The organism is Streptomyces thermoalcalitolerans (assembly GCF_039525155.1).
Lineage (GTDB): Bacteria > Actinomycetota > Actinomycetes > Streptomycetales > Streptomycetaceae > Streptomyces > Streptomyces thermovulgaris.
The window spans coordinates 57002-114672 of record NZ_BAAAHG010000008.1; the positions used below are offsets into that span (position 1 = coordinate 57002).

Consider the following 57671-nt stretch of genomic DNA (forward strand, 5'->3'; position numbering starts at 1 on the left):
GCTCATCGCCCGTGAGTTCGGACAGGTCTTCCACACCGAGGACGTCGGCGAGCTTCAGCAGCATCGGCAGGCGCGGCATTTGGAAGCGCCCGTTCTCAAGTGCCTTGACCCATTCGGCGGATCTGCCGACCTGCCCGCCAAGAACCGGGCGCGTGAGCCCGGCGCGTTCACGGGCCCGCTTGACGCGCTGCCCGAACGTCGGGGGGATCGGGTCATCAGTGTGTACGGGCATAACGGCTCCGTTCTGGACTCGACACTCAGAACGGTACCCGGGTCAAGCCAGGGAACTCTCGCAACAGCCCTCGCCCCACCGGCGGGGCTGTTGCCATACACGCACGACAAGGCCCCCGCTGCTCGCAAGACGGCAGGGGCAGCGGCACCACTTCCCCCTGGGAGAAAGAAGACATGGGCCGGCCACCGCCCCAGGAAGTGCCGGACCCTCGAGGAGGGCACCGGCGAGGCGGTGGAGCGATCGCAATGCACCAATGCCCGAAGGCGCGAGCCTTCAGCCGTCGACAATGCCGACAAGCTCGGTGAGGCTGCTGATCCGCCAGTCCGCTGCCGTCACGACATCAGGAGCGTCCGCCCACAGGTGTCCCCAAGGACCACGGCGGATATGCGCCGCACGCAGCCCCGCCGCCTTCGCCGGGAACACGTCGTTGGCCGGGTGGTCGCCGACATACAGGGTCGCGCTCGGGACCGCCTGCGCCACCTCCCTCACCCGATGGAAGAACTCCGGCTGCGGCTTCGCAACGCCCCACTCCCCCGAGGTGACAACGAGATCCGCCGGGAGGTTCAGGGCACGCAGCAGCTCCCCGGCACGACGGGTCTGATTCCCCGCGATGATCACGCGTATGCCCTGCCTGCGCAGCGCAGTGAGGGCCGGACGGACGTCGTCGTACAGGTCGCTCTCGTCCAGGTCCTCCCCACGGCCGGCGGCTTCGCGAGCGTGGTACTCGGCAGCGAGGTCGATGCCCGGTCGCACCAGACGCAGGGCTTCGGCATTGTCCTGCCCCCGGGCGACGACGGCCCCCACGAGCGCGGACAGGGTGTGTCGGGGGATGTCCAGCCAGTCGGCCCAGGACGCCCAGTACCGGTCGTCCCGAGTGATCGTCTCGCCGACATCGAACACGATGGTCTCAATCACGCCTGGGAGCCTAGGAGCCGCAGCGCTGCCACCGGGTGCGTCCGGCCCTGGCCGCAGCAGAACGCCGCCGGGCGGAGGCGAGCCCCTGCCACTCGAACCCGGTCCGCCTGCGTCCGTACACAGCTCAGTCGGCCGTACCGGTACACCGGTCGGCCGGAATGCCTGAAGGCACGTCACAGCGCGCGCACAATGATCCGCGACCTTCTGTCGAGCTGAGGGAGAACCGTGACCACGATCGCCGTGACAGGGCACATGGACCTGACCGAAGACAGCGTGCCATTGGTCCGCGACGCCCTGCGGGAAAAGCTCAAGCCTTACGCCGCAGAAGGAAATCTGGTCGGTGTCTCCTGCATCGCCGAAGGATCCGACTCCTTGTTCGCCGATGTCGTGCTGGAACTCGGTGGTCGACTGGTCGCGGTGATCCCTTCGAAGAACTACCGGCAAGCCAAGGTGAAGCCGGAGCACACCGAGACGTTCGACCGACTGGTCAAGGCCGCTGACGAAGTTGTGGTGCTGAAGCACGAGACCGCGAATCGATCGGCGTACGAGGACGCCAACAACACACTTCTCCAGCGTGCCGAACGCCTTGTCGCCGTATGGAACGGCGAGCCGCCGTCCGGCAAGGGTGGCGGCACCGCCGATACCGTCCTTGCCGCACGCAAGACCGGTATGCCGGTCGACGTGGTGTGGCCCGAGGGAGCAGCACGCCGAAGCTGAGCCGCACGCAGGAAAGACGGGGCGGTTTCCGAGAATCCGCCTACCAGACAAGCGTGTGACGCAATTTTCACTGTTTGTGAAACCTGCGTCAGGACAGGCCGATCCACGCGGCGAAACCCGTCAAGGATTCCTTGCTGTACCGCTCCTTGTGGATCAGCGTCTGTACGGTTTCCCGCACTTGAGGGTGGTTCCGGGTCTGCTCGGGTGCCACCCGGCGAGCAGCTTGGAGCGCTGCCAGCGCCTTGTCCCGGTTGCCGTAGTCCAGCCAGCCTCTGGCCAGGTCCATGTACCAGCGGCCGGCCCGTACCGGGGCCACGTTCGCAGGCAGCCGCGTGTGTTCCGCGCAGCGGACGACTTCCGGCCCGTCGTACGTCTCCACGGCGACACCGAGGCGGTGCATGGCCACGTTGGTCGGCCCGAATTCCAGGCCGTAATGGTTGGCGTCCTTGCCCAGCAGCCGAGCGGCGTCGGCAGCGGCGTCCAGGTGCGCGCGGGCGGTCGGCTTGTTCCCGGCACGTGCGGCGAACATCGCGGACCGCAGATGCACAGCACCGTGCACACTCAGCGTCGGCGCGTCCATGCGGGTGATGTCCTCGCCCACGTCGTGGCGGACCCGGTCCAGCAGCCGCACACCCCGGTTGTAGGCGGCGGCTTTCAGGAACAGGGTGGAACGCTGCCACTGGGTACGGGCGACGCGCAGCGGATCACCGGATTCACGTGCCGCCCACTGCACCCGGTCCATCGCCTGCGACCGCAAGTCGAACAGCCCCACCGCGTAGGCGATCGCCGTGACCCCGGTGTACGCCTCCGACAGCAGGCCGAACAGCCGTTCCCGCTCGAGGCCGTCGGCGGCGTGGCAGGCCGTCGACAACTCATCCAGCAGCGGCGGCAGCATGAGCCCCAGCTTGGCGTACTTGGCTTTCCGGCCCAGAGCGGACGCTCGCGCAACGTCGGCTGCCAGGTCGTCGTACGACCGCACCGGTAAATCCTCGTCCGGCAGGTCCCATGACAGCATCGCCGCCTGAATGTCCGGGATGGTCCCGTACACCCGGCCCCGCTGCGGGCCCTCGTACGGCTGCCCGGTCAGCTGCTCCAGCCGCACATGCAGTGCGCGAGCAGCACCGGCGGTGAGCGACGGCGTGGCCGGCTTGTGACCTCGTTCGACCTGGGCGATGAGGCTCTTGGAGCAGGGGATGCGCTGAGCGAGCTGAAGCTGTGTCAGGCCGCGCGCCTTGCGCACCTCGGCAATACGCCGCCCGATCCGCTCTCCTGCTGTGTCGCCTGTGTACGGCATGACGGAATCCCCCGAGTCTCGGAACCTCGAAGGTACCCCCGGCTCGGTCTGGAGCGCAGCGTTCGGCCCCTCATCTCCCACGATCGGGCGTCGCCGTCCGCAGTGCAGGACACAGTCGGGCATACGGCGGTGGAGCAACCACAACGCGCCACGACGCCGGAAAGCACAAGCCTTTGGGACACCGGAGCGGCCCTACCCTCTCAACGGCTCTTAACCACCATGGCCGGGTGCCCCTCCTTTCACCTCAAACTCCCCCTCAAGTGAAGGTGGTTACGTGTGATCGGATGGAACGCATGGCGACGACTTCCGGTGTGCTCTACCTGTTCGGCTCCGCTGCACCACCCGTCTTCGACGTGGCATCGGTCATTCGGGATGCGCAGGCCCGCGGCTTCGACGTGTGCCTCGGGCTCACCCCTACGGCCGCCCGCTGGCTCGCCCCGCAGATCACCGAGCTGGAACAGCTGACCGGGCATCCCGTGCGCAGCGAGTACAAGATGCCGGGCGAGCCGGACGTGTGGCCGAAGGCGGACGTCATCGCTGTCGCGCCGGCCACCTTCAACACGGTCAACGCATGGGCGCTCGGCATCACCCGGGACTTCGTGGTCGGTGTCGTCGCCGAGGGCATCGGCAAGAACATTCCCATGGTGACGATGCCGTGCGTCAACGCCGCATACGTCCAGCACCGCCAGTTCGAGCGCAGCATTGCCGAGCTGCGCGACATGGGCGTACGAGTCCTGTACGGGGAGGACGGCTTCGTCCCGAACCAGCCGGGCCAAGGAAAGCCGAAGGAGTACCCCTGGCATCTGCTCCTTGACGCAGCACAGGACGCCGCTGGGCGGACGTGAGCCCCTGCTGCCCGAAGGCGGCAGGGGTGGGCCACCGCCCTCCCCAGGTGTGACTCCCGCAAGGTGTCCGTGGTGGGCGAGGATCGAGGCCCGGCTCCAGTGCGGCGAAGACGGGCGTCAGCCCGTACCGCACCCGTGCCCTCAGCCTCGCGCCACCCGTAGCTCCGCGCCCTCCCCCGTCACCGCGAGGGCTCCGTCGCGGTCCGTGCGCAGCACCACCGCGCCCTGGGCGCGGAGGGCGGCGACGGTGGTGGGGGACGGATGCCCGTAGGGGTTGTCCGCGCCGCAGGAGATCAGCGCCACGCGCGGGGCCGCCAGCCGTAACAGCTCCGGGCTCTGGTACGCCGAGCCGTGGTGGGCGACTTTCAGCACGTCCACGTCCGCCAGTCGCATGCCCGCCGGGGAGTGCAGCAGCCGCTGCTGGGCCGGGGGTTCGAGGTCGCCGAGGAGCAGCATCCGCAGTCCGCCGGAGCGGACGAGCAGGGTCACGCTGGCGTCGTTGGGGCCTTCCGGGTCCGGTGCCGGAGGCGGTGGCGGCCACAGCACCTGCCAGGTCAGCCCACCGATGCCGCGTTCCTCCCCGGCGACGGCACGGGTGAGCGGAATGCCGTGGTCGGCCGCCTCCCTCCGGACGAACTCGGCCTGCTGCGCCGGTTCCTCGTACCCGGTCGTCGCGATCGCGCCCACCGCGCGTCCCCGCAGGACACCGCGCAGGCCGGCCACGTGGTCGGCGTGGAAGTGGGTCAGCACGACCAGCGGGACTCTGGTGACGCCGAGCAGGCGCAGACAGCGGTCCACCAGCGTCGCGTCGGGCCCGGCGTCCACGACCACACCGGCGTCCCGGCCCGCCGCGAGCACCGTCGCATCGCCCTGCCCCACGTCGCACATCGCGAACCGCCAGCCCGGCGGCGGCCAGCCGGTGATCACCCGGGTCAGCGGCGGCGGCTGCACGATCACCAGCAGCAGGAGGACCCCGCAGACCGCGCAGAGCCAGGGGCGTTTGAGCAGCCACCGGCCCGCCAGCAAGGCCGCCACCGTGACCAGGCCCAGCAGCAGTGCCCCGGTCCAGCTGCCCGGCCAGTCCACTCCCCCGCCGGGCTGGGCCGCCCCCGTCCGGGCCACCTTGGCGAGCCATCCGGTCGGCCAGCTCGCGCACCAGGCGAGCGCCTTCGCCACCGGCATGGCGACCGGTGCCGTCGCCAGTGCCATGAAGCCCAGCACCGTCGCGGGTGCGATCGCGGCCTCCGCGAGGAGGTTGCACGGCACCGCGACCAGACTCACCCGGGCCGACGGCACGGCCACGACCGGCGCGCACAGCGCCTGCGCGGCGGCCGCCGCGGCCAGCGCCTCGGCCAGGCGGGCGGGCACCCGGCGCCGTCGCAGCGCCGCGCTCCAGCGGGGCGCGAGCGTGAGCAGGGCGCCGGTGGCCAGCACCGACAGCAGGAAGCCGTAGCTGCGGGACAGCCATGGGTCGTACAGCACCAGCAGCAGCACGGCGGTCGCCAGGGCGGGCAGCAGCGATCTGCGGCGTCCGGTCGCGAGGGCGAGCAGCGCCACGGACCCGCAGGCCGCGGCCCGCAGCACGCTCGGGTCGGGCCGGCACAGGACGACGAATCCCAGGGTGAGCACCGCGCCGGTCAGCGCGGTGCCGCGCAGCGTGAGGCCGAGCCGTGGTGCGAGGCCCCCGCGCTCGGCGTACTGGGCCAGGCCGGGCGGCCCGACGAGCAGGGCGAGAAGGATCGTGAGATTGCTCCCGGAGACGGCCAGGGTGTGGGCGAGGTCCGTCGCCTTGAACGCCTCGTCCAGCTCGGGAGTGATCCGTGAGGTGTCCCCGACGACCAGGCCCGGCAGCAGCGCCCGCGCGTCCGCCGGCAGGCCGTCGGTGGCCTCTCTCAGTCCCGCCCGCAGCCGTCCGGCCAGCCGCTGCGGGCCGGACGGCTGCGCCACCACCTCGGGGGGCGCACGGTCCCGGATCCGCAGCACCGCCGCGATCCGGTCGCCGCCTGTCAGCGGGGGCGTCAGCCGCGCGGTCACCCTCAGCCGCGTGGACGGCAGCAGGCCGAGCCAGGGCGAGTGCCGCGTCGGGTCGGCCGACGCACGTCGCTCTCCTCCCGAGGTGCTCTCGGCAGGGCCCGGCTGCTGCGTGCCGGTGTTGACGAGGAGCAGTACCGGAGCCCGGGTCGTCACGGCCGCTGTCCCTCCCCCTGCCCGCTCGACGCGTCGCACCTCGGCGTCGATCAGGACGGAAGGGGGCGGCATGCGGCCGCCGTGGACCCGGGGGCGGGCGGGACGGGGGTCGGACGTCAGCTCCACCTCGGCGGTCACTGTGGCGTACTGCCGTGCCAGGGCGGGCACCGGGCCGCGCCGTACGTCCGCGCCGTGCAGCCCGGCGACGAGGGCGGCAGCGGCGGAGGCGAGCAGTACGGCGGCGACAGAGGCACGTGCCCAGGGCCCTCCGACAGGAGCCCGGATCCCTCCGGCAGGAGGGGCGGGTGTCCGTCCGTGCCCTCGGCGCCGGCGGCCGAGGAGGAGGACGGCGGCTGCGGCGAGGCAGACGATCGCGAAGCCGGTCACCCAGCCCGTGGGGGCGTCCAGGGCGAGTGCGGCCGTCGCCCAGGCCGCAAGCGCGGGCGGGACGAGCCGGAGGTCCGCCGGTCCCTCCTGCCGGGGGTGGGAGGCTCCGAGCCGCTTGCCGGAGGCGGCGTGCACCGCCGGGCGAGCGGGGTGCTCGAGAGCCGCGGGCCCTCGCGGGTCGCCGGAACTCCGGTTCACGGGCCGACCAGGTTGCGCAGGTCGGCGAAGCGGCGCTCGCCGATGCCGTTGACCTCACGCAGCTGGTCCACCGAACGGAAGCCGCCGTGCCGTGTGCGGTAGTCGATGATGCGGCGGGCCAGCACGGGGCCGACGCCGGGAAGCGTCTGCAACTGGTCCACGGTGGCGGTGTTGAGGGAGACCGGGGCCGTGGGAGCGCCCGCCGTACCGGTGGTGCCCGTGTCCGGCGGGGCCGGTCCCGCCGCCGGGGCCGGGGCGCCGACGACGATCTGTTCGCCGTCCACGAGAAAGCGGGCCTGGTTGAGGCCGTCGAGGCTGGTGCCGGGACGCACCCCGCCGGCCGCCCGCAGCGCGTCGGCGACCCGCGATCCGGCCGGCAGGCGGTGGATTCCGGGGCGCCGGACCTTGCCGCTGACGTCCACCACGATCTCCGCACCGGCCGGGGCAGGGGCACCCGGTGCAGTGAACGGTGCCGCTGCGGCAGCGCCCTTTGCCTCCGTTCCCTCTGCTCCCCCTGCTCCCTCCGTCTGTCCCTGACGGGGGGCCACGGCCCGCACCAGCTCGGGCGCTTGGACGGTCTGGGTGCGGCCGGTCCAGAAGTGCTGCGCGGCGAGCACCGCGGCAAGGGCGAGCAGCACCGTGAGGGCCACCACGTTCCTGCGCTCCAGCCCGCACCGCGTCTGCAGCCACAGCGGCATCCGCTCCCGCACCGCCTCCGCGACCCGTCGCCGCCAGTGCGGCACGGCCACGGGACGGCCCGCACCGGCCCCGGCGGCCGGTTCCGGCTCCGTGCCGGCCGGTCCAGCCGGTTCCGTCGTCACCGTGTCAACCGCCGTGCCCCGGCTCGAAAGGCGGTGTCCGACGGCCCCGGACCCGGTGGTGGTGCCGGTCCAGTGGGGTCCGTTCGGCGGTGCGTGGGGCTCGGCCGCCGGGTGGCCGGTCCGGTCCGGTTCCACGTCCGCGTCCGGGGCGGCCCAGGACGGTTTGGGGCGGCCGGGCCGGAGCGGCGGCGTCTGGTGGGGGCCGTTGGCCGGCAGCTTGGCGGTTTCCGGGGGCCCGGTCCCCGGTTCCTCCGTCCGGACGGCGTGTTCGGCGAGGAGGGACCGTGCGCGTCGGCGCAGTTCCTCGGCCGAGGCCCGGCGGGCCGGCCGACGGCGGTGACGGGCCCGGCCGTCCGAGGCCGGAGCGCGGCCCGGGCCGCTGGTCGCCGCGGAGATGTGTGAGCGTGATCGCAGTGCCATGCGAGGAGCATCGGGCACTCCGGCACCCTCGCGATGATCTTGCTTGATTCCCGGGGATTACCCGCTGGTTGTGGACAACTCCGTCACTCGGACGGCCGATTCGTCCGCCGCCCGGACGGCCGGCCCGCGCCGTCCGCGGACGACCGGTCCGCGCCGTCTCGGCTACCGGAGCGAGACCACGACTCCCAGCAACCCCGGCCCGGTGTGCGCGCCGATCACCGCGCCGACCTCGCTGACGTGCAGGTCGGCCAGGTTGGGCAGCCGGGTGCGCAGCCGGTCCGCGAGGGCCGACGCCCGGTCGGGGGCGGCGAGGTGGTGGACGGCGATGTCCACGTCGGCGCCGCCCGCGCGCTCGGCCACGATCTCCTCCAGCCGGGCGATCGCCCTCGAGGCGGTGCGGACCTTCTCCAGCGGTTCGATGCGGCCGTCCTGCAGCTGCAGCAGCGGTTTCACCGCGAGCGCGGAACCGAACAGCGCCTGCGCGGCACCGATACGGCCGCCACGGCGCAGATAGTCGAGCGTGTCGACGTAGAAGAACGCGGAGGTGCCCGCCGCACGCTTCTCCGCGGCCGCGACCGCCTCGTCCAGCGTGCCGCCGGCCTCGGCGGCCTCGGCCGCGGCCAGGGCGCAGAAGCCGAGCGCCATCGCGATCATCCTGGTGTCCACCACCTGCACCGGCACCGGTGCCTCGCGTGCGGCGAGCACCGCGGCGTCGTAGGTGCCGGAGAGCTCCGCGGACAGGTGCAGGGAGACGATGCCGCTCGCGCCGGACTCCGCGACCCTGCGGTAGGTCGCGGCGAACAGCTCGGGGCTGGGGCGCGAGGTGGTGACGGGGCGCCGCTTCTGCAGCGCCTGGGCGAGGGAACGCGTCGAGATCTCGGTGCCCTCTTCGAGCGCCTGGTCGCCGAGAACCACGGTCAGCGGGACCGCTGTGATGCCGTGGCGCTCCATCGTCCGTGGCGGCAGATAGGCCGTTGAATCGGTGACGATCGCGACATGGCGGGACATGAGCTGGAGGTTACCTGTCGTGGCGCCCCGAGGGCAGCCCGGCTCCGTCCTCAGCGGGTCTCAGCAGGTCCCGGAGAGGTCCCGGCGGGTCATGTACGGCCGTCCGGCGGATCGTGTGCGGCCGGCCGGGCATGTGCTCACGTCGTGCTCTCGGGGCGGGCCTTCTTCTGCCAGGGGTAGGTGGGGCGAGGTCCCGGCGGGGTGATGGCGGGGCGGGTCGTCTCCTGCCCGGAGGTCTGCCGCGGCTCCTCGGCCCAGGTCTGCGGGGCCGCTTCGGCGGCCGGGGGCTCGGGCCAGGACCCGGACGCGGTCTGCTGCGGCTCGTCCCTGGTCCAGTGGCGCAGCGCACCGGCCTCCAGATCGATCTGGGCCCTCAGTGCCTCCAGCTCGTCGTCGGCGAAGCGGTGGGCGCGGTCGCGGGCGGCCCAGCGCAGGGAGTCGGCCGACTCCGTGATGCGCCGGACGCGCTCGCGCAGGGCGGGGAGCCGTTCGGCGAGCCTCGCGCGGTCCGGCTCGCCCTCCAGGCGCCTGAGCTCGTCGTCCAGCTCGTGCCCGAGCGCGCTGAGGCGCTCGAACAGGGCGAGGGACTCCTTGAGGGAGGAGTCCTCGCGCACGCCCGCGTGCAGGGCGTCCTGCGTGGCGCGCATCGAGGTGCGCAGGCCGAGCCGGAGCTGGGCCAGTTCGCCCGCCGGTCCGGGCTGGGCGAAGGACTTGGCCCTCAGGGTGTGGTCCTCGACCGCGCGGCGGGCCTGGGTGAGGGTGCGGTCCACACCGCGCTTGGCGGCGCCGACCACCTTCACCGTGGCGTAGACGCCGAGTGCCAGGAAGAGCACGAAGAGCAGGGCGAAGACGGTGACGACGACTTCCACGGCTCTCCTCCTCCGGCTGCGGCGGCACGGGTCGTACGGCCTGCTTGCACCGCCTCTCCACGGTAAACGCTACGGGCAGGTCCCGGGTTCCGGACGAACCCCGAACCTGCCCGTAAGGGACCACCCCGAGATGCTCATTCCCGGGGGCTCACGCGATTACGCCGGCACGATGTTGACCAGCTTCGGTGCCCGGACGATCACCTTGCGGACGTCCGCGCCGCCGAGCGCCTCGACGACCTTCCCGTCGGCCAGCGCGATCTTCTCCAGCTCCTCCTCCGTGATGGACGGGGAGACCTCCAGGCGTGCCTTGACCTTGCCCTTGACCTGGACGACGCAGGTCACGGTCTCGTCCACGACGTACGCCGGGTCGGCGACGGGGAAGTCCTGGTGGACGACGGAGTCGGTGTGGCCCAGCCGGTGCCACAGCTCCTCGGCGATGTGCGGGGCCAGCGGCGCGATCATCAGCACCAGCGGCTCGGCGACGGAGCGCGGCACCGGGCCGCCCGCCTTGGTCAGGTGGTTGTTCAGCTCGGTGATCTTGGCGATGGCGGTGTTGAAGCGCAGGCCCTCCAGGTCCTGGCGCACGCCGTCGATCGCCTTGTGCAGGGCGCGCAGCGTCGCCTCGTCGGGTTCGGTGTCGACGACGGTGACCTCGCCGGTGGTCTCGTCGACGATGTTGCGCCACAGCCGCTGCAGCAGCCGGAACTGGCCCACCACCGCGCGCGTGTCCCACGGCCGGGAGACGTCCAGCGGTCCCATGGCCATCTCGTACAGGCGCAGCGTGTCGGCCCCGTACTCGGCGCAGATCTCGTCCGGGGTGACGGCGTTCTTCAGGGACTTGCCCATCTTGCCCAGCGCCCGGGAGACCTTCTCGCCCTGGTAGTAGTAGGCGCCGTCGCGCTCCTCCACCTCGGCGGCCGGCACCGCGATGCCGCGGCTGTCCCGGTAGACGTAGGCCTGGATCATGCCCTGGTTGAACAGCTTGTGGAACGGCTCCGCGGAGGAGATGTGTCCCAGGTCGTACAGGACCTTGGACCAGAAGCGCGCGTACAGCAGGTGCAGCACGGCGTGCTCGGCGCCGCCGACGTACAGGTCGACGCCGCCGTGCGGCATGCCCTCGCGCGGCCCCATCCAGTAGCGCTCGATCTCCGGGTCGACCAGCCGCTCGCTGTTGTGCGGGTCCAGGTAGCGCAGCTCGTACCAGCAGGAGCCGGCCCAGTTGGGCATGGTGTTGGTCTCGCGGCGGTACTTCTTCGGCCCGTCGCCCAGGTCCAGGGTGACGTTGACCCAGTCCTCGTTGCGCGACAGCGGGGTCTCGGGCTGGGTGTCGGCGTCGTCGGGGTCGAAGGTGCGCGGCGAGTAGTCCTCGACCTCGGGCAGCTCCAGCGGCAGCATCGACTCGGGCAGCGCGTGGGCGACGCCGTCCTCGTCGTAGACGATCGGGAAGGGCTCGCCCCAGTAGCGCTGGCGGCTGAACAGCCAGTCGCGCAGGCGGTAGTTGACGGTGCCTTCGCCGATGCCCTTGCGCTCCAGCCACTCGGTGATGCGCGCCTTGGCCTCGGTGACGCTCAGTCCGTCCAGCGTCACGTCGTCGCCGGCGGAGTTGATGACCTTCGCGTCGTACGAGACGAAGGCGTCGTCCCAGGTGGACGGGTCCGTGCCCCGGCCGTCGTTCGGCTCCACGACGCAGCGCATCGGCAGCTCGAAGGCGCGGGCGAAGGAGAAGTCGCGGGAGTCGTGCGCCGGAACGGCCATGATCGCGCCGGTGCCGTACCCCATCAGGACGTAGTCGGCGATGAAGACCGGGATCCGCTCGCCGTTGACCGGGTTGGTCGCGAACGCGCCGGTGAAGACACCGGTCTTGTCCTTGGCCTCGGCCTGGCGCTCGACGTCGGACTTGGCGGCGGCCTGCGCGCGGTAGGCGGCGACGGCCTCGGCGGGGGTGGCATGGCCGCCGGTCCATGCCTCGCGCGTGCCCTCGGGCCAGGCGGCCGGGGTGAACTTCTCCACCAGCGGGTGCTCGGGCGCCAGCACCATGTAGGTGGCGCCGAACAGGGTGTCCGGGCGGGTGGTGAAGACCGTGATGTGCTCGCCGTCGATCGGGAAGTCGACGCGGGAGCCCTCGGAGCGGCCGATCCAGTTGCGCTGCTGCAGCTTGATGGCCTCGGGCCAGTCCAGCTCCTCCAGGTCCTCCAGCAGCCGGTCGGCGTAGGCGGTGATGCGCATGTTCCACTGGCGCAGCTTGGCCTTGAAGACCGGGAAGTTGCCGCGCTCGGAGCGGCCCTCGGCGGTGACCTCCTCATTGGCCAGCACGGTGCCCAGGCCGGGACACCAGTTGACGGGCGCGTCGGAGGCGTAGGCCAGGCGGAACTGGTCCAGGACCTCGGCGCGCTCGACGTTGCTCAGCTCGTGCCACGCGCGCGTGTGCCCCGGCACGGCCCGCTCGCCGGACTCGAACTGGGCGATCAGCTGGGAGATCGGGCGGGCCTTCCTCGCCTCCTCGTCGTACCAGGAGTTGAAGATCTGCAGGAAGATCCACTGGGTCCACTTGTAGTAGTCCGGGTCGATCGTGGCGAACGACCGGCGCCTGTCGTGGCCCAGGCCCAGCCGGCGCAGCTGGGCCTTCATGTTCTCGATGTTGGCCTCGGTGGACACCCGCGGGTGCGTGCCGGTCTGCACGGCGTACTGCTCGGCGGGCAGGCCGAAGGCGTCGAAGCCCAGGGTGTGCAGGACGTTGTGGCCGGTCATCCGCTGGAACCGGGCGTAGACGTCGGTGGCGATGTAGCCCAGGGGGTGGCCGACGTGCAGTCCCGCACCGGAGGGGTACGGGAACATGTCCATGATGAACTTCTTGGGCCTGGCGACCATCTCGGGGTCCCCGGCCAGGTCACCCTTGGGGTTCGGCGCGGCGTAGGTGCCCTCGGCATCCCAGAAGTCCTGCCAGCGTGCCTCGATCTCGGCCGCCAGGGCGGCCGTGTAGCGGTGCGGTGCTACCGCCTGGGAGGGGGCAGCGGGGTTCGTCTCGCTCATGATCCTCAAAGCTCCATCGATCGTCTCTGCCCGCGGCTGCGACTTTCGGAAATGAAAAATCCCCTCGCACAGGAGGGGACGCCGCGCCGATGCCGACCACCGGTCGATCCGGCGGCCGAGACTGATCAGCGCGGCTCGCCAAGCAGAAGGCATACGGCACGCATGGGGTCAGGGTACCGCAGCCGTCGAGCCCCGTGCGACGAGCGTCCACGGAGCGGAAGCGGCGCGCCGGCCGGTCCGCGGGGCGGCGGGAGTCCGCTTGTGCGGGTTCCGAAAAGTTGGACGAGGTTCAAGGATTACCCGGCGCAACGGAACCTATCGGGACAAGCCGATCCCCAGGAGACCCCTTGATAACAAGGCAATAACCTGATTGGCGTACTGCTCGGTTTGGGAGCCGCTTAGAGTTCGTTCTCGGGACCGCTTTCCCGAACCGCTCGGAGTCGCCCCCATGAACCCTCGTTCTCACAGTAGTTCGCCGCCCGGAGCCGGCCTGTCGGCTGCTGCTGCCCTGCCGTCCGTACCCCCCTTCGCGCTGACGGGAGGCATGCCGTGACGACTACTGCGAACGGCAGCACGCTGGGCAACACGATCCTGGACTTCCTCAACTTCGGTGCCGGCGTCCTGTCCCTCGTCAACCTCTCCTGCTCGGTGATCTGGGGTCTGATCGCCCAGGACCGGATCCTGCTCAACATCCGCCAGCGGATCGCCGCGCAGGCCGTTCACCGGGTGACCGCGGTCGCCTCCATCGTGTTCCTCCTGGTGCACATCGTGACGAAGCTGGTGACGGAACACACCACCTGGATCGCCGCGGTGATCCCCTTCGGGCTCCTCCTCACGGACGACGATCTCATCGGCAGGGGCTTCCTGATCGGCCTCGGCAACACGGCCGGCCTGCTCATGCTCTTCGTCGGCGCCACCGGTGTGCTGCGCAACCGCTTCGCGACCCCGGCCCTGGTGGCGGCACGGTGGCGGTCGATGCACATGCTGGCCTACCCGGCCTGGTGCGCGGCGCTGATCCACGGCCTGTACGCGGGCCGTGCGGCCAAGCCGATCTTCATGATCCTCTACGGTCTGTCCGTGCTGGGCGTCCTGGCGGTCCTGATCGTGCGCGCGTCGCCCATGTCGTTCAAGCGCAAGCTCGCCGAGCGGCTGATGTCGTACCTGGACACCGGGGAACGGCCCGAGCTGGACGCCCTGGAGGCAAGCCGCGCCAGGGTGGCGGAGTCCGCGCTGCCGGGCTACGAGAAGCCCTCGCGTGCCGGCACGAGGGGCTCCTCCTCGTCGCTGTACGGCGCCTCCGCGTCCGCCGCGACCACTGCATCCTCGGGGTCCCCGGGGTCCTCCGGCTTCGCGGCGGCCTACCGGACCGCCCCCGAGCAGCCCACCGAGGCGATGCCGCGTGCGGACGGCGCCGGCGGCGCGGCGGGCGGCTGGCCGATCCCCTCCCCGCCGCCCGTGGGCGAGGCGCCCCCGTCGGCCTACGACCCCCTGAACGACACGGGATACAACATCCCGACCTACAACAGTCCGGGCACGACCACGTACAGCGGGCGTGATGTACGCGACACCGGTGAGACGAACACGCCCTACGGCACGTACAACCCGAGTGATACGTACAACAGCGGTCCCACCCCACAAACACCCCCCGGCGCGTCCCAGAACGCGCCGGGTTCGGGCGAACCTTGGAACATGCCTTCCGGAGGCTATAGGTGAACGAGGCCCTGCCCGACGTCCCCGAAGTCCGCGTGGTCGGTCTTCCCCAGCTCACGTCGGGCTTCGACCTTGTCGAGCGGCTCGATCTGTCCATGCACCTGAAGGTGCACGGGCCGCTCGAACCGATGAGCGGCGAGCAGCTCGCACAGCTCGCCGAGGCCATCAAACTGAAGGGCCGCGGCGGCGCGGGCTTCCCCTTCCACAAGAAGCTGCGCTCGGTCGCCAAGGCGGCGATCCAGCGTGGCGTACGGCCGGTCGTCGTCGTCAACGGCAGTGAGGACGAGCCGGCCTGCCGGAAGGACACGGTTCTGATCAACCGTGCTCCGCACCTCATCCTGGACGGCGCCCTGCTGTGCGCGGAGGCCCTCGGCGCCCGCATGCTCGTGGTGGGTGTCACCAGGGAGTCCACCCAGCGCTCGATGGAGGCCGCGCTCGCCGAGCGCGGCCTGAGCAACAGCCGCAGGTCGGCCCTGCGGGCGAGCGTGCAGCGCAACCCGGTGCGCATGGTCACGGGCGCGGCGGCCTCGCTGATCCGTTCCATCAACGGCGGCCCGGCGATCCCTCCGGGCCGCAAGACCAGTGCCTCGCAAAGCGGTGTGGACGGCGCGCCCACGCTGCTGTCCAACGCCGAGACCTTCGCCCAGCTGGCGATCGGCGCCCGCCTGGGCCCGGAGCGCTACGGCAACACCGGCCTGTACGACGAGCCGGGCACCGTCATGCTGACGGTCTCCGGCGCCGTCGCGCGCCCCATGGTGATCGAGGTCCCCACGGGCGTGCCCCTGCGCTACGTCCTTCAGCTCGCCGGCGCGCCGCCGGTGCCGCAGGGCGTGCTGACCGGCGGCTACCACGGCAAGTGGATCGACGCGGCGACCGTGAACGAGGCGATCATCTCGCGCAACTCGCTGGACGCGGTGGGCGGTTCGCTCGGCGCCGGGGCGATCCTGCCGATCAGCCAGGAGACCTGCCCGCTCGGTGAGGCGTTGCAGGTGGCCAAGTGGCTGGCGGAGGAGAGCGCGGGCCAGTGCGGCCCCTGCTACCTCGGCCTGCCGGCCGCCGCGCGCGGGATGGAGGACATCCTCAACGGCGGCGGGCCGGCCGCCCTGGAGGCCCTCAAGCAGGTCGCCAAGAACGTCAAGCGGCGCGGTGCGTGCTCGCACCCGGACGGCTCGGCGATGTTCCTGGAGTCGACCATCAAGGCGTTCACGGACGACCTGGCCGCCCATGTCCTCGGCAACGGCTGCGGACGGCCCGTGGAGGGCGTTCTGCCGCTCTTCGAGGGGGGCAGGGCCCCCACGGGCATCCCGGGAGGCGGCGAGCCCGAGGAGACCGGCGCCAGCCGTCAGAAGATCTTCGTCGACTGGACGCTGTGCCGGGGCCACGGCCTGTGCGCGGACATCCTTCCCGAGGTCTTCGAACTGGGCCCCGACGGATTCCCGACCGTCGCCCAGGCGCCGGTGCCGCGCTACGCGGAGGCCAAGGCCATGCGTGCCGTCCGCCGGTGCCCGGCACTGGCCCTGCGCATCGAGGAGGACACCCGCTCGCAGGCCCCGTCCCGCAGCCGCAACCTGCCGGTCCTCTCCCAGGGCCGCGGCCGGCGCGCTCTGGGCCGCTGAGCACGCACGAAGGCGGGCCACCCTCTTCTCGGGGGGGGGTGGCCCGCCTTCGTGTTCCGGGGGTGGCCCGCCTTCGTGCGTCGTCGCTCCGGACACCGCCGTGTGCGCGGCCGGGCGGAGGCCGGACGCACAGGGGCCGGACCTGCCCTGTGCCGGACATACGCCGAGGGCGAGTCATCCGTGCCGATGACTCGCCCTCACGTCCTGTGGAGCTAAGGAGAATTGAACTCCTGACCTCCTGCATGCCATGCAGGCGCTCTACCAACTGAGCTATAGCCCCTTGTGGTGTTCCGCCCGGTCTCCCCGGCGGCGCCCCCAACATTACACGGTCCAGGGGGTGGAACACCAAATCGGTTTCCGCTTTCGCCGGAACGGGCCGGCAGGACCGGGCGGAGCGGGCGGCGCCGGACCGCCGCGTCAGGCCGCCGCGTCAGGCCGCCATGTCAGGCCGCCACGAAGGAGTAGAACCGCTTGAGCGTGCAGAGCTCGTCCAGGAGCCGACCGTAGATCGGCTCGCCCTCCAGCTCGCGATAGACCTCGATCGGGTCGCCTTTTATGATCAGCGCCCGCGCGCACTCCTCGCACCAGTACTGGTAGTCGGGGTTGATCGGTTCCATGTCGCGGACGATCGGGGTGCCGCTGCCGCACCAGTCGCACTTTCTCCTGTGTGCTCCCATGGGTCAGCTCCAGCTGTGGCCGCAGGTCGTGCACACGTACGGGGTCTCGCCGTTGCCACCGAGGGCTCGGGCCGCGCGGAGGGAACTGCGGGAAGGGCACACGAGTCGGGTGGTCGTGTCGTGTATCAACGCCACACCGAGGAGGTGACCGACCTCCCCGATGATGCTCGCTGGCATCCCTGCTCCTCCCGTCGGGTCACGCCCCCTTCCGGCCGTTTGATTCTGCCACGGCGGGGCCAGTACGGTCAGCGACGCTTCGGTACCAGTCCGGCCACGACACACCTGCCGTGACCGCCCCGGCCGGCGCGTGCGCGCCCTCCGAAAGCGCCTTCACAGAGGTATACGCCTCTGGGCTCCAAGTGACTCAAGCCGATTCAGGAACAGCGCGCCGGACACCCCGGCGCCGGCCGGCCGAACGGACTGGACCGTTACCGCTCGCCACCGCTCGCCACCGCTCGCCGTCGGACCGTCGCCGTTCGCCGTGGGACCGGAACTGTCGTCGCGCACCGTCGAAGGCGGTGGTGCCGTTCCCGGCGCCCGGCCGGGGCGCGCCCGTGGTGCCGGGACGCCGTCCGCCGGTGGTGCCGGGTCGGTCCGCCCCGCAACGTGCCACGCGGGGGCAGCCCCGCACAGGGACGCAAGCGTGGCACAAGCAGGGCACAAGCGGGGCACAAGAAAATCCCGTCCCAGAGGGACGGGATTCCCGACAGCCGGTTCTCGGCGACCCGGCCTGTGCCGACCGGTTCCTGAAGCTGTGGAGCTAAGGAGAATTGAACTCCTGACCTCCTGCATGCCATGCAGGCGCTCTACCAACTGAGCTATAGCCCCTTGCTCCATGCGGCGAAGCCGCATGGCTCCTGTTCCTCCCCGCTCGGCGGGGCGAACAAGAAGAACTGTAGCCTGCGACCTGCCGGAAAGTGAAATCCGGGTCGCGTGCGGCGGGAGTGGCTCCAGTCGTCGGCCCCGGTCGTCGGCCTCAGTCGTCGTCGCCGAGGACGGGCTCGGGCAGCGTGCCGGCGTTGTGCTCCAGCAGCCGCCAGCCCCGGGCGCCCTCACCGAGGACGGACCAGCAGCAGTTGGACAGGCCGCCCAGGCTCTCCCAGTGACGGGGCTCCAGCCCGAGCAGACGCCCGATGGTGGTGCGGATGGTGCCGCCGTGGCTGACCACCACGAGCGTGCCGTTCTCGGGCAGCTTCTCCACATGCCGCAGCACCACGGGAGCGGCACGGTCGGCGACCTCGGTCTCCAGTTCGCCGCCGCCGCGGCGCACCGGCTCGCCGCGCTTCCACGCGGCGTACTCCTCGCCGTACCGGGCGATGATCTCCTCGTGCGTCAGGCCCTGCCAGACGCCCGCGTAGGTCTCGCGCAGGCCCTCGTCCTGGGTGACCTCCAGGCCGGTGAGCGCGGCCAGTTCGGCGGCCGTGCGCGTGGCGCGCTTCAGATCGGAGGAGATGATCGCGTCGGGGCCGAGGGAGGCCAGCAGCCGGGCGGCACGGCGGGCCTGGGCGATGCCGGTCTCGGTCAGTTCGACGTCCGTGCTGCCCTGGAAACGGCGCTCCATGTTCCAGGAGGTCTGGCCGTGCCGCCACAGAATGATGCGGCGGCCCCGCTCCGGCGTTCCGCCGGTTCTCCCAGCGGTACCGCTCATCGGTGGTCGCCCTCCAGCTCCGCCGCCTCCTCCGCGGCCCGCTGCCTGGCGTACTCCTCGGCCCTGCCCCGGGTGGCCTTGGCGTCGGGGGGCAGCTCGATCTCGGGGCAGTCCTTCCACAGCCTCTCCAGGGCGTAGAAGACGCGCTCCTCGTTGTGCTGGACGTGGACGACGATGTCGACGTAGTCGAGCAGGACCCAGCGGGCCTCCCGGTCGCCCTCGCGGCGCACCGGCTTGGCGCCGCGCTCCTTCAGCAGCCGCTCCTCGATCTCGTCGACGATCGACTTGACCTGGCGGTCGTTGGGCGCGGACGCCAGCAGAAAGGCGTCCGTGATCGACAGTACGTCGCTGACGTCGTAGGCGATGATGTCGTGCGCGAGCTTGTCGGCCGCTGCCTGAGCGGCGGTGGTGATGAGTTCGAGAGAGTGGTCGGTTGCGGTCACTACAGGACTTTCCGTCGGCGGTCACTTGACATCAAGGGTCTCACGGACCGCCGACGGCGCCCCACGGGATTACCGCGTGCGGAGAGGCCTCACTGGCCCGAGGAGGGCTTGTAGTCCTGGCCGAGGACGACCGAGACACGGGCGCCGGAGGGCACCGTGCCCTTCGTCACCGCGGTGGCGGGCAGCCCCAGGGTCTTGGCGACCTCGGTGGCGTTCTCCTTGTCGGACGCGTCGGAGTACACGACCGTGGACGTCGCCCGGACGGCGGAGGTGGTACCGCCCTCCAGGAAGGTGAAGCCGCCGTTGAGGAGGGCGACGCGGGCCTTCTCGGTGTTGTCCTTGGTGCCGGAGGCGTTCTGCACGGAGACCCGGACGGCCGCGGACTGGTCGGGGCTCTTCGCGGTGCCGCCCAGGATGTTCTTGACCATCTCGGCGCTGGTCCGCGCGCTCAGCGTGCCGTCGGCCTGCACCGGCAGCAGCTCCGTCCTGTAGTCGCCGCCCTTGGCGAGCTCGGCGAGCCTGGCGAGGAAGGTGCCGAGGTCCTTGTCGGTGAGCGAGGGGTCGAGGATCTGCTGCAGCGTCTGCACCGTCGTGGTCGCGCTCGAGGCGTCGGAGGACATCTTGCGCAGCACGCTCTGCATCACCTGCCCGAACCGCTTCAGCTGGGCGTCCTCCGCCTCCCCGGGGGCCCGGTAGGTGGCGTAGGCGACGGCCGTCTTCCCGCTGAGGGTCTGGTTCTCGCCCTTGCGGACCAGGGGTGCGGTGCCCTTCTTCTTGGCGTCCGGGTCGGGTACGTCGGTGTCGGTGTCGACCTCGATGTTGCCGACCAGGTCGACGAGGTTCTGCAGGTAGGGGGTGTCCAGGCGCCAGGTGCCCTGGATGTTGGTGCCGAGGACCGTGTCGAGCTGTTCGCGGGTGCCCGAGGAGCCGTCGTCCTGGACCGACTTGGCGAGGGTCGTGGGGCTGCCGTCGTCGGCCGTCAGGGCGAGGGAGTTGGGCAGCAGCACGGTGGCGCCCTGCTTGGCGGTGGCGTTATCGACGAGCAGCGCCGTGGAGGTGCCGCCCTTGTCGGTGTTGTGCAGATGGACGACGATCACATCGCGTTTCTGGGCGCCCGCGGCGGTCGCGGTGCCGGTCCTGCCGTCGGACGACGACAGGCCGGGCAGCTTGCCCGCGTACCAGAGGTAGCCGACGCCGCCCATCGCGACCAGCGCCAGGACGACCGTCAGGGCGATGAGGCGGTTGCGGGCACGCCGGCGGGCCTCCTCGCGGCGCTCGGTGCGGTTCTCGGTGAACTTCAGCCAGTCGATGACGTCCTCGGAGCTGTCCGTCGGCTCCTCGACGAAGGCGAACTGCTTGGTGCGGTACTCCGACTCGCCCGTGGTGCCCCGGCCGGATTCCTTCTGCGCCGCCCCGTCGGGTTCCTGCTCCGCCCGGTCGGCGTCCGCGGGGCCGGTCTGCTGCGGGATGCGGGCGGCCTGTCCGGCGGCCTGGGGCCGGGGCCCGCCGGCCGCGGTCCGGCCGTAGGGGTCGTAAGGGGCCTGGGGGGTCTGGGGGGCCTGGGGGGCCTGGGTGTCGTACGACCCGTACGCCCCGGGCGTCCCCTGCGTCCCGTACGGGTCGTACGGGTCGTAGGCAGAGGGGCCGGGGGCCTGCTGCCCCGTGGGGTGACCGCCGTCGTAGCCGGAGCCGTACGGGGAGGAACCCAGGTGCTGCTGGTCGCCCGTCGCGTACGGGTCGTAGCCGTAGCCGTAGCCCTGCTGCCCGTACGTGTCGTAGGTCTGCTGCGAAGCCTGTGGTGCCGAAACCTGCCGGTAGACAGGCCGGCCGTACTCGTCGTAGCCGACGAGCTCGTAACCGTCGCCCCCGTACCCAGCGTCGTATCGATCGTTCACCGGTGCCCCTCTCGGCTCACTCGCCGCGGTACAGCTCGCGTTTGTCGATGTAGCGCACCACTCCGTCCGGCACCAGGTACCAGACCGGTTCGCCCTTGGCGACCCTCGCCCGGCAGTCCGTGGAGGAGATGGCGAGGGCGGGGACCTCGACGAGCGAGACGCCGCCCTTGGGAAGGCCGGGGTCGGTCAGGTGGTGGCCGGGACGGGTGACGCCGATGAAGTGCGCGAGGGAGAACAGCTCCTCGGAGTCCCGCCAGGTGAGGATCTGGGCGAGCGCGTCGGCGCCGGTGATGAAGAACAGGTCCGTGTCGGGGTTGAGAGCGCGCAGGTCACGCAGGGTGTCCACGGTGTAGGTGGGGCCGCCGCGGTCGATGTCGATACGGCTCACGGAGAACTGCGGGTTCTCGGCGGTCGCGATGACCGTCATCAGATAGCGGTCCTCGGCCGGGGAGACATGGCGGTGGCTCTTCTGCCAGGGCTGGCCGGTGGGGACGAACACCACCTCGTCCAGGTGGAACCGCGCGGCGACCTCACTGGCCGCCACAAGGTGTCCGTGGTGGATCGGGTCAAACGTTCCGCCCATGACTCCCAGGCGGCGCCTGCGCGGCTTCGCGGGGCCGCCGGACCCGCATACGGGGTGCTTCGCCGTGTCACTCGCCGGACCGGTGGGCATGTCCTGCTCTCCCATGCGGCAGACCCTACCGGCCCGGCCCGAGGACCTCTCCGGGCAGATCCCGGGGACAGGACGGACCGGGGCTCAGCGGTCCCGGTTGAAACGCGTGGTGATCCACAGCAGAAGCAGCAGGATGATCAGCGCGCTGCCGCCGACGACAAGGGGGTCGAGGCCCTCATGGGTGCTGCCCCCGCCCTCGGCAAGGTCGACCAACGGGGCAGCGGCACTGTAGAAGCTCATCTTCGGCAGAACCTATCCGGGTGTGGGCTGGCAAGGGTGCCTGCCCATCGTAAGCGGCTGCCTTCACAGCACTCACTCCGGCTCCGCTCTTACCAGCCTTACCAGCCTTACCGGTCCTACCAGCCCTGCCGGCACGGCCAGTCCCATGAGCACGGCCGCTCCGCTCCTTGCGGCACGGTCTGGCCGACACGGTCCTGCCGACGCGGCCGTCCTCCGGGAACCTTTCCGTGCGCTCCGTCGTCGTTCCGCTCGCAGCCCCGTGCGAGCCACGAGGAGGGAACCGCTCGGTCGGGGACACGGCCCAGGAACACGGCACACGACGACCAGGACGACCGGCACGACCAGGACGGCACGGAGCGGGCAGCCGCGCTCCCTCCGGGCCGGGCCGCGGCCTCGACGGGCCGGGCGACCACGGGGCCGGGCCGCTCCCCGGCCCGGACCGCTGCGTCGCACTGCCCCTCCAGGGCATCTCCGCCTAGGCTGGGCGCTGCTTCGGGGGGCGCTTTGGACACTCACAGACTGGGGGACCACATGTCCGACGACGGCCACGAGCACACCACGCACCAGCATGTGCCGAGCCGGCAGCGCACCCGCTTCCCGGAGATCTCCTCACGGGCGTACGAGCATCCGGCCGACCGCTCGGCCCTGGTCGCCCTGCGCAAGCTGAGCGGCTTCGACACGGTCTTCAAGGCCCTCAGCGGCCTGCTGCCCGAGCGCAGTCTCAGGCTGCTGTTCCTGTCCGACTCGGTGCGGGTCTCGGACCAGCAGTTCCCGCACCTGAACGACATGCTGCGGGACGCCTGCTACATCCTGGACCTGGAGAAGGTCCCGCTGATGTACGTCAGCCAGAACCCCCAGCCCAACGCGATGTGCATCGGCCTGGACGAGCCGATCATCGTCGTCACCACCGGCCTGGTCGAGCTGCTCGACGAGGAGGAGATGCGGGCGGTCATCGGCCACGAGGTGGGCCACGCCCTGTCCGGTCACGCGGTGTACCGCACGATCCTGCTGTTCCTGACGAATCTGGCCGTGCGGGTCTCCTGGATCCCGCTGGGCAATCTGGCGATCATGGCGGTCGTCACGGCGCTGCGCGAGTGGTTCCGCAAGTCGGAGCTGTCGGCCGACCGGGCCGGCCTGCTGGTCGGGCAGGATCTGCAGGCGTCCATGCGCGGTCTGATGAAGATGGCGGGCGGCAACCACCTGCACGAGATGAACGTGGACGCGTTCCTCGCGCAGGCCGAGGAGTACGAGTCCGGCGGCGATCTGCGTGACTCCGTGCTGAAGATCCTCAATGTGCTGCCGCACACCCATCCCTTCACCACCGTGCGGGCGGCGGAGCTGAAGAAGTGGGCCGCGTCCCGCGACCACCAGCGGATCCTGGACGGCCACTACCCGCGCCGCGGCGAGGACAAGGACGCCTCGGTCAGCGACTCCTTCCGCGAGTCCGCGGCGCACTACGCCCAGCAGGTCAAGAATTCCAAGGACCCGCTGATGAAGCTGGTCAGCGATCTGGCGGGCGGTGCCGGCGACCTGGGCGAGCGGGTGCGGCGCGGTTTCAGCGGCCTGGCCGGCTTCACCGGCCCGGCCTCGTCCGCCGGCCGGCCGAAGGACCAGCCGTCCTCCGGCACCCCGCCGCACGACCGGAGCTGAACCGGGCGCTCACCGCCCGGCGGTGTCACCCCTGTGTGCCGTGCCCGCGGCCTGAGTGTCACCCCTGGGCGTCCTACCCGCGGCCCGGGTGTCACATCTGCGGCTGGGCGCCCGGTGCCAGGGCACCGCACAGGGCCGTGACACTGTCAGGGTCGTAGGGGTCCGTGCCGGCCGGGCCGCCCGCCTTGGCGGTCTGGCCGGCCAGCAGGGGCCGGAAGTGGCTCGTGGAGTCCTCGGCGCAGGACAGCGGACCGGCCCGGACGTGGGCGACGGCCAGCTGGACCCGGTGCAGCCGTACGTCGTCGTGGGTGAAGCGGAACTGCAGCTCGCGCCGGACGGTGAACAGCGAGGCCGGTGCCCCGGCGGCGGAGCCGGCCGGTTTCAGCGCGTAGACGGTGGTGTGGTCGGCGCTGACCTCGAGGGTGGCGGTGTCGGTCTCGACGGCTCGCAGACTGCCCCGCACCCGGATCCGGCGGTCGGCCAGTTCGACCTGGTCCGGGTCGAAGCGGACCAGCCAGCCGGTGGACACGTGCCGTCCGTCGGCGGCGGGGGCGTTGATGCTCCGGTCGAACTGGTCGAGCTGGCCGGGGGCGAGCAGGGACCGCACGGGGTGGGTCCGGCCCCCGGTGAGCACCTCCGGGTCGAGGGAGGAGGCGACGATGTAGTCCTTCGCGGCGGAGAGCGCGGCGACGATCTGGCTGTTGGAGAAGTGCGCGGTCCGCCGGACGACGGGCAGCGGGATGCCCTCGGCGCCGGTGCTGAACCGGGCGGCCGGGCTGTGCGCGTACAGGGCCTCGGGGTCGGCGGCCCCGGGCACCTTGCCCTGCGGGGCGAGCGGGATGACGGTGGCCCGCAGCGTGGTGACCGGCTGCCGGACCTGCGAGGTCGTCTGCTGGGGGTGGCGTATGCCCAGGTAGATCGCGGTGCCGAAGGCGAGGACGATCAGCAGGGCGAGGATCAGCGCCTGCCGGGACGGTCCGCGGCGCAGCGGTGGACGGCGGCGTACGGCGGGGGTGTGGTCGGCTATCCGCTCCTGCGCGGAGTACTCCTGGAGGCGGGCAGCACGGACGAACGACTCGTCGAAGACGACGGACCGGTATTCGTCCTCCGCGCCTCCCGGGGCACCCTCGGGTGTCCCCTCGGGCGGGTCTCCAGGGCCTCCCATATCTTCAGGGTAGGTCTGTGGAAGTCCCGGTAAACGCCCTGCCGCACGACAAGTCCTGACAGGTTCTCACCAAGGCGTCATCAAGGCGGCGGCCCGGCCGTCAGGGGGTGCGCGGGACCGCGGGGACGGGGGGACCGGAGTGGTCGGCGGATGCGGTGGGCACCACCGCGCCGCCCTGTTCCAGATTGGTGGTGGCGGGCGGCGGGACCTGGTCGCGGCTGCCGGAGGAGCCGCCCCGGTAGACCGCCGCGAAGGCCAGCGCCACCATGCCGACGCCCATGACGAGGGCGAGCACCCAGGCGACGGGGCGGTGCCAGCGGACCTGCGGGCCGAAGGGCCGTGAGGTGCCGTAGGGGCCTTCGAAGACGTCAGGGCCGTCGGGGTCGTCCAGGTCGTCGAGGTGCCGGCCGCGTCCGTCGGAGCTGTAGCCGTCCTCGTAGTGCTCGCCCCTGGCATGCGCGCGGCGGGCCTCGGCCTCGGTGGCCTCGGCTCTGGCCTGGGCCGCGGCCAGGAGGCGTTCGACGGCGGTCGGCTCATGGATCACGGCCGCCTGTACGAAGGCCTCGTCGAAGACCACGGAGGCGAACTCGTCGTCCGACGCCCCGCGGTCGTGATCGTCGTCGGGCTCCCAGCCGTCAGGGAACGGCCTACCCCCCACGTCCTCCGGCACAGGTCCAGAGTAGACCTGGGGGGTCAATTTGGGCAGACGGTATGGAAATCCATTCGTCCGGTGAGGCGGCTTTCCGCCACTCCGGGGACCTCGGGGACCGTCCGCCCCTTCGCTCACACCCGTCAGCCGCGGATGTGCCCGTCGCCGGTGAGGATGTACTTCGTGCTGGTCAGCTCCGGCAGCCCCATGGGACCGCGGGCGTGCAGCTTCTGCGTGGAGATGCCGATCTCCGCGCCGAAGCCGAACTGGCCGCCGTCGGTGAAGCGGGTGGAGGCGTTGACGGCGACGGTCGTGGAGTCGACCAACTGGGTGAAGCGGCGGGCGGCCTGCTGCGAGGTGGTGACGATCGCCTCGGTGTGACCGGAGCTCCACCGCCGGATGTGCTCGACGGCCTTGTCCAGGGAGTCGACCACGGCGGCGGCGATGTCGTACGACAGGTACTCCGTCTCCCAGTCCTCCTCGGTGGCCTCGACGACGGTGGCCCGCGACTCCTTGGCGTAGGCCATGACCCGCTCGTCGGCGTGCACGGTCACCCCGGCGTCGGCGAGCGCGTCCAGGGCGCGGGGCAGGAACTCGGCGGCGATGTCCTGGTGGACCAGCAGCGTCTCGGCGGCGTTGCAGACGCTGGGCCGCTGCGCCTTGGAGTTGATCAGGACGTCGACGGCCGTGTCGATGTCGGCCTGGGCGTCGATGTAGACGTGGCAGTTGCCGGTGCCGGTCTCGATCACCGGGACGGTGGACTCGTTCACCACGGTCTGGATCAGCGAGGCGCCGCCGCGCGGGATCAGCACGTCGACCAGACCGCGGGCGCGCATCAGCTCGCGCACGCTCTCACGGCTCTCACCGGGCACGAGCTGTACGGCGTCGGCGGGCAGCCCCGCCCCGCCCACGGCGTCGCGCAGGACCCGGACCAGGGCGGTGTTCGACTCGTAGGCGGAGGCCGAGCCGCGCAGCAGCACCGCGTTGCCCGACTTCAGGCAGAGGGCGGCGGCGTCCACGGTGACATTGGGGCGGGCCTCGTAGATGATGCCGACCACGCCGAGCGGGACCCGGACCTGGCGCAGGTCGAGCCCGTTCGGGAGCGTGCTGCCGCGCACCACCTCGCCGACCGGGTCGGGCAGCGCCACCACGTCACGCACATCGGAGGCGATGGCGCGCACCCGCTCCGGGGTGAGCGTGAGCCGGTCGATCAGGGCGTCGCTCGTACCGGCCTCGCGGGCCTTGGCGACGTCCTTGGCGTTGGCCTCGACGATTTCGGCCGTGCGGGCCTCCAGGGCGTCCGCGATGGCCAGCAGGGCCTCGTCCTTCTTCGCACGCGGCAGCGGCGCGAGGTCGGCGGCGGCGGCCTTGGCCCGGTGGGCGGCCTGGATGACCGGGGAGTTCGAGTCGTACGGCGAGAGCGTGGTCATGGAAGGAAGGGTAGTGCGCCCCACCGGGCCGTCCATGGGCGTTCCACAGCACGAGACGAGGCGGAACGAGGCGTCAAAGGAGGTCAGAAGGGGTGGACCCCCACCGGGGTCGCGAGCCGTGGGCCATGGCCCTCGGCGAGTCGCTGGTGATAGGTCTCGCGGTCGATGACCTCCAGGCCGACGATCTCCCAGGGCGGCAGCTTGGCGCTGCTGCGGTGCTCGCCCCACAGACGCAGGGCGACGGCGGCCGCGTCGTGCAGGTCGCGGGCCTCCTCCCAGTAGCGGATCTCGGCGTGGTCGCACGCGTAGCGGCTGGTCAGCAGGAAGGGGTGGTCGTGGGCGAGCTGTTCCAGACCGCGCCGCACCTCCTGCAGCGGGGCCTTCGCGCCGGAGACGCTGAGGGTGACGTGCCACAACCGGGGCGGGTCGGGCGGTTCCTCGCAGCCGGCTCCGGTCACCACGCTCGTCAGACCACCGCGGGACACCGCCGCCCCGGGGCGCACTCGTCTCACGACGGCCTCCCTCACCTCTCTGTCGCGTCTGTCGCGTCTTCGCGGTCTCACCGGGTCACGCGCGTGCCGCACGTGACCCGGGAGAAAACCCCCGGGGGAAATCCCCCCGAGAGAACCCCCGAGAGAACCCCCGAGAGAACCCCCGAGAGAACCCCCGAGAGAAGTGGAGCAGGCCGCGGCGCTCCGTGGGGCGGTTTTGCAGAACGTCCCCGCTGTCGGGCCTCCCGGTGCCGGATGTTTTCGGCCCATTACGGCCGCAGGATCACCAGGTCGTCCCTGTGTACGACCTCGCGTTCGTACGCCGGCCCCAGTTCGCGGGCGAGTTCACGGGTGGAGCGGCCGATCAGCCGTGGGATCTCCCTGGCGTCGAAGTTGACGAGTCCGCGGGCGACCGCACGTCCGGCCGCATCGCGCAGCTCGACCGGGTCACCGGCGGTGAACTCGCCCTCCACACCGGCGATTCCGGCGGGCAGCAGCGACTTGCGGCGCTCCACGACCGCGTGGACGGCGCCGTCGTCGAGGATGAGCGAGCCCTGGGGGGTGGAGGCGTGCTGCAGCCACAGCAGCCGGTCGGAGGAGCGCTTGCCGGTGGGGTGGAAGTAGGTGCCGGTCTCCTTGCCGGACAGGGCGTCGGCCGCGCGGGCGGCGCTGGTGAGCACCACGGGGATGCCGGCGGCGGCCGCGATCCGGGCCGCCTCGACCTTGGTGACCATGCCCCCGGTGCCGACACCGGACCGGCCGGCGCTGCCGATCTCGACGCCGACCAGGTCCTCGGGCCCGCGCACCTCGGCTATCCGGGAGGCGCCGGGCCTGCTCGGGTTGCCGTCGTAGAGGCCGTCCACGTCGGACAGCAGCACCAGCAGGTCGGCGCGGACCAGGTGGGCGACGAGGGCGGCGAGGCGGTCGTTGTCGCCGAAGCGGATCTCGTCGGTGGCGACGGTGTCGTTCTCGTTGACGATCGGCAGGGCGCCCATCGCGAGCAGCTTGTCCAGGGTGCGGGAGGCGTTGCGGTGGTGGGCGCGGCGGCTGGTGTCGTCGCTGGTCAGCAGGATCTGGCCGACACGGATGCCGTAGCGGGCGAAGGAGGCGGTGTAGCGTGCCACGAGCAGGCCCTGGCCGACGCTGGCCGCGGCCTGCTGGCGGGCGAGGTCACGGGGGCGGCGGCGCAGGCCCAGCGGGGCGAGTCCGGCGGCGATGGCACCGGAGGAGACGAGGACGATCTCCTTGTCTCCCCCGCCGTGTGCCGCGCCGAGAACGTCCACGAGCGCGTCCACCCGGTCGGCGTCCAGCCCGCCCGATGCGGTGGTCAGTGACGAGGACCCCACCTTGACGACGATCCTGCGGGCCTCGCGCACGGCCTGCCTTGCCCCTGTCACCTTGCTGTCTGTCCCCTCACCTCGGATCGGACTGCCCGCCCGAATCTACGCGAAAGGGCCGGGCGCCGCGCATCGCTCCAGCAGGCGGACGGTTCCGGTGCGATTGGCGCGTAACCGTGTGCTCACGATGCGCGAGCGGCAGAATGTTGTCCGAGTTCCGCATGAAGATCAAAGAAGTTGCAAACGTAGGGTAGGCGGTGTGCAGTCCGATGTTCACCGCGTAAAACGTATCCTCCTCAGATCGGGGAAGAGCCCCTACGACGTCCTGTCGGTGGAGGAAGCCCTCCACCGGGACGTGATCGCCACCAACTCAGGCAACCTGATCTTCAGTGATGCCGCTCACAAGATCCTCGAGACGCCGAACACCGAGGTCGTCTCGAACGGCATCCGGACCGTCGTGTCCACCGCGGGCCGGATCAACGAGGAGTACGACGCCTTCGTCGTGCCGCTCGCCAACGCGTTCCGGCCCTCCTTCGAGAGCTCGCTGAAACGGCTGACGAAGCTCATCAGCAAGCTGCGGATCCCGGTGGTGGTGCTGGGGGTGGGCGCGCAGACCGGCCTGGACTACAACCCGGCACGGCTGAAACCGATGGAGCCCAGCGTGCGCGAGTTCGTCTCCGCGGTCCTCGACCGCAGCGCGTCCATCGGTGTGCGGGGGGAGTTCACCGAGCAGTACCTCAAGGATCTGGGCTTCCGGGACGTCGAGGTGATCGGCTGCCCCTCGATGTTCCTGTACGGCCAGGAACTCACCGTGGAGAAGCGGGCGGCGGCGCTGACCCCCGACTCCCGCATAGCGATCAACGGCTCGCACAGCGCGGTACGCGACGGTGGTCTGCACAGGGTCATCACCCGCACCCATGCGCGCTATCCCCACCTGTGCTACATAGGCCAGAACCTCACCGACGCACGGCAGCTGTACTGGCGGGACGTGGATTCCCCGGCGGGCCGGATCACGGAGATGCCGACGCACCCGGACCACCCGATGTACCGGGAGGACAAGGTCAGGGTCTATATCGACCCCGTCACCTGGATCGACGACCTGCGCGCATTCGACTTCTCCTTCGGTTCCCGCATCCACGGCAACATCGCGGCCCTGCTGGCCGGTACACCCGCGACCGTGCTGTGCGGCGACTCGCGCACCCTGGAGCTGTGCCGTTACTTCGAGATCCCGCACCACCGGCTCGACCGGCTGCCCGAGGACGTGGATCCGGCGCGGCTGTACGAGGAGGCCGATTTCACCGCGTTGCTGAAGGGCCACCGGGAGCGGTTCGAGCGGTTCACGGCGTTCCTGGACAAGAACGGCCTGGAGAACACGTTCACGCACGGCGACAGCGGCGCGGCCTTCGAGGCACGCCTGCGTTCACTGTCCTTCCCGCCGGGCATCCGCCCGTGGAACGACGCGGACGTCGCCTCGCTCACCAGCCGCTTCGGCTGGCTGCAGAGCCAGATCACCGGACTCTCCCGGGAGAACGCCCGGTTGCGCCGGGAACTGGCCCGCGCCACCAAGGCGGCCGCACCGGCGCCGCCCGCCTCGGTCTACCGCCGGGCCCGCCGGGCCGTCGGGCGCCCCCTCCGCCGGGCTCTCCATCTCCGGTCGGGTCTCCGGTCGGGCCGCAAGTAACCTCCGGCAGACGCGGGAGGCACGGCGGGACCGCCCTCGCCCGGGCAGGTCCCCGTGCCTCCCCCGTACGGCCGGAGCCGGTCCCCTGCGGCCGGGTTCAGGCGGCTGCCGTGGTTCCCCTGGAGGAGAGCAGACGGCGGAGTCTGCGGATGACCCGGCGCGGGAAGGACGGGGGCGGCGTCCGGCGCCAGCCCGGGAACGAACGGGCCTCACGGGGTCCGGCGAGGTAGACCCAGTCGGGTATGCCGGCCTTCTTGGAACGGAAGTGGGGGTAGGCGAGGTAGAGGCGCGTACCCCGCTTCTCCAGAAGGGCGTCGGGCTTCCGCTTGGCGCCGACGAACTCCACGACGTCGTCGAGGAGATCCAGCCGCTGCTGAGCCACCAGGTGCAGCCGCAGCCGCTCGTGGACCTTCAGGAGGCGGGCGACGCCCTCGTTCCAGTGGGCGTCCATCAGCGGCTTGGCCAGCTCCAGCTTGTGCCGCCGCACCTCCTCGGTTTCCTTCAGGAACCTCGGCCCGAACTGGGGCAGCACCGTGATCAGGAAGGGCCGGATCATGAGCGAGTCCCGCTTGGGGCCCGCGGGCACCATCTCGGCGATCAGGTTCATCAGGGCGCGGGCGGAGTCGAAGCGCAGGGTGTAACTGCCCGACTTGGTCACGTGCTTTCCGTCGGTGCGGCCGACCAGGTAGTAGCAGGTGTAGTCGGAGATCACCGAGATGCCGTCGGCCCGCAGATAGGCCTCCATGGTGAACAGCGCGTCCTCACCGGTGAACAGCGACTCGTCGAACCGCATGCCGTGCCGCTCCAGCAACTCGCGGCGGAACAGCTTCTGGGCACTGAGGGTGAACTTGATGTTGGAGGAGAAGACGTCGGTGCGCTTCAGCGTCTTGCCCCACATCGACTTGGGCGCGTTGCGATTGACGCCCTCGACCCTGCCGAGGACCACGTCCGTGCCGTTCTCGTCGGCCATGGCGACCATCCGCTCCAAGGCCTCCGGGCCGAGCCGGTCGTCGGCGTCGAGGAAGAAGACGTAGCGCCCGACCGCCTTGCTGAGGCCGACGTTGCGCGGGCCGCTGGGACCGCCGGAGTTCTCCTGGCGGATGACCGTGACGGGCATGGGGGCGCGGGCGGCGAACTCCTCCAGGTACTCCCCGGTGCCGTCCGTGGATCCGTCGTCGACCGCGATCACCTCGATGCGGGCCGGGTCCAGGGTCTGGGCCTCGACACTGGCCAGGCACTCGACCAGGTACGGCATCGCCTCGTAGGCGCCGATGATCACACTGACATCGGGCTGCGCCACGGCCTCACGCCCCTTGGCCTCACGCCCTTTTGTCACAACTTCCTCCAGAGCAAGGAGTTCCACCGCGTCAGTCTCTGCTTCTGAGCTCTCCTTCTGAGAGTGATCACCGGGACGGCCGGTTGCTTCGAAACCGGGAGCTGTGGCAAGTGTCACGCGGTGAATGCGCAAAAGGTAAATGTGCGGAGAGGACGGCGGGCAGCACGGGCGGGAAACGGCGAGGCCCGGCACCGGGAGTCGCTTTCCCAGTACCGGGCCCCTCGCCTCCGGCGGCTGTGTCAGCCCGCCGCCGCACCGCCCGTCCCGGCCACGGTCCGGCCGTCCGAGGCCGTCCGCTGCCCGGGCAGCGCGTTCGCCGGGGTCGCCGACCCCATGGCTTCGGCCGCCGCGCGCGTGGCCTGGCCGAGATTGCGGGTCTCGGCCTTGAGGGCGAGGTCCGCGATGGCCTTGTTGAAGCGGTCGATGGACTTCGGCTCGTCCGGACCGAGCAGGTACTGCCGCAGCTTCTCGCGCTCCTCGGCCAGCGGATCGGCCGCCGGGTCGCGCACCGCGGCGAGCAGCTCGTCGAGTTCGTCCGCGCTGTTGGACAGGATCACGGCGGCGCGCACCGCGGTGTTGTTCTGCTTGAACTTCTCGGCGCCCAGCCCCGCGGAGTCCGTGACCGCGTACGGCTTGCCGCTGGCGATGAAGTCGGAGACCACGCTGGAGATGTCGGAGACCATCGCGTCGGAGACGTTGAAGCAGTCGTACAGACGCGGCTCGGCGCCGGTGATGATCCGGTGCTGCCAGGATTCCTGGGAGCGCCAGTACGCGGCGTTCCACTCGGCACGCAGCCGGGCGATCTCCTCGTGTCTGGCCATGTCGACCAGGCTGTCCCGGGTGGCCTCGGCCTCGTCGGCCTCGCCGCCGGCCGGGCCCGTCAGCTCGGCCAGCCGGGCCTCGATCCGGGACAGCTCTGCCTTGGCCTTGGCCTGGGCGGCGGTGTCGGTGGTGAACCGCGGGTCGGCGGCGCGCTCGGCGGCGGCCTTCTCGATCAGGGCGGTGATCCTGTGGTGCGCGGCCTTGGCCCGCGCGCTGCGGGTGCCGGTGAAGGGGTGCGGCTTGTACAGGACACGGACCGGCGGATCGGCCTTCACCAGCTTCTTCACGATGTTCTCGCCCGCGAGCATGAGGGAGGTGTTGCCCGGGTTGTCGTCCCAGCCCTCCCAGGTGGGCGCGTACAGCACGGTCGGGATACGCCCCTCGGGCACGCCCTGCCAGCTCTGGATGGGCGCCAGCTGCGGACGGCCGACCTCCACGATGTCCTCGTCCCGGACGCCGACGTCGGCGATGGCGTAGCGGTCGCGGCCCGCGCGACCGGCGGTCCACACCTCGTCGTACACCTTGCTGAACGGGTTGACACTGGCGATCTTGTCGCTGTCGCCATGGCCGATGAAGACGTGCTTCATGGTGGGCACGCGCAGCATGTGGATGTTCTTGCCGACGTTCGCCGCGTACAGCGCGACCCGCACCGTGGACAGGTCCATGTTCATCAGGTGCACCCCTCCGGGCACGCAGATGACGGGGACCGTGGTGGGCGCCAGCTTCTTCAGGATGACCCGCTCACGCAGGATGATCAGCGGCCGGGTGTCCAGCCGCTCCATCGTGTCCAGCCACATGTTGACCTGGTACGCGGAGTCCTTGGAGCCGGAGAAGTACAGCACCGTCTCGGGCCGGTACTCGCGCAGCCAGTCGTCCAGGGCCGCGAGGACCTTCTCCGCCTTCGGCGGGATCCGCCGGCCGCGTACGTACGGCGTCAGCGCGAGGACGTAGAAGAGGGAGAGGACCAGGCTGACGGCGATGCCGGCGTAGGCGAAGAGGGAGTTCCGCACCGCCCCCGTGACCAGGACGCCCGCGACCGCGGGGAGATCGAGGTGGAGCATCTTCTCCGCGGACCGGTTCAGCAGGCCGCGCGGCGGCGCGTCCGGGATGCGGATGCGGGAGGCCAGGTCGATGTTGCGGGTGGCGACCGGCATCCGGCGGCGGTTGCCGATCAGGGTGGTCAGCACGCTGTGCGGGACCTGGAGGCCGTACAGGGCGACGAAGCAGGCGGTGGTGACGTAGAGGAGAAGAGTGTCGTCGAGGCCGAGGCGGGCGATCAGCAGGACCAGGAGCAGTTGCCGGACCAGGAAGCGGGTGGACAGGCCGACACGTATCTTGTCCAGCTGCCTGATCAGGTAGCTGCCCTTGCGGTCCAGGTAGTGGTCCGCCAGGTACGTCACAGCGGCCGCGGCCGCGAAACCGTACACGTTCGAGACGAGCGCGGCCACCATGAGGCAGGGAAAGCCCAGCGCCATGAGGGCCGCCGCGGCCAGTTCGGCCGCGCTGCCCACCCGGGCGACGCGGATAGCGGTGGAGATCACGGGAAAACCTGCTCTGGGAGGGGTGCTGGTTTGTCACTGCGGGTCGTGAACCGCCGGAAGAATCCGCAGACCCACAGAATTATCGGAAAAAGGACCTGTTGATGTGCCGTGTGAATTATGCAGTTGTGGGAACGGCATGAAAACTCACGGACTCAGGCCTCTGTGAATGCTCGGCGAGCGGGCAGCCACAGAGGCCTGGCGGGCGGATGTCTGTTCAGCAGGCGATCATGCCACGCCGTCCTCGCGGTCGAGGACGGCGGCCAGCGCCTGTTCGAACCCCGAGGCCTTGGAGGCACTCGCCGTCGGGTCCTGCTGACGCACGTCGATGACGTGTCCGGTCAGATCCGACAGCAGCACGTCGAGCGAGGTGCGGGCCACGGCCTCGGAGGACAGCAGCGTGCCCGCGGGCTCCTGGCCGAAGGCCTTGGTACGCATCGGCGTGGCGGTGCGCTCGGGATTGATGCAGTTCACCCGGACGCCGTCGGCGGCCCACTCGTCGGACAGAGCCTGGGTGAGATTCACGATGGCCGCCTTGGTGGAGGAGTACAGGCTGTACTCGGCGCGGCCGCGGGTGTAGCTGCTGGAGGTGTACAGCAGCAGCTGGCCCTTGGTCTCCGCCAGGTACTTGTAGGAGGAACGCGCGATCTGCACCGGGGCCAGGTAATTGACCTTCAGCGCCTCCTCGATGGTGGCGTTGTCGGTCTCGGCGAGCTTGCCGATGCGCAGCACGCCCGCGGTGTTGACGACGTAGTCGATACGGCCGGTCTCGGCGTACGCCCTGGACAGCGCGTCGTCGACGTCCTCCGGGTTCTCCACGTGGGTGCCGGTGGTGGAGCGGCCCAGGGCGTAGACGTTCGCGCCGTAGGCCCTGGCGAGTTCGGCGACGTCCTTGCCGATGCCGTAGGAGCCCCCGAAGACGACGACCGTCTTGCCGGTGAGCTGTTCGCGGTAGGCCTCCTCACCGTTCTGCTCGGGAGCGGCGGTCGAGGCGAGCTGGAAGAGCTTGTCGGCGATGAAGACGTCGACGGGCTGGGTGACCTTCATGTTGTACTCGTCTCCCGCCACGACGTGGATCGGCACGTCCGGCAGGTACTTGAGCACGACGGAGCAGTCGTCGGTGGCCTGGAACTTGGGGTCACCCTCCGCGATCTCGTAGGCGCGGCGTATGGTGGACAGTCTGAAGGCCTGCGGGGTCTGGCCGCGGCGCAGGCGGGAGCGGTCCGGGATCTCGGTGATGAACTCGCCGTCCTGGCCGTGGGTACGGGTGACGATGATGGTGTCCGCGGAGGGGATGGCCACGTCGACGGCCTCGTAGCGCTCCAGCGCGGCCACGCAGTCGTCGATGACGCGCTGCGACAGCAGGGGGCGTACGGCGTCGTGGAACAGGACGTTGAGGTCCTCGCCCTCGGCCAGGCCCTCGCTCAGGGCGGCGATGGCACGCTTGGTGGTCTCGTTCCGGGTGGCGCCACCCTCGATGATCCGGGAGACCTTCGTGAACCCGGCCTTGGCGACGATCTTCTCCACGTCCGGCACATAGCCCGGCGCCATCAGCACGATGACGTCGTCGATGGAGTCGGCCTTCTCGAAGGTGGTCAGGGTGTGCTCGATGACTGCCTTGCCGGCGATCTTCAGCAGCTGCTTGGGGATTGACAGGCCCACCCGCTGGCCGGTGCCGCCGGCCAGGATCACTGCGGTGGTACGTGGCTTGGCTACGTGCTGGGACACAGGTGACCTACCTTGGGGCAACAGGGAATGCCGAAATGCTCCCACTTGGGGTTAGCGCTGTGCAAGGTGGGTGCCTTCCGGAGCAAATCCAGGCGCAACCTGTCATTCACTTTGCACGGCCAGTGATTAATATCAGGACAAACCGGACAAAATTCCCACACAAAAAGTTGTGAGTAACCCCACAACAGCCTGCCGGGAAGTCCTCGGGGAACACGAAAAGAGCTCGCCGGGCAGTGCGATGCCGCGGAATTCCACAGGGGCGTTCCGCGGCATCTCGCTCTCGTCCCGCGACGGGGTTTTCCCGAGTCGTCCGCCTAGAACGGCTCGAAGCCGTCGCCGTCGTACCCGCGCTCGGCTTCCTCGCGTTCCGCCTGCCGGTCACGGCGGCGCTGGGCGGCCGGGCGGATCTGCTCGAAGCGGTGGTCCTCACCGCGGCGGCCGAGCCTCTCCGCACCCGTCATGATCGACGGCTCCCAGTCGAAGACGACCGCGTCGTCCTCGGGACCGATGGCGACGCCGTCGCCGGGCCGGGCACCGGCCTTCAGCAACTCCTCCTCGACACCGAGGCGGTTGAGCCGGTCGGCGAGATAGCCGACGGCCTCGTCGTTGTTGAAGTCGGTCTGCCGCACCCAGCGTTCGGGCTTCTCGCCCCGCACACGGAAGAGGCCGTCGCCCTCACGGGTGACGGTGAAGCCGGTGTCGTCGACGGCCACCGGCCGGATGACGATGCGGGTCGACTCCTTCCTCGGCCGGGCCGCACGCGCCTTCGCGACCAGGTCGGCGAGCGCGTACGACAGCTCCTTGAGCCCGGTGCGCGCCACCGCCGACACCTCGAAGACACGAAGGCCGCGCGCCTCGAGGTCGGGGCGGACCATCTCGGCGAGGTCCTTGCCGTCAGGGATGTCGATCTTGTTCAGGACGACGATGCGGGGACGGTCGTCGAGGCCGCCGTACTGCCGAAGCTCCTCCTCGATGACGTCGAGGTCGGAGACCGGGTCGCGGTCGGACTCCAGGGTGGCCGTGTCCAGTACGTGCACGAGCACGCTGCACCGCTCGACGTGCCGGAGGAACTCGAGGCCGAGCCCCTTGCCCTTGCTGGCGCCCGGAATGAGACCGGGGACGTCGGCGACGGTGTAGACGGTGGAGCCGGCGGTGACGACACCCAGGTTGGGGACGAGGGTGGTGAAGGGATAGTCCGCGATCTTCGGCTTGGCGGCGGAGAGGACGGAGATCAGGGAGGACTTGCCGGCGCTCGGGTAGCCGACCAGGGCCACATCGGCGACGGTCTTCAGCTCCAGGACGATGTCCTTCACCTCTCCCGGCTCGCCCAGCAGCGCGAAGCCGGGCGCCTTGCGGCGGGGGGAGGCCAGCGCCGCGTTGCCGAGACCGCCCCGGCCGCCCCGGGCGGCGACGTACGAGGTGCCGTGTCCGACCAGGTCGGCGAGGACATGGCCCGCCTTGTCGAGGACGACGGTTCCGTCCGGCACGGTCAGCACCAGGTCCTCGCCGTCCTTGCCGGAGCGGTGGCCGCCCTCGCCGGGCTTGCCATTGGTGGCCTTGCGGTGCGGGGAGTGGTGGTACTCCAGCAGCGTGGTGACGGACTGGTCGACGGTGAGGATCACGTCCCCGCCGCGCCCGCCGTTGCCGCCGTCCGGACCGCCGAGCGGCTTGAACTTCTCGCGGTGCACGGAGGCACAGCCGTGGCCTCCGTTACCCGCGGCGACATGGAGTTCGACGCGGTCCACGAAGGTGGTCATGGTGAAGTGCCTCCTGGGAGTTCTCCCGGCCGGCGGCCGGGGAGGTGGGGAATGTCTCCTGCTCAACATGCGAAAGGCGGACCCGCCTTCCCGCCCGGGAAGTGAGGTCCGCCTCGCGAAATGTCCGGTCCGAACCTGGGTCAGGCGACCGGGACGATGCTCACGACCCTGCGGCCGCGGCTGGTGCCGAACTTCACCGCACCGGCCTGCAGCGCGAACAGCGTGTCGTCGCCGCCACGGCCGACACCGGCGCCCGGGTGGAAGTGGGTGCCGCGCTGGCGGACCAGGATCTCACCCGCGTTGACGACCTGACCACCGAAGCGCTTCACGCCGAGCCGCTTGGCGTTGGAGTCGCGACCGTTCCGGGTGGACGATGCGCCCTTCTTGTGTGCCATCTCTCTTCAGTCCCTTACTTCGCGGCCGAGGGGATCGACGTGACCTTGATCGTCGTGTACTGCTGACGGTGGCCCTGCCGACGACGGTAGCCGGTCTTGCTCTTGTAGCGCAGAATGTCGATCTTCTGGCCCTTGTGGTGGTCCACGACCTCGGCCTGGACCTTGACGCCGGCCAGCACCCACGGGTCGCTGGTCACGGAGTCGCCGTCGACGAGCAGCAGGGTCGAGAGCTCGACCGTGTCGCCGACCTTGGCGGTGGGAATCTTGTCAATCTCAACGATGTCGCCGACAGCAACCTTGTGCTGGCGACCACCGCTGCGCACGATGGCGTACACGCAGATCTCACTCTCTCGCTCGGGAACGGCACCCCCGCAGGCCAGCCGTTCTGCGACACGCGCGAACGGCCTCTCCCGGTCACGGCCCGTACGGGCCCGGTCCCGGGAGGAAGGGGTTTACGGGGATGTGGCGGGTCTGGGGACACGCCGACGGTCAAGATTACGGGGCCCGGCCTGGGGGGGTCAAACCAGGCCGGGCCCCGTGGACCGTCTACTGCTCGGGACGCCCAAACGGTGCAGCCGTACCTCGACGCCGCGCTGTCGGGCAAGGTCGGCGACGCCCTCGATCGCGGCGGTCAGCGTGGGGGCGAGCCGGTCCAGCTCCGATGCCCGCCGTTTCCCTGCCGGGCGCCGTCTTCACGGCCTCCCAAGCAGCACGGCAGGCCTCTCCAGCGGACCGGCCTGCTCGTCGTAGTCGACGATCCCGTCAAGCGGGAAGGCCTGCCGGTTGCTGCGCGCGGCCAGGTCCAGCTGAGCAGCGACCGAGATCAGGTCCCCACGGGCTTGGCGCGGAGCGCCCCGGTCCTCCGGCTCACCAGGATCTCGGCCGGCAGGGCGTTCCAGTGTTCCTCACCGTCCAGCATCAGTCCTCCGTCTCCAGCGCGGCCGGCGGGTATCTGCCTCCTGCTCGCAGGGTGCTGACACAGCACGTCACACAGCTGTTGTTGCCGTAGCTGTACGGGCCGAGACCCGCCCCCAGGGACTTGAACCGCGCCTTCATGGCAGTGCAGGCGTCGGGCAACCGGAACATGAGCTGCTCAATGCTCGGCCCGGCTGCTCGCCCACCGCCTGGGCCGAGGTGTCGATGCCCCTGAATGCCTGCGTGCCCTCAGGGGCATCAATCACCTGTTCCGTCTCCAGGGAACAACCGTCGTCCAGCTCCCCTGCTTCCCTCCAGGCAGGTCATCGCACTCGATACGACCGACGACGGCACTGACGACCCACCCGTCGCGGCGGCAGTCCGCTGACGTTGCCGTCAAATGACACAGAAGCCCCACCGAATGCACTCCCGATGGGGCTTCTGGCACATGCAGGGAAGTTCCCGCCCGCAGTTGCACAAGCGGACGAATCAGTGCAGAGATCTCTCGATCAGCCCTCTTGCTCCAGTGCAGCACGGATTCTTGCTGCTTCGGCACGAGCAGCGGCCGCTTCGGCCGCAGCCCTCTGGCGATCTTCTTGGTAGATCAGAACGCCAGCCAGCGAATCCAAAGCGTCTGCAATCCTTTCCCGCCACGCGGCAAAGGATTCGGTGTCGTGCTCATCCCTGGGCCTTTCGGATCGCACTTTTCTCAATCTTTGAAGTGCGGCGCGCAACTCTGGAGAGACAGGCACGAGACTCACCCACGTCCACCGATTAGAGGCAAGAACCGCCGACAGGCAGGGCATGGTCCGATCAGCTCGCCATGTTCCTCAAGTGGAAACGCATTTCCTCTGGTGCCACCACCAATCTTGACGGACTGGTATGTCGCCCCCTCCAGCGGGATACCGTCGTTCTCGAACTGAATGGCACACCCAACTTCCCCGCATCCACCGTGATGTCCGGAGTCAGCTATTGCCCTCGCTGTCTGCGGAGGCATTGCACCAGTGCGCGTATCTACTGCGTAGGCGAATCGGACATGCTCTCCATCCGCGGACGTAATCTTCGTGGCGACATTGGGGCGCGATTCCGGTTCTATCTTCAGTGCCTCGTCTGCGAAGTCGAGCAAGTCATCATCGGCCTCGCCACAGTTGTGAACGAGGACCGGCGTAGCCTCTGCCAGCACATAGTACGTGTGGACGTCCTCGACCGTCAGGTCGTGCGTGCGCTGGCGCTTGTCGAAGGCGTGAATGGCCGTGAGTTCGACCGCCTCGCCGTTTGCCGTGTGCAGGCGCATGCCCGGCTTGAGGTCGCCGGCCTCGATCCAGGCCCGCTCCGAGTCGGACCAGAAGGGGTGGGTCGTGGTGGAAACCAGCTTCTCGGCCTTGCCGGAGCGGCCCTTGACCGTCAGATCGACGAAGTGCTTGTCGTCCTCGGTGACGATGGTGCCGACGATCTCACGTACCGTCGTCTTCCCCGTCTTCGGGTCCGTGGCGGTGATCCTGTCGCCGAGCTTCACCTTCTCGATCGGCTTGGTCTTGCCGTTCGCCAACAGGACCTTCGTACCAGGCAGGAAGCTGTGCTTGCCCTTGCTGGGGCACGAGCCGGCGTCCTCGGATGCCCCCTTCTTCCTGAGGGCCTCCGCGGCCTTCTTTCTGGCGTCCGCCAGTTTGTCCTTGGCCTTGGCCAGGGCGGTCTTCGCTTTGCCGAGCGCCTTGTTGGCCTTCCACAGGTCCTTGACGCCGCCGATCAGATTGCTGACCAAACCGGTCACCCGCTTCGCGAGCTTGACGCCCTTCACCCAGTTCCACGGCGTGCCGTATTTCGCGAGGATCTTGCCCGCCAGGCCGCCCGCGAAGCTGCCGGCGATGTTGAGCAGGGTCTCGCCGCAGGCGCCGACGTCACCGCTGGAGATGCAGTCGAGGGCCGCGTCGACGCCGAGGATGTCCCGGACGATCTTGACGAGGGCCTTGCCCGCCGACTTGATGCGCTGCTTCGCGGCAGCCTGCTGCGACTGCGCCGCCGCGACCTTCGCGGATGCCTGGTCGACCTTCGACTGGGCCTCCCCGACCGGGTCCTTCTTCTCGACGACGGGCTTGCCGCCGCTGCACTTGAGCAGGCCGAACCAGCAGTCCGGAATGATCATGCCGCTGGGGTCCGCGTGCGTGACCGGGGAGTTGTTGGCGTAGGCGTAGCCGTTGATCTGCTGGGGCTGGGTGTAGTCGATGATCGGGTCGACAGAGATGAACTTGCCTATCTGGGGGTCGTACTCCCGCGCCCCCAGATGCGTCAGACCGGTCGAGGCGTCGATCGTGCCGCCGACGAAGCCCTTCTCGCCCGGCCAGGTGCCGGTCTTCTCGCCACGCTCCACACCGAAGGGGTCGAAGCGCCGCTGGGAGATCGCACCCGTCGCCGCGTCGATCGCCAGCTCGCCCGTGCCGTGGTGGTCGGAGGCGATGAAGGACAGCTTGCCGCCGCTGCGGACCGCCACGGTCCGACCGGCGTACTCGTAGTAGCGGGTGGCCTCCTTCTTCGTGCCGTCGGCCGACAGCTTCAGCTCGGTGCCCGGCAGGTAGACGGTCGTGCCGGAGGGGTCCTTGCGGACGAGACGGTCGCCGGAGCCGTCGTACAGGTACGAGGTCTTCGCACCGCTCGCGTCGGTGACCTCGCTCAGCTTGCCCGTGTCCGTCCAGACCAGGGACTGCGTGTTGCCGCCGATCGTGCGCTTGACGGTGTTGCCGGCGGCGTCGTACTCGTACGTCGACTGCCGGTCCCCGGTCGGGGTCTTCTCCACCACCTTCGTGACCTGGTGCGGCCCGTTGCCCTGGGCTCCCGCGCCGCCGTACTCGTAGGTGCGGGTGATGTTCTTCGTGGCGTCCAGGCCGGTGTCGTGGATCGTCTCGGAGACGCGGTTGCCGATGGCGTCGGTCTCGTACGACTTCCAGTACGGGGCCGGACCGCCGAGCGCCTTCGTCCCCGGGGCGGCCTCGCACGCCTTCGGACCGGTGCCCTCCAGCGGCGCGGTGGACCCGCGCGATCCCGTACCCGCCGCGTCGGCCGCCGACGACGCCGGCGTCCACGCCTCCGCCAGCCGCTGCCGGCTGTCGTAGGCGAAGCACTGCACGTCCGGCGAGGCGGAGTTCGCCGTGTCCGCGATGGACAGGACGTTGCCCACCTGGTCGTAGGAGTAGTTCGCCTCCTTGGCCGGGGCGGTCGCGCCGTAGACGTCGACCACCGAGCGGGTCAGCCGGTCGGTGCCCGTCTCGTAGTCGAAGGTCTGCCAGACCTTCTTGCCGCTGCCGGTGAACAGTTCCAGCTGCTGCAGCCGGCTGTTCCTCGAGTAGACCGTGTCGGTGACGTACGACGTGGCGCCCCTCATCGTCTTCGGACGCTGCAGGGAGTCGTACGTGTAGGTCAGCACCTCCGCCGGCAGGTCGCCGATGGCGGGCAGGCCGGAGGACTGCAGGGTGCCGTCACGGTTGTACGCCGATGTGAAGACGTACGTGCCGGCCAGGTCGCCCTGCGACGCCGGGACCTGGTACGCCGTCCTCAGCGGACGGTAGAAGTCGTCCATCGACTGGACGACGCTCCCGAAGTACTCCGTCGGCGAGACATAGCTCAGGAAGGCGTAGGCCTGGCCCAGCCAGCCCGCCTTGTCGTACCTGGTCTCGGTCAGCTTGGTGCCGGTGTCCGGGTCGCCCTGCCAGGTCGACACCACGCGGCCGAGCTTGTCGTAGACCGTGGAGATCTTCTTGTTGCGGCCGTCCCAGGTGGCCACCGGCCGGTCCAGCTCGTCGTACTCCGTGCGCGAGGTGCCCGCGTCCGGGTCGACCGACTTGATCCTGCGGCCCAGCAGGTCGTACTCGTACCGCCACACGTTGCCCTTGGCGTCGGTGACCGTCTCCAGCTTGCCCGCGGGCGTGTAGGTGTACTTCGTCGAGTCGTACGGCACGCCCACGCCCGGGGAGGAGCCCCGGTAGTGGCGGATCTCGGCGACGTTGCCCTGCCCGTCCGTGACCGTCGTGGTGGGCACGCCGCCGGCCGGCGGGTCGACGTGGGTCATCTCGCCGTCGTACGTGGTCGTGGTGCGCCACTGCTCGGCGCCGCCGACCGCGAAGATCTGGGCCGTCATCCGGCCCAGGCCGTCGTACTCCATCAGGCTCTGCGCGCCGACCTCGCCGTTGCGCACGAGCAGCAGCTCGTCCGACGGCGCGCCCGCCGCGTTGTAGGTGGAGTTGGTCTTCTTGACGTTGCCGTTGCCGTCGTACCAGGTGTCGGCGACCATGCGGGTGCCGTCCGGACCCTCGGTCTGGATCTGCCGGGGCCTGAGCAGGCTGTCGTAGAGCTGGTACTCGGCGCCGTAGGAGCCGTCGTTCTCGATCTTCTCGGTCTTGATCGAGGTGACCTTGTCCTTGCGGACGGTGTACGAGTACTTGATGCTCGGCGTCTGCTGCCTGGCCCGGTCGGGCAGCCACACCGAGATCAGACGGCCCAGCGCGTCATAGACGAGGTCCGTCCGCTTGCCGTTCGGGTCGGTCTGGCCGGTGGACATGCCCCAGGCGGGGGCGTAGTCGGTGGTCGTGACGTGCCCGAGCGCGTTGGTGAAGACCGTCTTCGTCAGCAGACCGTTGGTCTCGGTGTAGGCGATCCTCGTCTCGTTCTGCTTGGCGTCCTTCTGGGACAGCGGGCGCCCGTAGGAGTCGTAGGTCGTGGTACCGGTGACCTGGTACGTCGCCGTCGTGCCGTCGTGTGCGACCAGCCGCTCGGTCTTCGTCGCGTCGCCCTTGACCGGGGCCGCGCCGAACGCCCCGCCGTCGTACGACGTGCGCTCGTCCGCCAGGACCTGCGTCCTGCGGTCCGGGGTGACGGAGCATCTGACGGACACCGACTCGCTGCGCGCGGGCAGCGACAGGATGTTCTTCGCCTCGTTGTCCGCGTACGTGGTGCGGGTGCAGGTGTCGTCCTTGGTCGTCGAGAGGTCGCCTTGGTCGTCGACCTCCACGACCCGGCCGGTGCCGTTCGCGGTCTCGTACTTCGTCGTCGACTTCGTCTCGCGCCAGGTGCCGTCGGACTTCAGGTCGAAGCCTCGGCCGGTCTTGACGCGCACGATCGCCGCACGGGTGGTGCCCCAGCTCCTGGTCTGGGTGGCCGTGTAGTGCTTCCACGGCGTCTGGATCCTCTTGGAGACGAGCTTGTCACCGTCGTAGGTGGCCGCCTCCAGTTCGTGGCCGGTGAACTCCTCGGCGTCCGTGTACTCGGCGCCGGTGGAGTCCTTGACCTTCACCGAACGGGTGCCGCCGTCGGGGTCCTTGTCGCCGTCCATGCCCTGCATGAACGTGTAGTCGACCCGCGTGGTCTGCTTGTCGGGCGTGCCGCTGGTGACCCTGACCTTGCCGTAGCCCTGCCAGTTGCCCCAGGTCAGGTACTTGTCGTCGGTGATGCCGTCCGGCTTGGCCTTACGCCAGGCCGCGTCGCCCAGGTAGGTGTAGCGGGTGACCATCGAGTCGCTGCCGCCGGTGCGGTCGGTCTCGATGACCGCCGAGACGACGTACTTGTGGAACCAGTCCGTGATCGGGTCGATGTGGCCCGGCGGGGCCCACTTCACCGGGTAGCAGCGCTTGGTCGACTCGCCCGGCTCGGGCAGCGCGCTCTTGGTGCACTCGGCGGGTGCGTAGTTCACGTCGAGCTGGGCGCCGGTCTCGCTCAGTACCGTCGAGAGCCGGAACCGGTGGAAGGGCGCGATGTTGTCGCCGATCGCGTCCACGCGGTTGGCGAGCTGCTCGCCGAACAGCTCCACGGCCGGCAGCCTCACCGCCGTGCCGGCGCGGCCCTCGTGCTCGATCTTCGACAGCCACAGCGTCTTGGAGTCGTCGCCGTTGTCGGTGAACAGGTGGGTGAAGGTCCAGGCGTCCACGTCCTGGTAGCTCGTGGCGTCCTTGCGCATCTGCGTGACGACCGACGTCAGCCGCTTGGTGGTCCAGAAGGTCTGGACGGACGAGGTGCACTTGGTGCCGGACTTGCACTCCAGGTCGACCGGGACGTCCGGCCAGTGTGCGGCGTTCGCCTTGGTGCGCTTGCTCTCGGCGCAGTCGAAGCCGTCGGTGGGCAGGCAGCGTTCGGCGGTGTTGAAGACGACGCGGGCCGGGGCCTTCGCCGCGTACACCTGGCCGTCGCGCTGGCCGTAGTCGATGCGCTTGAGGTAACCGCCGCGGTGGTACGCCGTGCCGTTGACGTCCGTCTTGCCGTTCAGCGCGTAGTGGTTGGTCTCGCGCTCGTAGAAGTAGGACATCACGTTGCCGTGGGTGTCCTTGACGTAGTCCAGGCTCCAGCGCCACGCCTGCCGGCAGTGGGCGTCGGCGAAGGTGGCGTCGTAGCAGGGCTCACCGGAGTCGTCGCCGAAGACCGGGGCCGTCCAGACGGAGTCGGTCTCCTCGTCGCCGGTGGCCCAGCCCGGCAGGCGGTTCAGGCCGAAGTAGTACTCGGTGCCCTCGGGGGTGGTGACCTTCCAGTACTCGCCCTTGTCGCCCGAGCCGCCCTCGTCGCCGTTGACGGCACCGGTCAGCTTCTCGACCCTTGTGCCGTCGTCGGCCGACAGGTGCCACTCACCGGTGGTGTCGTCCTTGACCAGCTCGCCGGCCATGCCGTCGAGCATGATCGTGGCGTTGTCGAACGCCCAGCACTGCTCACCGGAGTTGCTGTGCCCGTCGTCGGAGCACGGCTTGTAACGGCGCTCGATGTAGCCGGGGTCGTACGAGAAGCCCTCGCCGATCCAGGAGCCCTGGTTGTTGGTGGCCGAGGTGCGTCCGTCCGCCGTCTGGGAGGAGTAGCCGATGCCCACGGTGGGGACCAGGCCGCCCGGGGTCGGGACCGTGCGCAGCGGATAGTTCCAGTTGAAGGCGCCCGAGGAGGTGGACACGTTCCAGCTGGCCGAGGGGGACAGGGCCGTGGCCTTGTACGTGCCCTGGGCACCGGACGGCCCCGCCTCGACCGCCACCAGGGAGGTCGCCGTGGCCGCCATGGTGGAGACGCCCCCGACGGGGGCCGGGGCGGCGGTCACGTCGGCGGAGACGGTACCGGTCTGCACATCGTTCACCGTGGGCAGCACCTTGGGCTGCTCGGGGCAGTCCTCGCTGCCGGGAACGGCGACGGCGGCGCAGGCCGGCAGCTGGACGAGTCGCAGGCGGGAGGCGTAGGAGCCGCCGAAGCCCTCGGCGAACTTCGAGTAGTCGACGGTCAGGCGGACCTTGGCAGCCCGGCCCGAGCCGTCGGCGCGCCGCACACCGAGCAGCACGCCGGCGCCGAGCTTCGCCGCCCGCCGCGGGTCGAGGACGTCGACGCGCACCGTGTCCGGCGCCTTGGCGTCCTGGGCGCGGGCGGCGGACCTGGCCCTGCCGGCCTTGCCACCGCCGCCGGCCCCGGCGGCGAGGACCGTGACCGGCAGGCCACCCGCTTCCGCGGTGGTCCCCAGCTTCACCTCGGCGCCGCCCTGCCGGGGCCACACCGCCTTGTCGAGCCCCTTGACCGCGGCCTTGCGCGCCGGATCGGTGGGGCGGGGTCTGGGCGTGGCGGCGAATCCTTTGACGGGATCCCCGTCGTCCTGGACACCGGGGCGGCTGGTGCGGCCCCGGGCACCGTCGTCGAGCGCCACTGCCTGGACGGAGGACGCGGACAGCGCGAGCGAAAGCCCGAACACCGTCATGGCGACCGCCCGTCTGGGCACGCGGCGGCTCAGTGAGCGGCCACGGAAGAACATCGGACAACTCCCTGGTCGAAGGAGAGAGGTCGAAGGAGAGAGCCCCCGGCGTCCCCGAGGGTCCGGCGGACTCGTGAGGGGCCGGGGTGGCCGGACGCCGTGCGCCCGGCCGCCCCGGGACATGAGTGAGGGGACATCACATGTCGGGCAGCGCCGTCAGCGCGGCCATCTGCTGCACCGCCTCCTGGTCGGCCGCCCCGCTGTAGACGCGCACCTCGTCGACGGCGCCGGCGAAGTACTCGCTCGCCCCGCGCAGCGAACGGCCCACCTGCAGGCCGCCGGTGGCGGGCCACAGGGTGTCGTCCGTGCCGTGGGCGCCGGCGACGAGCTGGCCCTGGACGTACAGCCGGATCGAGTTGGCGAAGGCGTCGTAGACGACCGCCAGGTGCTGGCCGGAGCCGCCGGTGTCGGGCAGTTCCTGGTCGTCGGTGAAGGTGACGACCTCGGCGCCGGCGGTGTCGGTGGTGGCGACGGCGAGTTCCCACTGGCCCGTGGCCGCCTGGTAGCGGACCTGGACACGGTTGGCGTTGGCGCCCGGCAGCGACAGCACCGTCTGCGACTTCTCCGGGTCCAGCGAGGAGAGCTGGGCGCGGACGGCCACAGTGAAACTCCTGTCGCCGGTGACCGGCGGGGTCGCGGTCGACGCGTAGTCCCCGTCGCCGTCCAGCACCAGGTTGCCGTCGCCGACCAGTGCCGCGATGTCGAACAGCGGGTCGGCCGGGCGGTAGATGAAGGCGTCCCCCGCCAGGGTGAGCGCCTGGCCGCCGCCGGTCTCGGCGGAGACGCCGTTGGCGGCGTCGTCGAGCTGCCAGTAGCCCTTGCGCTCGGGCTTGACCGTCATCAGCTCGGCGACCTGGTCCGCCGGCAGGACCCGGTCGAAGACGCGCACCTCGGCGATGTCGCCCGTGAAGTGGTCGCGGTAGCCGGTCTTGGCCGTGGCGCGGCCGATCTGCAGCGGACCGTACGACTTCCAGACGGACCGCCGCTGGGCGACGCCCTTGGAGTCCTTGTTGATGTAGAGGCGCAGTTCGGGGCCGCCGCTCTTCTGCGCGTCGTACACACCGGTCAGCAGCACCCACTGGTCCTTGACCACGGACACTCCGGTGGAGACGGCCTTCCACTCGCCGAGCGAGTCCACGTCGTTGACCGGGACGGAGAACTTCCAGGTCTGCGCGGACGCGTCGTAGCCGAGGGTGAAACCGGGCTCGCCGGTGCCGTCCTGGCTGACGACCGCCATGTCGCGGTCCAGCGCGGTGGGCCGCACCCAGGCGCTGACACTGAAGCTCCTGGCGGTGTCGAGCACGGTTTCGTTCACGTCGAGGTACGACTCGGACGTGCCGTCGAAGTGTGCCGCCCTGTCGGCCTTCCCGCCGGGGCCGTCCACACCGAATGTGACGGCGGTGCCCGCGGTCGCCGCGTACTGGCCGCTCTCCTCCTCGGCCTCCGCGCTGCCCGGCTCGTCGGAGAGGTTCCACTGGCCGACGACCGGCTTGCCCTCGCTCACCAGGAACTCGTAGTGGGCCTTGCTGCTGGAGTGCCCGGCCTTGTCGACGGCGACCACGTCGACCCAGTGCCGCCCGGGACGGGCCGGCATCCACGACACGGTGACGGGACCGCCGGCCTCGCTCGGGGTGAGGGCGGTCGTCGGGTCGGCGGTGCTGTCGAAGGCGTACAGGTACTTGACGACGTCGGTGTCCGGGGCCGAGTCGTTCGGGTTGGGCGCGAAGGTGAAGGTGCCGTAGGTGCCCACGCCGTCGTGGTAGACGGTGTCGGACGGGTACTCCTTGGACATGACGACCGGCTTGCCGGGCCATGTCTTGTCGTAGACGAACTCGCAGCGCTGCGCCGGGTCGCCCTCCCAGCTCCACGGGCCGTAGCCGTCACCGTCGTAGGCCCGGGCGCTCCAGTAGATGACGGTGTTCTGCGGGATCGTCGACTTGACCGTGTGGGTGAACCTGGTGCTGCTCGTCGGGGAGAGCCAGTCCGGTGTGGTGTAGCTGTAGGACTTGGCCTCCTGCGTGACGGGGTCGGTCCACTCCACCTTGAACTCGACCTTCACCTTGTCGGTCTGGCCGTTGCCGTGGTCCGGGTCGCTCGCGATGGCCTGCAGCTTCGGCGGCACGTCGGTGTACGGCCGGCTGGAGCCCCACGTGCACAGGCCGCCCGGGTCGGTGAACATCTCGGACGTCTTGATCTGCCGCGGCAGGCTGTTGTACTTGATCGACAGATAGGCGTTGCCGCAGATCCGCTTCCACTCGGCGAAGCGGGTCTCGTCGGCCGCCCTGAGGCCCAGCGTCATCGAGTTCCAGCCGTTGGCGGCGGCCGTCTTGATCTCGCTGGTCAGCTCGCCGCTCGCCCCGCTCTCGAAGTGCAGGTTGGCCTGGCTGGAGCAGGAGGTCGGGGAGATCGCCTTGTCGACGGTCTGCAGGTGGTCGGACCAGTCGTCCTTGGTGTTGGACCAGTTGCTGGACGACGTGATCGTGTAGTTCTTGCCGCCGATCCGGTACAGGCGGATGGGCTCCGCGGTCGGGGTGGCGCTGTAGATGTGCTCGACCCGGGCGGAGAAGGTCGCGCCCAGGATCTGCTTCCCCTTGTAGAAGGACAGCGGCATGGTGAACAGCACGCGGCGGACGCCGACTCCGTTGCAGGAGACCGGGCTGTAGTCGGTGGGGCACCGGCCGACGCCCGCGCTGCCCGAGTACTTCCAGTCCTGTGCGCTGGGCTTCCCCGACATGACGCCGGTCCAGGCGGTGCGCGAGGTGGTGCGCTGGATCGGGTCGATGACGACGGGGAAGACGGTGTCCGCGTCCTTGAGGAACTTCTGGTCGGGGATGAGGCTCAGCCTGCCCTTGCCGACCTCGACGTCCAGCGGCGCCACGCGTCCGCCGCCGCCCGGGCCCTCGAGGGCGGCCTCGGGGGCCTGACGCGCTCGGGGGCCGGCGGTCGGAGTGGCCGCGGCGGCGCCGTCGGCCGTGCCTGCCGCGGCGGCTCGGTCCGCCCCAGCCGCCGCAGACTTCAGTGCCTTTGTGACGGCCTTGGGGCCCTGCGTCCGGGCGGCGGCCTCCAGGACGGCGGCCGAGTCCCACATGGCGGGCCTGCCGGCCTGGAAGACGGTGCCGCCCACCGCGGAGTCCTCGGCGGTGATCGCGCCGGAGGGGTCCTCGGTGACCTTCAGGCCGTCCGTGGTCATCCCCAGGTCGAGCCGGGCCAGCTTCGGGTTCGCCGCCGCCTCCGGCGTCTTGACCACCAGCAGATGGCCGAAGCCGTCGGGTTCGGCGCGGACGGTCAGGTCGACGCCGGGCAGGGCGTCGGTGTAGGTGGCCGTGTTCCCCTCGACCCGCGGCGCGGGCAGTTTGCCGTACGGCCAGGTCAGGGCGAACTCACGGCCCGCCCGCCGCATCGTCACGAACGGTTTGCCCGCCTGCCCGGCGGAGATGGTGAGGTCGACCGTGGTGGCCCTGGGCCCCCAGCTGCCGTCGGCCCGTTTCACCAGGGTCGCGTCGATGTCCGTCCATGTGCCGTCCCGGACCGTGCGGACCGGTTCGGTGTACTCGCGGGCCGTGAAGGTGCCGTCGGGCTCGGCGAAGATCTCCCTGCGCTCGGTGCGCAGTCCGACGACCTCGGCCCTTTTGCCGCTCTTCCTGGCCATGGCCAGGGCCTGCTGCTCGGTCTGCGCCGGCCGGCCGACGGCGGCCGGGGCCTGATCGCGTCCCGCGTCCTCGCCGCCGTCCGGCAGGGCGGCCAGGCTGCCGGCCACCACCGCGCCGGCGACGGCGGCCGCCACGACGGCACGCCGCAGCACGGCTCGCCGTATCGGTCTTTGTCTGTCTGCGGACACGCGTCCACTCCCCCCAGTTGCTTCCTGCAGGTCTCGGAAATCCAGCGGCCGGGCCGGACCCGGCGGAACACGGCGAGCGGCCTGCGAGGCGTCACCGCACCGCGGCGCCGAGGGCGACGCCGCCTGCGCGGACACCGCCCTCGCCGGTCCTGCCGGGTCCGGACGGCGCGAGAGCGCGACGGTCAGCCGACGGCCGCGCCGAAGGCGACGTCACCAGCCGGAATGCCGCCCTCCCCGGGCTTCCACGTCCGGATCGGCGCCTCGCCGGAGGCCACGGTCCACGGGAAGGCGTAGACCGCGTGCCCTCCGGCCGGGCCGTAGGACACGCCCACGTACAGCTGTGTGGACAGGGCACTCAGGGAGAGGCCGGTGAACATGCGCGGTGCGGGCTCGGACGGAACGCCGTAGCCGGGATCGATCCAGACGTCGGAGGCCCCGGGCGCGCCGACCATCGGGACGATCTGGACGCCGCCCTTGTCCGCGTGCTCCTCGGAGGACTCCTCCCCGGGCACGCCGATGGCGAGCCGGGTGGTGGTGGCGGTGGAGGTGGTGTTCGGTGAGGTGTTGACCGCGGCGAGCCGCTGTCCGAAGAAGTCGCCGGCCTCCGCCTCGCCCTCGACGTCGGTGGTGTTCTGATCGGCCCAGGCCGTCTCCGTGACCGTGCCGGCCGCGGTGATCCGGAAGATGAGAACCGCACCCGCGTCCACGGTGGTCGACAGGTCCTCGCCCGGGACACCGACGGCGAGCAGCGACTCGGTGGTGGACGTGGCGCCCGGGGGCCGGTACGGGACCATGGCGAGGGCGGCACCGAACTGGTCGTCCACCTCCGTGCCCCCGGTGACGCCGTCCGTGTCCTGGCTGAGCCCCGTGAGCGGCTTGGGACGGCCGGAGCTGAGCGTGTGGCTGAACAGGTTCACCATGCCCGCGAAGGTCGTGCTCCCGATGGCCTCGCCGGGCCCGCCGACCGCGAAGTGAGTCGGCGTCGCGGCGATGGAACTGCCGAGGCGGTCGTCCTGCTCCGCCACGCCGGGTACCGCGCCGCCGGTCTCGGTGTCCTGGTTGACGCAGACGACCGTCTGCCCGGTGCCGTGCACGTAGCAGAAGCCGCCCGCGTCCTCGACCGTGCCGATCGACTCGCCGGGGACGCCGATGATCAGATAGGGGGTTCCGGTCGAGGTCTTCCCGGCAGCCAGCGCGTATCCGACCCAGTCACCGGCCTCGGCGGAGCCTCCCAGCGGCTTGCCGCTGCCCTGATAGAACTCCTTCGCGGCCCTGCCGCCGGCGTTCAGCCCGCTGGGAGAGCCGTAGAAGACGTGCACCGAGCCGGAGTCGGCCTCGGTGCCGATGTCCTCGAACGGATTGCCGACGACCAGGTCGCTGCAGCCGTCGAGGTCCGCGTCGTAGATGGCGAGCGCGTAGCCGTACCGGTCTCCGGACTCCGGTACTCCCGGCACGTCGGGCATGGACTGCACGAGCGTGAGCGTGCCCTTGCCGCCGCCGTAGACGACGTGCACCGCGCCCGCCCGCGGCACGCCCTGGTCACTCGCCTCGGGGTCGGAGATCGCCGTGTCCCTGATGCCGTCGCCGTTGAAGTCGGACTCGACCCCCGAGGGACACGCGACGGCGGCTGTGGCGGATGTCCCGCCGGGTCCGAGTCCCCAGGCCAGTAACGCTGCTGTCAGGACAGCGGCCGCGGTGTGCCGCCACCTTTCCCCCACCCTTGACACAGATGCCCCACAGATATCCACAGATAAAGAGGACCTAAAAGGTTGAGCGATCATCTCTCTGCTTGAAGTGGGCATGCAATATCCGCAACAATCCCACCCAAGTGACGAACGTCACATGACGGTCGCATGCCGTCCACCCCAGCACACGGTGCGCGGGGGAGAGCCGCCAGGGGCGGAGTCCGCCACGGCCGGGTGTCCGCACGGGCGGCAACCGCGCGCTGCGGAACCACGTCCTCGCCCTCGCCCGCACCCTCGTCCGCGCCCTCGCCACCGGTACCGACCGCGAGGCCGTCGTCGCCGGTCTCACCCCGCCCCGGAGCTCCGGCGTCGCCGATCGCGGCCCGGTCCGGCCCCAACCTGCGCTTCATACGGCCGGACCACCGAGGTCAGGAACCACTCCGAGCTTCCGCGGGGCCGACGGCCCCGGACCCGGCCCGACCGGCCTGCCGGGCGGTACCGGCGGCCGGCGGAACACCCCGGCCGGTGATCGGCCCCTGGACAGGGCCGGGAGAACCGGCGGATGCGGCCCCGGAACGGAAGGCGCTGCCGTCGGGCACCGGCGGCTCAGGCCAGGTGGACCGTGTCGGTGGCCCCACCAACCGTGCCCGCCCCGCACGCCACCGGGGCCCGTGAAAAGGGGGAGCCGGACGGGGACGGGTGGAGGATCCGCGACACCCGGCAGCGGGGACGCGGGCGCACAAGAGCCACGGCGGCGGCATGCGCGTGGCGAACGTCATACGACAGCCTTCTGCCGTCCGCAAACCCGCAGCGTGCGCGCAGGGGCGGCGGAAGGCGGGCACGGAGTCACCCGCAAGGGGGAATATGCTCGCTGCCGAAGCCAACAGGGGAAGGCAGCCAAGGTGAACTACAGGGTCCAGCCCAGCGCCCAGGTCGACGAGAGTGCCGAGATCGGTGCCGGAAGCAGCGTGTGGGACCTCGCGCAGATCCGTGAGAACGCCCGCCTGGGCAAGAACTGCGTGATCGGCCGCGGCGCGTACGTCGGCTCGGGCGTGCGGATGGGCGACAACTGCAAGCTGCAGAACTACGCCCTCGTCTACGAGCCGGCCGAACTCGGCGACGGCGTCTTCATCGGCCCGGCCGTCGTCCTCACCAACGACCACAACCCGCGCTCCGTCGACCCCGAGGGCAAGCAGAAGCGCGCCGGCGACTGGGAGGCCGTCGGTGTGAAGATCGCCGACGGAGCCTCGATCGGCGCTCGCTCCGTGTGCGTGGCACCGCTGACCATCGGCCGCTGGGCCATGGTCGCCGCCGGCGCCGTCGTCACCAAGGACGTCCCCGACTTCGCCCTGGTCATGGGCGTTCCCGCACGCCAGGTAGGCTGGGTCGGCCGGGCCGGCGTACGACTGATCGAGCGGGCGGGTGAACCGGGTGTCTGGGAATGCCCGCGGACCGGCGCCCTGTACGTCGAGAAGGACGGCGTCCTGACCGAGCGGGCCGTCTAGGGAGTGTCGTGTGGATCGTGCCGTGAGTCGCGGGATTCGGCACGCACTCCCCCACTGCCCTGGACGGGCGTGGGGGCACCCCCAGTGGCGTTGTCGTCACTCGCCGGCGCTCCGCGTCGGCGCCTTCCTCATCCCTCGCTCCGTCATGCGGCCGCACGCACCGACCCTCGCTCGACTCGGCTGCAAGGGCACCGCTCACCGGAGCCGGCCCGATCCGTACGACGCCTCCTGGCGACCACACGATCCCGAACGGGAGCCGACCTCGCTTCCAGGCGCCCCCACTTGTTCCTTCCGGACTCCGAGGGGCGACTGAGCAGGTCGGTCCTGCGGTTGCATAGCATCCCCCTGCCAAGAAGCCTGACCGGGAAGAAGAGCACGCAGTGAAAGTGATCAGCATCGTCGGAGCCCGTCCTCAATTGGTGAAACTGGCGCCCGTCGCGGCGGCCTTCGCCAAGACGGAGCACGAGCACTTCATCGTGCACACCGGTCAGCACTACGACGCCGACCTGTCGGACGTCTTCTTCTCCGGTCTGGGCATCCCCGACCCGGACGTGCACCTCGGTGTCGGCTCCGGCAGCCACGGCGTCCAGACCGGTGCGGTGCTCTCCGCGCTCGATCCGGTCCTCGAGCGCGAGAAGCCGGACTGGGTGCTCGTGTACGGCGACACCAACTCGACCATCGCCGGTGCGCTCTCGGCGGTGAAGATGCACCTACCGGTGGCGCATCTGGAAGCAGGACTGCGGTCCTTCAACCGGCGGATGCCGGAGGAGCACAACCGGGTTCTCACCGACCACTGCGCCGATCTGCTGCTGGCTCCCACCGAGGAGGCCATGCGCCACCTCGAGCGGGAGGGGCTGGCCGACCGCGCGCGGCTGGCCGGCGACGTCATGGTCGACATCTGTCTGCGCATCCGGGACGCCGTACTCGCCGGGGAGCACCCCGCGCCGCCCCTGCCCGAGGGCATCGACCCGTCCCAGCCCTTCCTTCTGGCGACCCTGCACCGCCCCGACAACACCGACGACCCCGAGCGGCTCGCGGCCCTCGTCGAGTCGCTGGCCGGGCTGCCGCTCCCGGTGGCGCTCGCCGCCCACCCCCGTCTGGTCGCACGTGCCGAGGAGCACGGCATCAAACTGGCGCAGGGCAGCGTGCACGTCGGCCGCCCGCTGCCGTACGCGGGCCTGGTCGCCGCGGTCCTGGCCTCCTCCGGTGTGGTCACGGACTCCGGGGGCCTGCAGAAGGAGGCCTTCCTGCTGAGGCGTATCTGCACCACGATCCGTCCCGAGACGGAATGGGTGGAAACCGTCGACAGCGGTTGGAACGTCCTCGTACCTGATCCGCACACACTGGCGCCGTCGGAGTGGGCCGCGACCGTGACCCGGACCGCACCCACCCGCGATCCCGGTACCCCCTACGGGGACGGCCGGGCCGCCGAGAACGTCGTCCGTCTCCTGGAGGAGTGGAGAGGGGGAAGCCGGCACGCGTGACGCGCTGCCCGGGCCATGCCGTCCGCCCTGGCGGACGGCCCCTTTCGGCCCGTATCCGCGTATTTCACCGTGCTAGCGTCACACAGCCCATGTCAGCGTCTTCTTCGCCCGGACCGCCGGCGAAAAGCAAGCGGCCTCACCTCATCTACCTCGCCATCGGATTCCCGCCGGCCGCCAAGAGCTCGGCGTACCGGATGCGCGAGACCGCCAACCAGTTCATCAACGTCGGCTGGGACGTCACCGTCGTCACCATCGCCCGGGAGTCCTGGGAGCGGGACTCCGGCATCGACCTGTCCCTGCTCGACAAGGTCGACCCGAGGATCAAGGTCGTCGAACTGCCTCTGGCACGCGAGGACCTGGAGACGGACATCCGCCTCTACGACGAGGCACGCGCCCTGGACCCCAACCGCTGGGTTGCCGAACTCCGCCGCCGCCAGCAGCAGACCTTCCCGGAGCCGAACTTCGGCGAGTGGAAGGAGGATCTGGAGCAGGCCGTGCTGCGGATCCACCGGGAGCACCCCGCGGACCTGCTGCTCGCCACCTGTGTGCCCTACGTGAACCTCGCCGCGGCCTGGAAGCTGTGGGAGGAGGCCGGGGTGCCCTATGCCGTGGACTTCCGCGACGGCTGGTCCATCGACGTCGTCGAAGGCGTCGAGGCGTTCTCCCGTGACTCCGCGGAAGGCCGCTGGGAGGAAAAGGTCCTCGAGCGCGCCGTGTCGCTGTGGGTGGTCAACGACCCGATCGCCGACCACTACCGCAAGCGCTACCCGGACTTCGCCGATCGCGTGCACGTCGTGCGCAACGGCTACGACGCGGACAGCGCGCCGGGCCGGGTCCACACCCCGGACCCCGAGTCCGGTCTGGTCTTCGGTTATCTCGGCACCGTCAACTTCAGCGCCCAGCACCTCGAGACGGTGCTGAACGCCTGGCGTGCCGCCCGCGAGAAGGAGCCCCTGCTGGCCAACGCACGCTTCGAGCTGCGCGGACACATCGGTGCCGGCGCCGCACGCGAGGCGAACAGGCACGCGGAGATCCTCAAGGAGGCCGAGGCCGACGGGGTGCACTTCGGCGGTCCCGCCGCCAAGGCCGAGGTCGCCTCCATCTACGCCGGGTGGGACGCCATGGTGCTCATCCTGATCGGCGGCCGGTACGTCACCTCCGGCAAGGTGTACGAGTACATGGCGACGGGGCTGCCGATCGTCTCGGCACACGCCGTTGAGCACGACGCGTCGAACGTGCTGGAGGGTCACCCGCTGTGGACGGGGGCCGTCGGCCTCGACGAGGCGGCCCTCACCGAGTCCTTCGTCAAGGCCGCGCACCTGGCGGTGGAGACGACCGACGAGGTGCACGCCGCCGCGATGTCCCACGCGAACCGGTACACCCGCGAGGCACTGATGTCCGCCGCCGTCAGGAAACTTGTCGAGGAGTTCACGGCCGAGCGCGCCGGGACGTCGATAGCCGCCGGAGGACCCACCCCGTGACCGAAGTCCTGCTTGTCGCCTCCGCGAGACCACAGTTGCGGGTACTCGCCGACTCGGTGCGCAAGTTCAACGCCAAAGGCGCCCGCGTCTATCTCGCGGGAACGTTCCACCTGGATGCCGTCGCCGAGGAGATCGCCGCCCTGGAGCTGGCCGAGGCGCACCAGTTGCCGCGCAGCCTGGCCCATCGCAGCCAGGTCCTGCGGCGCAGGGCGAAGGAGTCCCCGCGAGGCCTGCGCATATGGATGCAGGCACAGCGCGACGCGTGGCTGCGCAGCCGTGCCCGCAGGGCCGACGTGCTTGTCGCCCTTGACCCCGGCGCCGTGTACACGGTGTGGCGGCTCGCCCAGCACAACCGAAGTGCCGAGGCCAGATTCGGGATCGCGCCCGCGCTGAAGGCTGTGGAGGACCTGCAGGCGCGGGGCGGCCGCCCGGCAGAGCGCGCCCCCGCCCTGTCGGCCTTGCAGACAGTCGCCCGCGATGTGCGCCGGGGCGTCGGCAACCTGCCCGGCACGCTGATGCGGACCGCGACCGCCCGGCCCATCATGCGGTCCGGTGTCGGAGCACGGCTGTGGCGTTCCGCCGTCACCGCGCCCGGTATGCCGGCCAAGGTGCGCGCCGCCACGTCCCGCTACGTCGCCGAGGGCATGCAATGGGCGGGCCGGACCAGTGGCGCGGCACTCACCCTCGCGGACGCCGCGGCGAAGATCCCGGATCTCGCGCTCAGAGCAGAGCTGCTCGACGAGTCCGTGATGCAGGAGATCAGGAAGGGCATCAGCCCGTCCGGACTGGCCAAGGCCGTGGCGGCCCGGCTCGCCCACGCCGACGCGGAGCTCGCGGCGGGGCGGCGGGCCGAGGCGACCGCCGCCCTGGACCGTGCGCTGTTCCTGGACTTCCACCGTGTTGTGCACATCGACCAGCTCTCGTCGCCCCTGGCGAAGGACGCGGAGGGCTACGTCGCCCCGTTGTACCACTCGGAGGCGATGCAAACGCTCAGCCGTCCCCAGGGACGCCGTGTTCCCGCCGCGCCGGCTCCCGCCGACCGCCCCCTGCGGCTGCTGGTGACGACGAGCGCCAACGACAACTTCCTCCACCTCATCCGCAACCACTTCCGCGACCATCCCGGCGTGGAACTGCGCTACCTCGACCTGGCCGAGTCGAAACATCTGAAGCGGGTCTCGTGGGCGGCCAAGCGCATCATCGAGGACCGGC

At 70.5% G+C, this 57671-nt stretch carries 39 protein-coding genes and 2 tRNA genes (2 of these 41 running past the window's edge); 10 read left to right on the plus strand and 31 right to left on the minus strand.

What is annotated here, in order from left to right:
* Both ABD224_RS07455 and ABD224_RS07460 read right to left on the minus strand, forming a co-directional pair.
* Positions 1–232, minus strand: partial view of a helix-turn-helix domain-containing protein gene (locus ABD224_RS07455; RefSeq protein ID WP_067389950.1) — the 5' portion only. Its footprint begins 995 nt before the window's first position; the window shows 232 of its 1227 coding nt (coding positions 1–232); the start codon lies at positions 230–232; the stop codon falls past the left edge of the window.
* A gap of 273 nt (positions 233–505) precedes the next feature.
* Complete coding sequence (locus tag ABD224_RS07460) at positions 506–1147, minus strand: HAD family hydrolase (protein ID WP_344048175.1); 642 nt, start codon at positions 1145–1147, stop codon at positions 506–508.
* Positions 1148–1372: 225 nt separating this feature from the next.
* Between ABD224_RS07460 and ABD224_RS07465 the strand changes: the two genes are divergently transcribed.
* Positions 1373–1864 carry a hypothetical protein gene (locus tag ABD224_RS07465; protein WP_344048177.1) on the plus strand — a complete coding sequence of 164 codons (492 nt, stop codon included), beginning with the start codon at positions 1373–1375 and terminating at the stop codon, positions 1862–1864.
* Positions 1865–1952: 88 nt separating this feature from the next.
* Here the strand turns inward: ABD224_RS07465 and ABD224_RS07470 are convergent, their stop codons facing one another.
* Positions 1953–3158: a helix-turn-helix domain-containing protein gene (locus ABD224_RS07470; RefSeq protein ID WP_344048179.1), complete on the minus strand. Its 1206-nt coding sequence runs from the start codon at positions 3156–3158 to the stop codon at positions 1953–1955.
* Positions 3159–3451: 293 nt separating this feature from the next.
* Here ABD224_RS07470 and ABD224_RS07475 point away from each other — a divergent pair, with 293 nt between their 5' ends.
* Entirely contained in the window at positions 3452–4003 is a 552-nt protein-coding gene (locus ABD224_RS07475) for a flavoprotein (RefSeq protein WP_344048181.1), read from the plus strand.
* Positions 4004–4144: 141 nt separating this feature from the next.
* Here the strand turns inward: ABD224_RS07475 and ABD224_RS07480 are convergent, their stop codons facing one another.
* The 5 genes from ABD224_RS07480 to leuS all read right to left on the minus strand — a co-directional run bounded on the left by ABD224_RS07480 (position 4145) and on the right by leuS (position 12923).
* Positions 4145–6712, minus strand: a complete 2568-nt coding sequence (locus tag ABD224_RS07480; protein WP_344048303.1) for a ComEC/Rec2 family competence protein — start codon at positions 6710–6712, stop codon at positions 4145–4147.
* Between the two features lie 59 nt (positions 6713–6771).
* Positions 6772–8016 (minus strand): ComEA family DNA-binding protein, encoded by a 1245-nt coding sequence (locus ABD224_RS07485; RefSeq protein WP_344048183.1) that lies wholly within the window; start codon positions 8014–8016, stop codon positions 6772–6774.
* A 162-nt stretch (positions 8017–8178) separates the two neighbouring features.
* Positions 8179–9024 (minus strand): DegV family protein, encoded by an 846-nt coding sequence (locus ABD224_RS07490; protein ID WP_344048185.1) that lies wholly within the window; start codon positions 9022–9024, stop codon positions 8179–8181.
* A gap of 137 nt (positions 9025–9161) precedes the next feature.
* Complete coding sequence (locus ABD224_RS07495; RefSeq protein WP_344048187.1) at positions 9162–9893, minus strand: hypothetical protein; 732 nt, start codon at positions 9891–9893, stop codon at positions 9162–9164.
* A 156-nt stretch (positions 9894–10049) separates the two neighbouring features.
* Positions 10050–12923 carry a leucine--tRNA ligase gene (leuS, locus tag ABD224_RS07500; protein WP_344048189.1) on the minus strand — a complete coding sequence of 958 codons (2874 nt, stop codon included), beginning with the start codon at positions 12921–12923 and terminating at the stop codon, positions 10050–10052.
* A 549-nt stretch (positions 12924–13472) separates the two neighbouring features.
* Here leuS and ABD224_RS07505 point away from each other — a divergent pair.
* Together ABD224_RS07505 and ABD224_RS07510 are read left to right on the plus strand one after the other, a co-directional pair.
* Positions 13473–14636: a ferric reductase-like transmembrane domain-containing protein gene (locus ABD224_RS07505; RefSeq protein ID WP_344048191.1), complete on the plus strand. Its 1164-nt coding sequence runs from the start codon at positions 13473–13475 to the stop codon at positions 14634–14636.
* On the plus strand, positions 14633–16249 hold the full coding sequence (locus tag ABD224_RS07510) for an NADH-ubiquinone oxidoreductase-F iron-sulfur binding region domain-containing protein (protein WP_344048193.1): 1617 nt from the start codon (positions 14633–14635) through the stop codon (positions 16247–16249). The genes ABD224_RS07505 and ABD224_RS07510 overlap by 4 nt, the downstream gene beginning before the upstream one ends.
* 207 nt (positions 16250–16456) lie before the next feature.
* On the opposite strand, the gene ABD224_RS07515 is transcribed toward ABD224_RS07510, so the two are convergent.
* The 8 genes from ABD224_RS07515 to ABD224_RS07550 all read right to left on the minus strand — a co-directional run bounded on the left by ABD224_RS07515 (position 16457) and on the right by ABD224_RS07550 (position 21825).
* Positions 16457–16529, minus strand: a tRNA-Ala gene (locus tag ABD224_RS07515).
* Between the two features lie 163 nt (positions 16530–16692).
* Positions 16693–16926 (minus strand): hypothetical protein, encoded by a 234-nt coding sequence (locus tag ABD224_RS07520; protein WP_067389922.1) that lies wholly within the window; start codon positions 16924–16926, stop codon positions 16693–16695.
* A gap of 755 nt (positions 16927–17681) precedes the next feature.
* Positions 17682–17754: transfer RNA gene (locus ABD224_RS07525), tRNA-Ala, on the minus strand.
* A 148-nt stretch (positions 17755–17902) separates the two neighbouring features.
* On the minus strand, positions 17903–18574 hold the full coding sequence (locus ABD224_RS07530) for a histidine phosphatase family protein (protein WP_344048197.1): 672 nt from the start codon (positions 18572–18574) through the stop codon (positions 17903–17905).
* Entirely contained in the window at positions 18571–19017 is a 447-nt protein-coding gene (gene rsfS, locus ABD224_RS07535; RefSeq protein ID WP_344048200.1) for a ribosome silencing factor, read from the minus strand. The genes ABD224_RS07530 and rsfS overlap by 4 nt, the downstream gene beginning before the upstream one ends.
* Positions 19018–19106: 89 nt before the next feature.
* Positions 19107–20912: a LytR C-terminal domain-containing protein gene (locus ABD224_RS07540; protein WP_344048202.1), complete on the minus strand. Its 1806-nt coding sequence runs from the start codon at positions 20910–20912 to the stop codon at positions 19107–19109.
* A gap of 16 nt (positions 20913–20928) precedes the next feature.
* Positions 20929–21600, minus strand: a complete 672-nt coding sequence (nadD, locus tag ABD224_RS07545) for a nicotinate-nucleotide adenylyltransferase (RefSeq protein ID WP_344048204.1) — start codon at positions 21598–21600, stop codon at positions 20929–20931.
* Positions 21601–21669: 69 nt separating this feature from the next.
* Positions 21670–21825 carry a hypothetical protein gene (locus ABD224_RS07550; protein ID WP_344048206.1) on the minus strand — a complete coding sequence of 52 codons (156 nt, stop codon included), beginning with the start codon at positions 21823–21825 and terminating at the stop codon, positions 21670–21672.
* A 531-nt stretch (positions 21826–22356) separates the two neighbouring features.
* Between ABD224_RS07550 and ABD224_RS07555 the strand changes: the two genes are divergently transcribed.
* A complete protein-coding gene (locus tag ABD224_RS07555) occupies positions 22357–23475 on the plus strand; it encodes a M48 family metallopeptidase (RefSeq protein WP_344048208.1) in 1119 nt (372 codons plus the stop codon).
* A gap of 91 nt (positions 23476–23566) precedes the next feature.
* Here ABD224_RS07555 and ABD224_RS07560 read toward each other — a convergent pair whose 3' ends face one another.
* The 5 genes from ABD224_RS07560 to proB all read right to left on the minus strand — a co-directional run bounded on the left by ABD224_RS07560 (position 23567) and on the right by proB (position 28607).
* Positions 23567–24640, minus strand: coding sequence for an SCO2583 family membrane protein (locus ABD224_RS07560; protein WP_344048210.1), 1074 nt, complete (start codon positions 24638–24640; stop codon positions 23567–23569).
* A gap of 100 nt (positions 24641–24740) precedes the next feature.
* Positions 24741–25310 carry an SCO2584 family spore wall biosynthesis protein gene (locus ABD224_RS07565; protein ID WP_344048212.1) on the minus strand — a complete coding sequence of 190 codons (570 nt, stop codon included), beginning with the start codon at positions 25308–25310 and terminating at the stop codon, positions 24741–24743.
* Positions 25311–25432: 122 nt separating this feature from the next.
* Entirely contained in the window at positions 25433–26719 is a 1287-nt protein-coding gene (locus ABD224_RS07570) for a glutamate-5-semialdehyde dehydrogenase (protein ID WP_344048214.1), read from the minus strand.
* Between the two features lie 83 nt (positions 26720–26802).
* Positions 26803–27231, minus strand: a complete 429-nt coding sequence (locus ABD224_RS07575; protein WP_344048216.1) for a hypothetical protein — start codon at positions 27229–27231, stop codon at positions 26803–26805.
* A gap of 248 nt (positions 27232–27479) precedes the next feature.
* The gene (gene proB, locus ABD224_RS07580; RefSeq protein WP_344048218.1) at positions 27480–28607 is read right to left on the minus strand and encodes a glutamate 5-kinase; all 1128 of its coding nucleotides are present in this window, start codon (positions 28605–28607) and stop codon (positions 27480–27482) included.
* A gap of 271 nt (positions 28608–28878) precedes the next feature.
* Between proB and ABD224_RS07585 the strand changes: the two genes are divergently transcribed.
* The gene (locus ABD224_RS07585) at positions 28879–30228 is read left to right on the plus strand and encodes a polysaccharide pyruvyl transferase family protein (protein WP_425580933.1); all 1350 of its coding nucleotides are present in this window, start codon (positions 28879–28881) and stop codon (positions 30226–30228) included.
* A 97-nt stretch (positions 30229–30325) separates the two neighbouring features.
* On the opposite strand, the gene ABD224_RS07590 is transcribed toward ABD224_RS07585, so the two are convergent.
* The 10 genes from ABD224_RS07590 to ABD224_RS07635 all read right to left on the minus strand — a co-directional run bounded on the left by ABD224_RS07590 (position 30326) and on the right by ABD224_RS07635 (position 52025).
* Positions 30326–31528, minus strand: coding sequence for a glycosyltransferase family 2 protein (locus tag ABD224_RS07590; RefSeq protein WP_344048220.1), 1203 nt, complete (start codon positions 31526–31528; stop codon positions 30326–30328).
* A 275-nt stretch (positions 31529–31803) separates the two neighbouring features.
* Positions 31804–33927, minus strand: coding sequence for a hypothetical protein (locus tag ABD224_RS07595; protein WP_344048223.1), 2124 nt, complete (start codon positions 33925–33927; stop codon positions 31804–31806).
* Between the two features lie 225 nt (positions 33928–34152).
* Positions 34153–35652 (minus strand): D-ribitol-5-phosphate cytidylyltransferase, encoded by a 1500-nt coding sequence (locus ABD224_RS07600; protein WP_344048225.1) that lies wholly within the window; start codon positions 35650–35652, stop codon positions 34153–34155.
* A 314-nt stretch (positions 35653–35966) separates the two neighbouring features.
* Positions 35967–37409, minus strand: a complete 1443-nt coding sequence (obgE, locus tag ABD224_RS07605; protein WP_344048227.1) for a GTPase ObgE — start codon at positions 37407–37409, stop codon at positions 35967–35969.
* 140 nt (positions 37410–37549) lie between these two features.
* A complete protein-coding gene (gene rpmA / locus ABD224_RS07610; RefSeq protein ID WP_067389879.1) occupies positions 37550–37804 on the minus strand; it encodes a 50S ribosomal protein L27 in 255 nt (84 codons plus the stop codon).
* Between the two features lie 14 nt (positions 37805–37818).
* The gene (rplU, locus tag ABD224_RS07615; protein ID WP_067389876.1) at positions 37819–38139 is read right to left on the minus strand and encodes a 50S ribosomal protein L21; all 321 of its coding nucleotides are present in this window, start codon (positions 38137–38139) and stop codon (positions 37819–37821) included.
* A gap of 583 nt (positions 38140–38722) precedes the next feature.
* Entirely contained in the window at positions 38723–38890 is a 168-nt protein-coding gene (locus ABD224_RS07620; protein WP_344048230.1) for a hypothetical protein, read from the minus strand.
* Positions 38891–39476: 586 nt separating this feature from the next.
* Complete coding sequence (locus ABD224_RS07625) at positions 39477–46469, minus strand: polymorphic toxin-type HINT domain-containing protein (RefSeq protein ID WP_344048232.1); 6993 nt, start codon at positions 46467–46469, stop codon at positions 39477–39479.
* A gap of 136 nt (positions 46470–46605) precedes the next feature.
* Complete coding sequence (locus tag ABD224_RS07630; RefSeq protein ID WP_344048234.1) at positions 46606–50307, minus strand: LamG domain-containing protein; 3702 nt, start codon at positions 50305–50307, stop codon at positions 46606–46608.
* Between the two features lie 182 nt (positions 50308–50489).
* Entirely contained in the window at positions 50490–52025 is a 1536-nt protein-coding gene (locus ABD224_RS07635) for an FG-GAP and VCBS repeat-containing protein (protein ID WP_344048236.1), read from the minus strand.
* Between the two features lie 869 nt (positions 52026–52894).
* Between ABD224_RS07635 and ABD224_RS07640 the strand changes: the two genes are divergently transcribed.
* From ABD224_RS07640 to ABD224_RS07655, 4 genes are all read left to right on the plus strand, one after another.
* On the plus strand, positions 52895–53497 hold the full coding sequence (locus tag ABD224_RS07640; RefSeq protein WP_344048238.1) for an acyltransferase: 603 nt from the start codon (positions 52895–52897) through the stop codon (positions 53495–53497).
* A 380-nt stretch (positions 53498–53877) separates the two neighbouring features.
* The gene (wecB, locus tag ABD224_RS07645; RefSeq protein ID WP_344048240.1) at positions 53878–54981 is read left to right on the plus strand and encodes a non-hydrolyzing UDP-N-acetylglucosamine 2-epimerase; all 1104 of its coding nucleotides are present in this window, start codon (positions 53878–53880) and stop codon (positions 54979–54981) included.
* Positions 54982–55175: 194 nt separating this feature from the next.
* Positions 55176–56462: a glycosyltransferase gene (locus tag ABD224_RS07650; protein WP_344048308.1), complete on the plus strand. Its 1287-nt coding sequence runs from the start codon at positions 55176–55178 to the stop codon at positions 56460–56462.
* On the plus strand, positions 56459–57671 hold the 5' portion of the coding sequence (locus tag ABD224_RS07655) for a glycosyltransferase family protein (RefSeq protein WP_344048242.1). 932 nt of this gene lie beyond the right edge of the window; the window shows 1213 of its 2145 coding nt (coding positions 1–1213); the start codon lies at positions 56459–56461; the stop codon falls past the right edge of the window. The genes ABD224_RS07650 and ABD224_RS07655 overlap by 4 nt, the downstream gene beginning before the upstream one ends.

Coding starts and splice junctions, on each gene's coding strand:
- ABD224_RS07470 (WP_344048179.1), bottom strand. CDS start 3,158: ATGCCGTACACAGGCGACACAGCAGGAGAGCGGATCGGGCGGCGTATT.
- ABD224_RS07475 (WP_344048181.1), top strand. CDS start 3,452: ATGGCGACGACTTCCGGTGTGCTCTACCTGTTCGGCTCCGCTGCACCA.
- ABD224_RS07485 (WP_344048183.1), bottom strand. CDS start 8,016: ATGGCACTGCGATCACGCTCACACATCTCCGCGGCGACCAGCGGCCCG.
- ABD224_RS07490 (WP_344048185.1), bottom strand. CDS start 9,024: ATGTCCCGCCATGTCGCGATCGTCACCGATTCAACGGCCTATCTGCCG.
- leuS (WP_344048189.1), bottom strand. CDS start 12,923: ATGAGCGAGACGAACCCCGCTGCCCCCTCCCAGGCGGTAGCACCGCAC.
- ABD224_RS07520 (WP_067389922.1), bottom strand. CDS start 16,926: ATGGGAGCACACAGGAGAAAGTGCGACTGGTGCGGCAGCGGCACCCCG.
- ABD224_RS07530 (WP_344048197.1), bottom strand. CDS start 18,574: ATGAGCGGTACCGCTGGGAGAACCGGCGGAACGCCGGAGCGGGGCCGC.
- nadD (WP_344048204.1), bottom strand. CDS start 21,600: ATGGGAGAGCAGGACATGCCCACCGGTCCGGCGAGTGACACGGCGAAG.
- ABD224_RS07550 (WP_344048206.1), bottom strand. CDS start 21,825: ATGAGCTTCTACAGTGCCGCTGCCCCGTTGGTCGACCTTGCCGAGGGC.
- ABD224_RS07555 (WP_344048208.1), top strand. CDS start 22,357: ATGTCCGACGACGGCCACGAGCACACCACGCACCAGCATGTGCCGAGC.
- ABD224_RS07560 (WP_344048210.1), bottom strand. CDS start 24,640: ATGGGAGGCCCTGGAGACCCGCCCGAGGGGACACCCGAGGGTGCCCCG.
- ABD224_RS07570 (WP_344048214.1), bottom strand. CDS start 26,719: ATGACCACGCTCTCGCCGTACGACTCGAACTCCCCGGTCATCCAGGCC.
- obgE (WP_344048227.1), bottom strand. CDS start 37,409: ATGACCACCTTCGTGGACCGCGTCGAACTCCATGTCGCCGCGGGTAAC.
- rpmA (WP_067389879.1), bottom strand. CDS start 37,804: ATGGCACACAAGAAGGGCGCATCGTCCACCCGGAACGGTCGCGACTCC.
- ABD224_RS07620 (WP_344048230.1), bottom strand. CDS start 38,890: ATGTTCCGGTTGCCCGACGCCTGCACTGCCATGAAGGCGCGGTTCAAG.
- ABD224_RS07625 (WP_344048232.1), bottom strand. CDS start 46,469: ATGTTCTTCCGTGGCCGCTCACTGAGCCGCCGCGTGCCCAGACGGGCG.
- ABD224_RS07650 (WP_344048308.1), top strand. CDS start 55,176: ATGCGCGAGACCGCCAACCAGTTCATCAACGTCGGCTGGGACGTCACC.